General features: G+C 73.6%; 52 protein-coding genes and 1 pseudogene (2 of these 53 only partly in view). 21 read left to right on the forward strand and 32 right to left on the reverse strand.

Features of this window, described 5'->3' with window-relative positions:
• Positions 1-566 carry the 3' end of a hypothetical protein gene (locus HB370_RS09720; protein ID WP_030781489.1) on the forward strand. The gene continues 736 nt to the left of window position 1, outside the view, so 566 of the gene's 1,302 nt are visible here — the last part of the coding sequence; the start codon falls outside the window, past its left edge; the stop codon is at positions 564-566.
• Between the two features lie 75 nt (positions 567-641).
• On the opposite strand, the gene HB370_RS09725 is transcribed toward HB370_RS09720, so the two are convergent.
• Positions 642-3,431 carry a penicillin acylase family protein gene (locus HB370_RS09725; RefSeq protein WP_030781492.1) on the reverse strand — a complete coding sequence of 930 codons (2,790 nt, stop codon included), beginning with the start codon at positions 3,429-3,431 and terminating at the stop codon, positions 642-644.
• A gap of 208 nt (positions 3,432-3,639) precedes the next feature.
• Between HB370_RS09725 and HB370_RS09730 the strand changes: the two genes are divergently transcribed.
• Complete coding sequence (locus HB370_RS09730) at positions 3,640-4,242, forward strand: hypothetical protein (RefSeq protein ID WP_030781495.1); 603 nt, start codon at positions 3,640-3,642, stop codon at positions 4,240-4,242.
• A gap of 110 nt (positions 4,243-4,352) precedes the next feature.
• Positions 4,353-5,111 (forward strand): 3-keto-5-aminohexanoate cleavage protein, encoded by a 759-nt coding sequence (locus HB370_RS09735; protein WP_051815607.1) that lies wholly within the window; start codon positions 4,353-4,355, stop codon positions 5,109-5,111.
• Between the two features lie 65 nt (positions 5,112-5,176).
• On the opposite strand, the gene soxR is transcribed toward HB370_RS09735, so the two are convergent.
• Complete coding sequence (gene soxR, locus HB370_RS09740) at positions 5,177-5,635, reverse strand: redox-sensitive transcriptional activator SoxR (protein ID WP_030781501.1); 459 nt, start codon at positions 5,633-5,635, stop codon at positions 5,177-5,179.
• 113 nt (positions 5,636-5,748) lie between these two features.
• Here soxR and HB370_RS09745 point away from each other — a divergent pair, with 113 nt between their 5' ends.
• Positions 5,749-6,210, forward strand: coding sequence for a MaoC family dehydratase (locus tag HB370_RS09745; RefSeq protein ID WP_030781505.1), 462 nt, complete (start codon positions 5,749-5,751; stop codon positions 6,208-6,210).
• Positions 6,211-6,231: 21 nt separating this feature from the next.
• Here the strand turns inward: HB370_RS09745 and HB370_RS09750 are convergent, their stop codons facing one another.
• Both HB370_RS09750 and HB370_RS09755 read right to left on the reverse strand, forming a co-directional pair.
• The gene (locus HB370_RS09750) at positions 6,232-6,855 is read right to left on the reverse strand and encodes a TetR/AcrR family transcriptional regulator (protein ID WP_030781508.1); all 624 of its coding nucleotides are present in this window, start codon (positions 6,853-6,855) and stop codon (positions 6,232-6,234) included.
• 99 nt (positions 6,856-6,954) lie between these two features.
• Positions 6,955-8,106, reverse strand: coding sequence for an acyl-CoA dehydrogenase family protein (locus tag HB370_RS09755; protein ID WP_030781511.1), 1,152 nt, complete (start codon positions 8,104-8,106; stop codon positions 6,955-6,957).
• A gap of 104 nt (positions 8,107-8,210) precedes the next feature.
• On the opposite strand from HB370_RS09755, the gene HB370_RS09760 reads away from it, so the two are divergent.
• Positions 8,211-8,846, forward strand: coding sequence for a TetR/AcrR family transcriptional regulator (locus tag HB370_RS09760; RefSeq protein ID WP_030781514.1), 636 nt, complete (start codon positions 8,211-8,213; stop codon positions 8,844-8,846).
• Between the two features lie 43 nt (positions 8,847-8,889).
• Positions 8,890-9,603 carry a winged helix-turn-helix domain-containing protein gene (locus tag HB370_RS09765; RefSeq protein ID WP_030781516.1) on the forward strand — a complete coding sequence of 238 codons (714 nt, stop codon included), beginning with the start codon at positions 8,890-8,892 and terminating at the stop codon, positions 9,601-9,603.
• A gap of 9 nt (positions 9,604-9,612) precedes the next feature.
• Here the strand turns inward: HB370_RS09765 and HB370_RS09770 are convergent, their stop codons facing one another.
• From HB370_RS09770 to HB370_RS09805, 8 genes are all read right to left on the reverse strand, one after another.
• Positions 9,613-10,695: a Zn-dependent alcohol dehydrogenase gene (locus tag HB370_RS09770; protein WP_030781519.1), complete on the reverse strand. Its 1,083-nt coding sequence runs from the start codon at positions 10,693-10,695 to the stop codon at positions 9,613-9,615.
• A gap of 14 nt (positions 10,696-10,709) precedes the next feature.
• Positions 10,710-12,098, reverse strand: coding sequence for an aldehyde dehydrogenase family protein (locus tag HB370_RS09775; RefSeq protein WP_030781522.1), 1,389 nt, complete (start codon positions 12,096-12,098; stop codon positions 10,710-10,712).
• 209 nt (positions 12,099-12,307) lie between these two features.
• Positions 12,308-12,964: a class F sortase gene (locus HB370_RS09780; protein ID WP_030781525.1), complete on the reverse strand. Its 657-nt coding sequence runs from the start codon at positions 12,962-12,964 to the stop codon at positions 12,308-12,310.
• Positions 12,951-13,643 (reverse strand): hypothetical protein, encoded by a 693-nt coding sequence (locus tag HB370_RS09785; RefSeq protein ID WP_030781527.1) that lies wholly within the window; start codon positions 13,641-13,643, stop codon positions 12,951-12,953. The genes HB370_RS09780 and HB370_RS09785 overlap by 14 nt, the downstream gene beginning before the upstream one ends.
• Positions 13,644-13,703: 60 nt before the next feature.
• Positions 13,704-14,984, reverse strand: a complete 1,281-nt coding sequence (locus tag HB370_RS09790) for an MFS transporter (RefSeq protein WP_030781529.1) — start codon at positions 14,982-14,984, stop codon at positions 13,704-13,706.
• Positions 14,985-15,007: 23 nt separating this feature from the next.
• Positions 15,008-16,387, reverse strand: coding sequence for a citrate:proton symporter (locus tag HB370_RS09795; protein WP_030781533.1), 1,380 nt, complete (start codon positions 16,385-16,387; stop codon positions 15,008-15,010).
• A 141-nt stretch (positions 16,388-16,528) separates the two neighbouring features.
• On the reverse strand, positions 16,529-17,146 hold the full coding sequence (locus HB370_RS09800; RefSeq protein ID WP_030781536.1) for a TetR/AcrR family transcriptional regulator: 618 nt from the start codon (positions 17,144-17,146) through the stop codon (positions 16,529-16,531).
• 1,319 nt (positions 17,147-18,465) lie between these two features.
• On the reverse strand, positions 18,466-19,023 hold the full coding sequence (locus HB370_RS09805; RefSeq protein WP_030790463.1) for a hypothetical protein: 558 nt from the start codon (positions 19,021-19,023) through the stop codon (positions 18,466-18,468).
• A gap of 153 nt (positions 19,024-19,176) precedes the next feature.
• Between HB370_RS09805 and hmgA the strand changes: the two genes are divergently transcribed.
• From hmgA to HB370_RS09820, 3 genes are read left to right on the forward strand one after another with little or no spacing between them, the layout of a single operon-like run.
• On the forward strand, positions 19,177-20,487 hold the full coding sequence (hmgA, locus tag HB370_RS09810; RefSeq protein WP_030790465.1) for a homogentisate 1,2-dioxygenase: 1,311 nt from the start codon (positions 19,177-19,179) through the stop codon (positions 20,485-20,487).
• Between the two features lie 46 nt (positions 20,488-20,533).
• Positions 20,534-21,283 (forward strand): GntR family transcriptional regulator, encoded by a 750-nt coding sequence (locus HB370_RS09815; protein ID WP_030790467.1) that lies wholly within the window; start codon positions 20,534-20,536, stop codon positions 21,281-21,283.
• Between the two features lie 24 nt (positions 21,284-21,307).
• Positions 21,308-22,462 (forward strand): type ISP restriction/modification enzyme, encoded by a 1,155-nt coding sequence (locus tag HB370_RS09820; RefSeq protein WP_030790471.1) that lies wholly within the window; start codon positions 21,308-21,310, stop codon positions 22,460-22,462.
• Here HB370_RS09820 and HB370_RS09825 read toward each other — a convergent pair.
• On the reverse strand, positions 22,459-23,010 hold the full coding sequence (locus HB370_RS09825) for an aminoglycoside adenylyltransferase (RefSeq protein WP_244405482.1): 552 nt from the start codon (positions 23,008-23,010) through the stop codon (positions 22,459-22,461). The two genes, HB370_RS09820 and HB370_RS09825, sit on opposite strands and share 4 nt — an antisense overlap.
• Positions 23,011-23,125: 115 nt before the next feature.
• Here HB370_RS09825 and HB370_RS09830 point away from each other — a divergent pair, with 115 nt between their 5' ends.
• Entirely contained in the window at positions 23,126-24,322 is a 1,197-nt protein-coding gene (locus HB370_RS09830) for a CaiB/BaiF CoA-transferase family protein (protein ID WP_030790477.1), read from the forward strand.
• Positions 24,323-24,363: 41 nt separating this feature from the next.
• On the opposite strand, the gene HB370_RS09835 is transcribed toward HB370_RS09830, so the two are convergent.
• From HB370_RS09835 to HB370_RS09840, 3 genes and pseudogenes are all read right to left on the reverse strand, one after another.
• A complete protein-coding gene (locus HB370_RS09835) occupies positions 24,364-24,633 on the reverse strand; it encodes a hypothetical protein (RefSeq protein ID WP_030790479.1) in 270 nt (89 codons plus the stop codon).
• A 125-nt stretch (positions 24,634-24,758) separates the two neighbouring features.
• A pseudogene (locus HB370_RS41835) lies at positions 24,759-25,045 on the reverse strand (anti-sigma factor); the annotation flags it as partial.
• A gap of 78 nt (positions 25,046-25,123) precedes the next feature.
• Positions 25,124-25,930, reverse strand: coding sequence for an SGNH/GDSL hydrolase family protein (locus HB370_RS09840; RefSeq protein ID WP_030790482.1), 807 nt, complete (start codon positions 25,928-25,930; stop codon positions 25,124-25,126).
• A gap of 302 nt (positions 25,931-26,232) precedes the next feature.
• Here HB370_RS09840 and HB370_RS09845 point away from each other — a divergent pair, with 302 nt between their 5' ends.
• The 3 genes from HB370_RS09845 to HB370_RS09855 all read left to right on the forward strand — a co-directional run bounded on the left by HB370_RS09845 (position 26,233) and on the right by HB370_RS09855 (position 28,811).
• A complete protein-coding gene (locus HB370_RS09845) occupies positions 26,233-26,664 on the forward strand; it encodes a hypothetical protein (protein ID WP_037702854.1) in 432 nt (143 codons plus the stop codon).
• Positions 26,665-26,896: 232 nt separating this feature from the next.
• Positions 26,897-27,991: a DUF5925 domain-containing protein gene (locus HB370_RS09850; RefSeq protein WP_030790487.1), complete on the forward strand. Its 1,095-nt coding sequence runs from the start codon at positions 26,897-26,899 to the stop codon at positions 27,989-27,991.
• Positions 27,992-28,037: 46 nt separating this feature from the next.
• Positions 28,038-28,811 (forward strand): DUF72 domain-containing protein, encoded by a 774-nt coding sequence (locus HB370_RS09855; protein WP_030790489.1) that lies wholly within the window; start codon positions 28,038-28,040, stop codon positions 28,809-28,811.
• Between the two features lie 61 nt (positions 28,812-28,872).
• Here the strand turns inward: HB370_RS09855 and HB370_RS09860 are convergent, their stop codons facing one another.
• Entirely contained in the window at positions 28,873-29,244 is a 372-nt protein-coding gene (locus tag HB370_RS09860) for a GntR family transcriptional regulator (protein WP_030790492.1), read from the reverse strand.
• A 72-nt stretch (positions 29,245-29,316) separates the two neighbouring features.
• On the opposite strand from HB370_RS09860, the gene HB370_RS09865 reads away from it, so the two are divergent.
• Positions 29,317-30,246 carry a GNAT family N-acetyltransferase gene (locus HB370_RS09865; RefSeq protein ID WP_030790495.1) on the forward strand — a complete coding sequence of 310 codons (930 nt, stop codon included), beginning with the start codon at positions 29,317-29,319 and terminating at the stop codon, positions 30,244-30,246.
• A 38-nt stretch (positions 30,247-30,284) separates the two neighbouring features.
• Here the strand turns inward: HB370_RS09865 and HB370_RS09870 are convergent, their stop codons facing one another.
• The gene (locus HB370_RS09870) at positions 30,285-30,905 is read right to left on the reverse strand and encodes a class I SAM-dependent methyltransferase (RefSeq protein ID WP_030790498.1); all 621 of its coding nucleotides are present in this window, start codon (positions 30,903-30,905) and stop codon (positions 30,285-30,287) included.
• Between the two features lie 137 nt (positions 30,906-31,042).
• Between HB370_RS09870 and HB370_RS09875 the strand changes: the two genes are divergently transcribed.
• Entirely contained in the window at positions 31,043-31,180 is a 138-nt protein-coding gene (locus HB370_RS09875; RefSeq protein WP_106980768.1) for a hypothetical protein, read from the forward strand.
• 12 nt (positions 31,181-31,192) lie between these two features.
• Here the strand turns inward: HB370_RS09875 and HB370_RS09880 are convergent, their stop codons facing one another.
• Positions 31,193-31,696, reverse strand: coding sequence for a GNAT family N-acetyltransferase (locus HB370_RS09880; protein WP_078637731.1), 504 nt, complete (start codon positions 31,694-31,696; stop codon positions 31,193-31,195).
• Positions 31,697-31,840: 144 nt separating this feature from the next.
• On the opposite strand from HB370_RS09880, the gene HB370_RS09885 reads away from it, so the two are divergent.
• Positions 31,841-32,815: a lytic polysaccharide monooxygenase gene (locus HB370_RS09885; protein WP_030790503.1), complete on the forward strand. Its 975-nt coding sequence runs from the start codon at positions 31,841-31,843 to the stop codon at positions 32,813-32,815.
• A 50-nt stretch (positions 32,816-32,865) separates the two neighbouring features.
• Here HB370_RS09885 and HB370_RS09890 read toward each other — a convergent pair whose 3' ends face one another.
• The 10 genes from HB370_RS09890 to HB370_RS09935 all read right to left on the reverse strand — a co-directional run bounded on the left by HB370_RS09890 (position 32,866) and on the right by HB370_RS09935 (position 46,366).
• Positions 32,866-33,738, reverse strand: a complete 873-nt coding sequence (locus tag HB370_RS09890; protein WP_030790505.1) for an alpha/beta fold hydrolase — start codon at positions 33,736-33,738, stop codon at positions 32,866-32,868.
• Positions 33,739-33,905: 167 nt separating this feature from the next.
• Positions 33,906-34,910 (reverse strand): DNA polymerase, encoded by a 1,005-nt coding sequence (locus HB370_RS09895; protein ID WP_030790507.1) that lies wholly within the window; start codon positions 34,908-34,910, stop codon positions 33,906-33,908.
• A complete protein-coding gene (locus HB370_RS09900) occupies positions 34,907-38,413 on the reverse strand; it encodes a DNA polymerase III subunit alpha (RefSeq protein WP_030790509.1) in 3,507 nt (1,168 codons plus the stop codon). Before HB370_RS09900 ends, HB370_RS09895 begins: the two co-directional genes overlap by 4 nt.
• A gap of 196 nt (positions 38,414-38,609) precedes the next feature.
• Complete coding sequence (locus HB370_RS09905; RefSeq protein WP_030790511.1) at positions 38,610-39,509, reverse strand: S1 family peptidase; 900 nt, start codon at positions 39,507-39,509, stop codon at positions 38,610-38,612.
• Between the two features lie 243 nt (positions 39,510-39,752).
• Complete coding sequence (locus tag HB370_RS09910) at positions 39,753-40,535, reverse strand: DUF1684 domain-containing protein (protein WP_030790513.1); 783 nt, start codon at positions 40,533-40,535, stop codon at positions 39,753-39,755.
• 22 nt (positions 40,536-40,557) lie between these two features.
• Complete coding sequence (locus HB370_RS09915) at positions 40,558-41,859, reverse strand: NtaA/DmoA family FMN-dependent monooxygenase (RefSeq protein WP_078637732.1); 1,302 nt, start codon at positions 41,857-41,859, stop codon at positions 40,558-40,560.
• The gene (locus HB370_RS09920; RefSeq protein ID WP_030790520.1) at positions 41,856-42,938 is read right to left on the reverse strand and encodes an LLM class flavin-dependent oxidoreductase; all 1,083 of its coding nucleotides are present in this window, start codon (positions 42,936-42,938) and stop codon (positions 41,856-41,858) included. Before HB370_RS09920 ends, HB370_RS09915 begins: the two co-directional genes overlap by 4 nt.
• Positions 42,939-42,972: 34 nt before the next feature.
• Positions 42,973-43,734 (reverse strand): amino acid ABC transporter ATP-binding protein, encoded by a 762-nt coding sequence (locus tag HB370_RS09925; protein WP_030790523.1) that lies wholly within the window; start codon positions 43,732-43,734, stop codon positions 42,973-42,975.
• Positions 43,731-45,512, reverse strand: coding sequence for an FAD/NAD(P)-binding protein (locus HB370_RS09930; RefSeq protein WP_030790526.1), 1,782 nt, complete (start codon positions 45,510-45,512; stop codon positions 43,731-43,733). Before HB370_RS09930 ends, HB370_RS09925 begins: the two co-directional genes overlap by 4 nt.
• A complete protein-coding gene (locus tag HB370_RS09935; RefSeq protein WP_030790528.1) occupies positions 45,509-46,366 on the reverse strand; it encodes an amino acid ABC transporter permease in 858 nt (285 codons plus the stop codon). Before HB370_RS09935 ends, HB370_RS09930 begins: the two co-directional genes overlap by 4 nt.
• A 437-nt stretch (positions 46,367-46,803) precedes the next feature.
• On the opposite strand from HB370_RS09935, the gene HB370_RS09940 reads away from it, so the two are divergent.
• Positions 46,804-47,724 (forward strand): ABC transporter substrate-binding protein, encoded by a 921-nt coding sequence (locus HB370_RS09940; protein ID WP_037702857.1) that lies wholly within the window; start codon positions 46,804-46,806, stop codon positions 47,722-47,724.
• 311 nt (positions 47,725-48,035) lie between these two features.
• The gene (locus tag HB370_RS09945; protein WP_030790534.1) at positions 48,036-48,473 is read left to right on the forward strand and encodes a cell division protein SepF; all 438 of its coding nucleotides are present in this window, start codon (positions 48,036-48,038) and stop codon (positions 48,471-48,473) included.
• A gap of 36 nt (positions 48,474-48,509) precedes the next feature.
• Here HB370_RS09945 and HB370_RS09950 read toward each other — a convergent pair whose 3' ends face one another.
• Both HB370_RS09950 and HB370_RS09955 read right to left on the reverse strand, forming a co-directional pair.
• Positions 48,510-49,700, reverse strand: a complete 1,191-nt coding sequence (locus tag HB370_RS09950) for an acyl-CoA dehydrogenase family protein (protein WP_030790537.1) — start codon at positions 49,698-49,700, stop codon at positions 48,510-48,512.
• A 715-nt stretch (positions 49,701-50,415) separates the two neighbouring features.
• Entirely contained in the window at positions 50,416-52,041 is a 1,626-nt protein-coding gene (locus tag HB370_RS09955) for an MFS transporter (protein WP_030790540.1), read from the reverse strand.
• A gap of 259 nt (positions 52,042-52,300) precedes the next feature.
• Between HB370_RS09955 and HB370_RS09965 the strand changes: the two genes are divergently transcribed.
• Positions 52,301-53,563, forward strand: coding sequence for a mannosyltransferase family protein (locus HB370_RS09965; RefSeq protein WP_030790543.1), 1,263 nt, complete (start codon positions 52,301-52,303; stop codon positions 53,561-53,563).
• 238 nt (positions 53,564-53,801) lie between these two features.
• Positions 53,802-54,821 (forward strand): phosphatase PAP2 family protein, encoded by a 1,020-nt coding sequence (locus tag HB370_RS09970; RefSeq protein ID WP_030790545.1) that lies wholly within the window; start codon positions 53,802-53,804, stop codon positions 54,819-54,821.
• 105 nt (positions 54,822-54,926) lie between these two features.
• On the opposite strand, the gene HB370_RS09975 is transcribed toward HB370_RS09970, so the two are convergent.
• Positions 54,927-55,142 (reverse strand): I78 family peptidase inhibitor, encoded by a 216-nt coding sequence (locus tag HB370_RS09975; protein WP_030790548.1) that lies wholly within the window; start codon positions 55,140-55,142, stop codon positions 54,927-54,929.
• Between the two features lie 420 nt (positions 55,143-55,562).
• Here HB370_RS09975 and ctaD point away from each other — a divergent pair, with 420 nt between their 5' ends.
• Positions 55,563-55,638 carry the 5' end (the start) of a cytochrome c oxidase subunit I gene (ctaD, locus tag HB370_RS09980; protein ID WP_030790552.1) on the forward strand. 1,610 nt of this gene lie beyond the right edge of the window, so only the first 76 of its 1,686 coding nucleotides appear in the window; it begins with the start codon at positions 55,563-55,565; its stop codon lies beyond the right edge, outside the window.

The following is a 55,638-nucleotide window of genomic DNA, read 5'->3' on the forward strand; positions in this document are numbered from 1 at the left end:
GGTTGGCGAAGGCGGCGCCCGGGGTGCGGGTGCATCTGGTGGGACACAGCTTCGGCGGCCGGCTGGTGGCGTTCGCGCTGCGCGGGCTGCCGGAGCCGGTGCGCTCGGTGAAGTCGGTGACCCTGCTGCAAGGGGCGTTCTCGCACTACGCGTTCTCGGCCCGGCTGCCGCACGCGGCGGGCCGGTCGGGGGCGCTCAAGGACGTCCAGCGGCGCGTCGACGGTCCCCTGGTGTGCTGCCACTCGCGCTTCGACACGGCTCTCGGCACGATCTATCCGCTGGCCTCACGGCTCGCCGGGGACGACCGCTCCTGCGCCGGGAACGAGATCGCGGCCGTGCTGGGCCCGCGCTGGGGTGCCCTGGGGCACGACGGGGTGCAGGCGGTGCCGGGCACCGCCCGGCTGGACCTGGCGGCGGCGCTCGGCGGCGGGCTGCCGGCGTCGGGCTGTGTGAACGTGGACGCGGCGGCCGTGGTGCGGCGCGGGGGCGCGCCGACCGGGGCGCACAGCGACATCGTGCACCCCGAACTGGCGCGGCTGGTACTGGCGGCGGGCCGTATCGCCTGACCCGCCGCCCTTGAACCCCGGACCGGTTCAGCCGTTGCACCTCGGACCGGTTCGGCGGTCGGACCCCGGACCGGTTCAGCGATGTGAGGTGAACTCCACGACCTGCTGGTAGGTCGGCCGGTTCTGCCAGCCGATCCGGCCGTGCTTGATGCCGCCCAGGGCGCGCTGGACGATGGAGTCGGCGCACCACTGGTCGCCCGCCGCGCACTGGTCGTCGCCGGGGTAGACCTGGGCGGCGGTCAGCGCGGCCGCCTGCTTCAGGGTGCCGGTCAGCCGGTCCCGGCAGGCGGTGAGGCTGCCGTCACCGCAGTACGTGCGCGCCAGCGGGCCCTGTACGGGCTCTTTGAGCACCGCCCGGATGTCCTTGTCGACGTAGGACCACCAGCCGTACTGGAAGGCGCTGCCGGCGTGCGAGCCGGTCGGGCCGTGTCCGGCGGAGGGGGCCTCGTCGACGGGCAGGTTGCGGGTGAGGGCGGTGTACAGGCCGGTGCCGAGGCCGGGTTCGAACTCGGCCTTGACCAGCAGCGGCCACCAGGCGTCCAGGATGCGGATCGCGTCCGCGTCGGCGTAGGTCTTCGAACCGGCGGAGGTCTCGGTGCGCTTGGCGCCCGCGGTCACCCACGCCTGGAGCTTGGCCACCGCCGCGGCGGCCGTGGGGTCGGTCACCGGCTGGGAGGTGACCACCTTGAGCAGCCTGGGCAGCACGTCCTCGGCGCGCAGGTCGGCGAGGCCCGCGTCGGCCATGGCCTGCGTCAGCTTGGCCCGGGTCACCCCGCCGGCCGCGACGAGCCTCTTCACCCGGTCGTCCAGCAGGTTGCCGCGGTGCACCGGGCCCTCGCCCCAGGGCGCGGCGGCGTAGTCCGCCGCCTGCTTGTTGTTCCAGGAGATGTAGTAGTCCTGGTCGACGGAGTTCGGGTGGGCGGAGGCGGGGGTGTAGTCGGCGGTGTTCCCGGCCGGGTCCCAGCCCCGCCACTCGTAGGCGGGGGCCGCCCACACCGGGAAGTCGGCGTCGACCCCGGTCGCCCGGACCGGGTTGTCGCCGCTGTTGTAGTACGCGGTGTGCTGGGAGTCGGCGTAGAACCAGTTGAAGGTGTAGTTGATGTGCCGGGCCGCGTTCTGGAAGTCCTGCGGGCCCTTGACGTAGTCGGGGTCGTTCAGCATCTGGAAGCCGATGATGGAGTCGGCCTCGTGCAGGTAGGAGGAGCGCAGGGTGGTGTAGGCGACCTTCTTGCCGCCGACGGTCGCCCGGTAGGCCACCGGTCCGTACTCGGTGCGCCAGACGCGCATGGTGTACGACCCCGCGGCCGTGCCGTCGGCCACGGTCGGCTTCCAGGCGTTCTTCTGCTCGACCTTCTCCATCGCGGTGCAGGTGCCGTGGAAGAGGTAGTGGTAGTCGTCCTGGCACAGTTCGACCGCGTAGGTGTCGATGATGTCCTGGCCGGAGGTGGTGGCGCTCCACGCGTAGTCCTGGCCGCGGCCGAGCTCGACGTACATGCTCAGGCCGGCGAAGGAGGCGCCGCGGGCGCTGATGCCGGGGCCCTGGATCTCCTGGAGCAGCAGCAGTTGCGGGGCGAAGTAGCCGGTCTGCGGCCCGAAGACGGCGATCGGGTGGCCGCTCGCGGTGTGCTTGCCGCTGACCACGAGGGCGTTGGACATGCCGCGCCGGGCGGAGCCGAGCGCGGTCCCGGCCGCGGTGGCCGAGGTCTTCGCGGCGCCCGCGGTGACGGCGCTGCCGGTGCGGTCGTACACGAGGGGTTCGGGGGTCACCGAGCCGGCGTCGGGCAGGGCCGCACCCCGGGGGTCGGCGGGCCTGGCGCCGTAGGGGAAGCTCTCGCCGTTGTGCAGGGTGAGGACGGCCTCGGGGTCGTTGCGCTGGCGGAAGGACTCCCAGACCTTCGTGCCCTCCGCCACGCCGTACCTGTCCTGGGCGGCCAGCAGGGACAGCGCGTTGTCGACCTCTCCGCCGCCGCCGGAGCCGAACAGGGAGCCGATGACGGAGGCCAGCGCCACCAGGTCGGTGACCTTGAAGTGGTCTATCGTGCCGGCGTTGGTGATGGAGTCCTTGTGCCCGGTCAGGACGTACTCGCCGGGGAAGTAACGGCCGCTGTCGGAGGCGTCGATGTAGGCGTTGATGCCGTCGAGGTAGGCCTTGACGTCGGCGAGGGCCTGCTGGCCGCGGGCGCCGTTGTGCGCCACGGCGTTGTCGATCTGCGCCTGGAGGTCGGCCTCGGTGTAGGGCGCGTTGCGGTAGAACTGCTGCTCCAGGCCCTGGTTGCTGGGTGCGCCGCCCGCGAAGCCGGTGAGTCGGCCGCGTCCGACGTGCCGGAAGACGTCCATCAGCCAGAGCCGGTCCTGGGCCGCCGCGTATCCGGCGCCGAACTCGGTGCCGTAGCGGGTGGTGCCCGTGATGTGCGGCACGCCGGTCTTCTTGTCGCGGACGATGGTGACGTCGGTGCGGCCGGCCGGTTTCTCGGTGGAGGCGATCTGGTCGGCGGGGACGCCGAAGGAGGCGTCGTTGAAGAAGGCGTTGACGGTGGCGTCGGTCAGCGTCTTGTAGCCGGTGGCCAGGTCGGCGTACGGGCCGAGCTGGTCCTCGGCGTGCGCGGGCTGGGTGCCGAAGGCCTGGTTGAGCAGGATCTGCGCGAGGGTGGCGTTGCCGTTCTCGCCGGGCGGCAGGATGTCCGAACACCGGCCGCCGCAGTGGTCGTTGGGGGCCGCCGCGCCGGTCGCCGCCACCGCGGTCCGTGTGAGGGGAGTGAGGAGACCGGCGACGAGGACGCATACGGACGCCGTCTTCAGGAACCCGGGAAGTCGGCGGGACGTTCTCCGTCTGTCAGGGGCGGTACGTGGGGTTCGCCGTGGCATGGCGGCTCCTAGCGACTGGGGTGGCCGAACGTTACCGCCGGTTATCCCCACGTTTAAAGGTGAACATGCGTCACTTTCTGGAGTCCGCAAGGAGAACCGGAGAAGAGATGGAGCCGAATCGCCTGTCGATACGTCTATTCGGCGACGTCCGTGCGACGACGCCGAAGTGACCGCAGTGCAGGTACAGGTGTGACGGAGGTGCAGGGCGATGGCCGGTTTCCGGAGTCTGGCGAGACAGGTACGCGACCCGGACTGCGATCTGGCACTGCGGCGGTACTCGCTGCGCAAGTGCCTGGAGAAGTTCGCCCCTTACGGGCATCGGGCGACCTGGGACCATCTGTGCTCCCGGGCGGGGTTCGGCCCCGAGGACCGCTCGCCCGATCCGGCGCGGCTGGTGGCCGCGCTGGAGGAGTTGGAGGAGGCCCGTGACGTCTGGCTCGCCTACGAGACGGACTTCACCGAGCGGCGCAAGCGGGAGAAGCACGACGGACTGCGCCGGCCGGGCAGCGTGGACGACTGGCACCGGCTGACCTGGGGCGGGTTCGGGGTCGCCTGGTGCGACGACCCGCGGGTGCATCCCCGGGCGCCGCTGGCGGAGGTGCTGCGCCGGCTGATCGCCGCGCTGGAGCGGGAGCCGGGCACGTCGTGCCCGGTGTGCGGCGGGGAGCGGCTGGTCTGGAAGTACGGCCTGGACCACGAGCCGTCGTCCGGCCCGGTCTGCACGGGCTGCGGCATCCTGGTCCCGCGCCCCGTGCTCAGCCCCGTGGCCCTCCGGCACGCGGGCCGGGACCGCCAGCTGACACCGGCCTGACCACCGGTCGCGGCGAGGTGCGGGGGTGCGCAGGGGATGCCGCACCCCTCCCGGGGAAGGCCCGCCGGGAGGCGGGTGGTGTGGTCGGTGGCGGCGGGCACCCTCAAGACATGGTGCAGGTGTGTCTCAACGGAAGCCGCTCGGCCGCCGACGACGCGGGCGTCCCGATGTCCCCGGAGGATCTGGCCCGTTCCGCCGCCGAGGCGGTGGCGGCCGGTGCCACCTCGGTGCATGTCCATCCCCGGACACCGTGCGGGCGCGAGAGCCTCTCCCCGCGCGTGGTCGGTCCGGCGCTGGAGGCGATACGGGCGCGGGTGCCGGTACCGGTCGGCGTGACCACCGGTGCCTGGACGGAGCCCGGCCCGGCGGCCCGGCTCGACCGGGTGCGCTCCTGGACGGTGCTGCCCGACTTCGCCTCGGTCAACTGGCACGAGGACGGCGCCGCGGAGGTCGCGGCGGAACTGCTGGCCCGGGGCGTGGGTGTGGAGGCGGGCCTCTGGTCCGGCACCCCGGGAGCGGCCCGGTTCGCGGCCTCGCCGCTCGGGCCGAGGGTGCTCAGGGTGCTGGCCGAGGTGACCGACCCGGATCCCGCGAGCGCCGAGGCGTCGGCGCGGGCGCTGCTGGCGGAGCTGGGGACGGCGCACGGCCGCCCGGTGCTGCTGCACGGCGAGGAGGGCGGCACCTGGCCGGTGCTCCGGCTGGCGGTCCGGCTGGGTCTGGCCACCCGGGTCGGCCTGGAGGACACCCTGCTGCTGCCGGACGGCCGACGGGCCGGGTCGAACGCCCGGCTGGTGGCGGAGGCGGTGGCGGAGCGGGCCCGGTTCCGGCGCCCGTACCGGGCCGGACGCACCGGCGATGGGCGACGGTAGCGGCGCGGGCGGCCGGGGTGCGGGGCTCCGCCGCACCGGTGTCACCGCCGGGCGCCGCGCGCGGCTCAGCGGCGCTCCGCCATGAGCCGGGAGCCCGTCAGGCGGTCGCCGAACACGTCGTCCGGGTTGGAGAGGGCACAGGTCTTCAGGGACAGGCAGCCGCACCCGATGCAGTCGGTGAGCTGGTCGCGCAGCCGGTGCAACTGCTGGATGCGCTCCTCCAGTTCCGAGCGCCACATCTCCGACAGCCGCGCCCAGTCCTCCCTGGTCGGCGTGCGCCCCTCCGGCAGTTCCGCCAGGGCCTCGCGGATCGTGGCGAGGGGGATGCCGACCCGCTGGGCCGCGCGGATGAAGGCGACCCGGCGCAGGGTGTCGCGGCTGTACCGGCGCTGGTTGCCGGAGGTGCGCCGGCTGGAGATCAGGCCTTTGGTCTCGTAGAAGTGCAGGGCGGACACCGCGGCTCCGCTGCGCGCGGACAACTGGCCGACGGTCAGCTCGTGGATCTTCTCGGGAATCTGGGGCACCCCTCAGAGATTACAGAGACCCCCGGCCCCACCGGCCCCGCGTCCGTTGACATCGTCCCGCCACCCGACCATGCTAAGCAGTTGCTTAGAGATGCGAGCGAGAGGCCGGGAACATGGCAGAACCGAGGATCTTCACCTCCCCCGACGAGCTGAGGGCGGCCGTGGGCGAGCAGCTGGGGTACACCGACTGGCTGGAGATCGACCAGAAGCGGATCGACCTGTTCGCCGAGGCGACCGGCGACCACCAGTGGATCCACGTGGACCCGGAGAAGGCCGCCGCCGGGCCGTTCAGGACCACCATCGCGCACGGCTATCTCACCCTGTCGCTGCTGCCCCTCTTCGGGCCGCAGCTCATCCGGGTGGAGGGCGTGAAGATGGGCGTCAACTACGGGACGAACAAGGTCCGCTTCCCCTCCCCCGTCCCCGTGGGCTCCCGGCTGCGCGCCACCGCGAAGATCACCGGCGTCGAGGACGTCACCGGCGGTGTGCAGGTGGCGGTCGCGTTCACCGTGGAGCGCGAGGGCGGCGACAAGCCGGTGTGCGTCGCGGAGTCGGTGTCGCGGTACTACCTGTAGGCCCGTGCCGCCCGGCGGGGCTCAGCGGGCCCCGACCATCCGCAGGACGAGGTCGGCGTAGAGCGCGCCGACCTCCTCCGGGGTGCGCGGGCCGTCCACGTTGAACCAGCGGGCCACGTCGATGCACAGCGACAGCACGGCGAGCGTGGTGCCCCGCACGTCCAGGACCTCGAACTCGCCGGCGGCCACGCCGTCCTCGATGATCCGGCGCACCTCGGCGTCCACCTGGCGGCGCAGCGCGACGATCTCGGCGCGGGCGTCGGGGCCGAGGGCGTCCAGCTCGTACTGCACGACCCGCGCGGTGGTGCGCCGTCCCGCGTGCCAGCGGACGAAGGAGCTGACCGCGTCGGCCAGCCGCTCCTTGGCGGTGCCCTCGCGGCGGGCGGCGGTGCGCAGGATGCCGAGGGCCTTGTCGTGGCCGATCCGGCTGATCCGGTGGAGCAGCTCTTCCTTGGTCTTGTAGTGGATGTACAGCGCGGCCGGGCTCATGCCGGCGCGGCCCGCGATGTCGCGGGTCGTCGTGGCGTGGTAGCCGCGCTCGGCGAAGGCCTCCACGGCGGCGACGAGCAGCCGCCGGGCCGCGTCCGGGGTGACCTCTTCCCACGGCTCCACTTCGCCGCCGGTCGTCTCCTCCGCCGTACTCATCGCTCGCTAGCCCCTCTCGGTGACAGGAGCACCACCATACCGCCGACGGTGAGCGGGCGCTTAGCGTGGCCTTTCGGGGCGGAGCGTCCGGGCGGGGGCTCAGAACGCCGAGACGCCGGTCAGGGCGCGTCCGATGAGCAGCTTCTGGATCTGGCTGGTGCCCTCGTAGAGCGTCATCACGCGGGCGTCGCGCAGGAGCTTGCCGACCGGGTACTCGTCGATGTAGCCGTAGCCGCCGAAGACCTGGAGGGCGTTGTTCGCGGCGCGGACGGCGGCCTCGGAGGCGAACAGCTTGGCCTTGGAGGACTCCACGGCGAACGGCTCGCCGCGGTCGATCAGATCGGCGACCCGCCAGGTCAGCAGCCGGGCCGCGTCGACGTCCACGGCGATGTCGCTGAGCAGTTCCTGCACCAGCTGGTGGTGGGCGATGGGGGTGCCGAACTGCTCGCGCTCCCCCGCGTACGCCACGGCCGCGTCCAGTGCGGCCTGGGCTATCCCGACACAGCCGGCGGCCACCGACATCCGGCCCTTGGCGAGCGCGGACATGGCGACGTTGAAGCCCTTGCCCTCCGCGCCGACCAGGGCGGAGGCGGGCACCCGCACGTCCTGGAGGACCAGTTCGGCGGTGGCCTGGCCGCGCAGGCCCAGCTTGCCGTGGAGGGTGCGGCGGGTCAGGCCGGGCGTGTCGGCGGGGATCAGGAAGGCGGACACGCCCTTGTGGCCGGGGGCGTCGGTGGAGCGGGCGAAGAGCAGGACGACGTCCGCCCAGGTGCCGTTGGTGATGAACATCTTGGTGCCGTTGAGCACGTACTCGTCGCCGTCGCGCACCGCGCGGGTGGTGAGGCTGCCCGCGTCGGAGCCGGTGCCGGGCTCGGTCAGACCGAAGCAGCCGACGTACTCGCCCGCGGTGAGCCCGGGCAGCCAGCGCCGCTTCTGCTCCTCGCTGCCCCAGGCGGCGATCGTCTTGGCGACGAGCCCGAGGGAGACGGACACGATGCCGCGCACGGAGGAGTCGCCGCGGCCCAGCTCCTCGGTGACCAGGCAGTACGCGAGGTGGTCGCCGCCCGAGCCGCCGTACTCCTCGTCGATGGTCAGGCCCAGGAAGCCGACGTCGCCGAGCTTCTTGACGATGCCCCGGTCCACCTCCTCGGCGCGGTCCCAGGCGACCACGTGCGGGGCGATCTCGCGCTCCACGAAGTCCCGGGCGAGCTGCCGTACGGCCGCCTGCTCCTCGCTGAGCCCCAGGTTCACCACGAGATCACCCCACACCGAACGCATCCGTCGATTGAATCTTGAAAGCCGTACATTTAAATTAGCACTGCTAGTTTCCGGCTCGCAGCCCTACTATGTGCGCCATGGCCCGACCGCGCAAGCCCCTCCTCAGCCCCGACCGGATCGTCGAAACGGCCCGGGACCTCGTGGACCGGGAGGGCCTGGCTGCCGTCTCCACCCGGCGCCTGGCCGCCGAGCTGGGGGTGAGCGGGCCCTCGCTCTACAACCACTTCCGCACCAAGGACGAGATCCTGGAGGCCGTCGCGGACTGGGTGAGCGCGCAGGTCGACCTGTCGATGTTCGAGGACGGCCGGGACTGGCGGACCGCGCTGCACGACTGGGCCGTCTCCTACCGGGCCGCCCTGCGCGACCACCCGAACATCGTCCCGGTCCTCGCCCGGGGCCCCGGCCGCCGCCCGGCCGCGCTGCGGCTGGCCGACGCGGTCTACGGCGCGATGGTCGACGCGGGGTGGCCGCCGGCCCAGGCGACCTCCATCGGCGCGCTGATGCGGTACTTCATCATGGGCTCGGCACTCGGGTCGTTCGCCGGCGGCTTCGTGGACGACGCGAGCGCCTACGACCCGGCCGACTATCCCCACCTAGGGCAGGCCCATCTGCTCGCCGAGCAGCAGGAGAAGATCGACGAGCGGGCCTTCGAGACGGGACTCGGCGCGCTGCTGGACGGGCTGGCGCAGCAGTACGAACGGGTACGGGTGTGACGCTTCGGCGACCGCCGAAGTACCGGTGTCCCATGCTGGGGACATGAGCACCGAGGACTCCCGGGCCGCCGGCCTCGCCGCGCTGGCCGGGCTGATCGCCGACCGGACGCGGGCCGCGTGCCTGCTGGCACTGCTGGACGGGCGGGCGTGGACGGCCGGTGAGCTGGCCCGGCACGCCGGGGTGGCCCCCTCCACCGTGAGCGAGCACCTGCACCGGCTGGTGGCCGGCGGACTGCTCGCCGAGGAGCGGCAGGGACGGCACCGGTACGTGCGGCTGGCCGGCCCGCGGGTGGCGCAGCTGGTGGAGGATCTCGCCGCGCAGGTGCCCGCGGCGGAGGCAGGGCGGCCTCCCCGGGGGCTGCGCGAGGCGAGTGCCGGGGCCGCCATGGCCCGGGGGCGCACCTGTTACGACCATCTCGCCGGGCGGCTGGGCATCACGGTCACCGACGCGCTGACCGGGCGGGGCCTGCTGCGGCAGGACACCGGGTTCGCGCTGACCGACGCGGGGCTGGAGTGGTTCGGCGCGGCCGGCATCCCGCTCGACCTCTCCGGCCGCCGCCCGCTGGCCCGCGCGTGCCTGGACTGGACCGAACGCCGGCCGCACCTCGCGGGGGCCGCGGGGGCGGCGCTGTGCCGGCGGGCGCTGGAGGCGGGGTGGTGTGTGCGGGTGGGCAGCGGGCGGGCGGTGCGGATCACTCCCGTGGGCGAGCAGGTCCTGTCCGACCTGCTCGGCATCCCGTCCGGTGTGCTGCGGTGAGGACCGGCGTCAGAACACCACCACCGCCCGGCCCCCCTTCCCCGCGAGCATGTTGTCGAAGGCCGCCGGGATGTCCTCCAGGGTGATGCGGTCGGTGACCAGGGTGGACAGGTCGAGGCGGCCCTGCCTGATGTGGTCCGCGAGGATCGGCACGTCACGGGACGGGTCCGTGTTGCCGTAGACGCAGCCCGACAGGGTGCGGCCCCAGTGGAAGAGCTCCAGGGCGTTGAAGGTGACCTGCTGGTCCTTGCCGCCGATGCCGACGACCGTGGTCCGGCCGCCCCGGCGGGTGGACTCCCAGGCCGCGCGGATGGAGACGGCGCGGCCCACGCACTCCACGGCCACGTCGACGCCCTGCTTGCCGGTGAGGGCGCGGATCTCGCGGGGCGTGGTGTCGGAGGCCAGGACGTAGTCGGTGGCACCGGCCGCGCGGGCCAGTTCCTCCTTCGCGGGCGAGACGTCGACGGCGACGATCCGGGACGCGCCCGCGATCCGGGCCGACTGGATCGCGGCGAGGCCCACTCCGCCGACGCCGAACACGGCGACGGTCTCGCCGGGCCGCACCCCCGCCGAGTAGTGGACGGCGCCGTAGCCGGTGAGCACCGCGCAGCCCAGGAGGGCGGCGTCGACGGGTTCCACCCCGTCCGGCACCGGCAGCACACAGGACGCGGAGACCACCGTCTCCTCGGCGAACGCGGCCACGTTCAGGCCGGGGTGCAGCTCGGTGCCGTCGGTGGTGCGGGCGTAGACGTCGGCGGAGCCGTTCAGCGCGTTGCCGCAGAGCCACACCTCGCCGAGCGAGCAGGCGTGGCAACTGCCGCAGGAGGGGGCCCAGTTGAGGACCACGGGGCTGCCGGGCGCGACATGGGTGACGCCCTCGCCGACGGCGATCACCGTGCCGGCGCCCTCGTGGCCGAGGACGGCCGGGACCGGCACCCGCATGGTGCCGTTGGACAGGGACAGGTCGGAGTGGCAGACGCCGGCGGCGGCGAGGCGGACCCGGACCTGTCCGGGACCGGGGTCGGGCAGCTCGATGCCGGTGATCTCCAGCGGGGCCCCGACGGCGGGCAGGACGGCGGCTCGTACGGCCATGGTCGCTGACTTCCTTAGAACTGGAGGGACTTGGTCTGCAGGTACTCGGCGAGTCCGTGGCTGCCGAGTTCCCGGCCGACGCCGGACTGCTTGTAACCGCCGAAGGGCGCGAGGGGGTTGAACCGGCCGCCGTTGATGTCGACCTGGCCGGTGTCCATGCGGCGTGCGAAGGCCACCGCCTCGGCCTCCTCGGCGGCCCAGACGGCGCCCGCGAGGCCGTACACCGTGCCGTTGGCGATGCGCAGGGCGTCCTCCTCGTCCTCGTAGCGCAGGATCGTCAGGACCGGGCCGAAGATCTCCTCCTGGGCGATCGTCATCTCCGGGGTGACGTCGGCGAAGACGGTCGGGCTGACGAAGTAGCCGCGCTCGCGCGGGGCTTCGGGTCCGCCGGCGACCAGCCGGGCGCCCTCGGCGATGCCCTTCTCGATGTAACCGCGCACCCGGGCCTGCTGCTTGGCGCTGACCACCGGACCGATCCGGTCGCCGTACTTGGCGGCGGCGGTGGCGGCCAGTTCGACGGCCTCGGCGTACTGGTCGCGGTGGACCAGCATGCGGGTCCAGGCGCTGCACGTCTGGCCGGAGTTGGACATCACGTTGGCGACGCCGACGTTCACGGCGCGGGCGAGGTCGGCGCTCGGCAGGATGACGTTGGCGGACTTGCCGCCGAGTTCCAGGGCGACCTTCTTCACGGCCGCGCCGGCCACCGCGCCGATCTGCCGACCGACCGCGGTGGAGCCGGTGAAGGAGACCAGGTCGACGCCGGGGTGCTCGGCGAGGGCCTGTCCCGCGACCGGGCCGAGGCCGGTGACCAGGTTGAACACGCCCGCGGGCACGCCCGCCTCGTGCACCGCCTCGGCGAACAGCTGGGCGACGAGCGGGGTGTCCTCGGCGGGCTTGAGGACGATCGTGCAGCCGGCGGCGAGGGCGGGGGCGACCTTGGCGACGATCTGGTGGAGCGGGTAGTTCCAGGGGGTGATCGCGCCGACCACGCCGATGGGTTCGTGCAGGACCGTGGAGTTGCCGACCTTCTCCTCGAAGGAGTGCCGCGCGGCCAGTTCGGCGAAGGAGGCGGCGACCGCGAGGGGCACCGCCGCGTGCACGGCCTCGGAGAACTTCGGCGGTGAGCCCAGCTCGGCGGTGACCGTCGCGGCGATCTCGTCCTTGCGCCCGTCCAGGGCGCGGTGCAGGGCGGCGAGGCGGGCGGCGCGTTCGGCCGGGGGTGTGGCGGCCCAGGCGGGCAGGGCGGCGCGCGCGGCCCGTACGGCGGTGTCGATGTCCAGCGCGCCGCCCGCCGGGACCTTGCCGATGACCTGCTCGTCGGCGGGGTTGACGACCTCGATCACGTCGCCGCTCGCGGCGGGGCGCCAGGCGCCGTCGATGTACAGGGCGTCATGTGCCTTCATGCTGTGTCCTCCCGGCGGGTGCACGTCGTCCGGCACACAAACTAGCGGTGATAGTTTTCCCGCGCCAGACTCTCCCGGGCCATGGGCCCCCGGGACATCATCGCGGACGGCCCGGCCGGCGCGGACGCCGAGTCCGCCGCCCGACCGGGCCGCCGCTTCACTGGACGCCGGTTGACCGGATGCCGCTTCGCCGGCCGCCGGTCCGCCGGTCACTTCGCCGCGGTCAGATGGGCGAAGACCACCACGTTGCTGGTGTAGCCGGTGCGCCTGCTGAACAGGCCGCCGCAGGTCATGATCCTCAGCTCCGGGCGCCCGGTCGCGCCGTAGACCTCCCGGTCGGGAAAGCCGGCCTTGTCGTAGACCTTCACCCGGTCCACGGAGTAGACGGCGGTACGCCCGTCCGCCCGCCGCACCTCGACGGCCTTGCCGGGCTTGACCGAGGCCAGCCCGGCGAACACCGCGGCTCCGCTGCGGGTGTCGCGGTGGCCGACGGCGACCGCGGTGCCCGTCTCGCCCGGCGTGGGCCCGCCCTCGTACCAGCCGACCAGCCGGGGCTGGTCCACCGGCGGCGTCTCCAGCTCCCGGTGGGCGTCCAGGCGGAGCGGGACGATCGGGGCGTCGATTCCCAGGGAGGGCACGCGGAAGGCGGTCGGCCGGGACCGGGGCAGCGGGCGGGGCGGCGGGGCGGGCGGCGCGGCCGGGGCCGCCGCCTCGTCCGCGCCGCCCGCCCGGCCGGCCGTGGCCGGTCCGTCGTGTCCCCCGCAGCGCGAGCCGACCGCCACCAGGACGGTCACCAGCACGGCCGTTCGCGCGAGGCGGTAGGCGCGGGTCCGGTACCAGGGCCTGCGCCGTCTACGCGGCGCCATGGGGGCGGCGGCGGATCAGCCGGACGTACACGGCGGCACTGACGGCGACCAGGCCCACGGCCGCCGCGGCGGCCACCGGGGAGTACGCGGCGGCCGTGTCGATGAGGCCGCCGCCGCCCGCGTGCACACCGCCCTTCGGGCCGTCGTGGTCGCTCTGGCCCCAGGAGCCGTTGTCCTGGTGCTCCCCGTCGTGCTGCTGGTGGTCCTCGATCTGGCCACCGGGCGCGCCCTCCACCTTGCCGTCGTGGCAGTTGACGCGGAAGACCTTCTCCTTCAAGGCCGGGGGCGCCCCCACCGTCCAGCTGATCTTGTACTGTCCGTCGGCCAGCCCCAGCGGGTCGGTGTGCCCGGCGCCGCCGGCCAGCTGGATGATGCCGGTCACGGTGGCGGCGGTGGGCAGCGGGGGCTGGGGCGTGATCGTGTACGCGATGCTGGTCAGGGTGTCGAAGTTGACGGCCTCCAGGAAGAACTTGCAGACCACCGGGTCGTCCTTGGCCGAGCCGATGAACGACGGGGGGTTGGTGGAGCGGGCGTTGTGGATCCTGATGTCGCCGTTCTCCCCCTGGGCCGCCGCGTTCGGCGCCGCCACCCACGACGCGCCCGCCGCGGCGAGGGCGGTGAGGACGACGGTGGCGCCCGCGCGGGAGCCGGCTGCACGGGGGAGTGTCAGGGTGGGCATGCGCAATCCTCCGGGTTCAGACGATTTTCATACAAATCGCTCTTTCGCCTGGACACTGCCTCAAGACCCGCGCGGCTCCCGGCAACGGCGCCGGGCGCGCCCCCGGATATCGCTCGTGCGGCGCAGTCCCGGGCCCTCGCGCCGCTCTCCCGCCACCCGTCCGGCCCCCTCTTGGGGCGGACCGGAGGAGCGCAGCGCCACTCCGGCGGAGGCCAGCAGCAGCCCGCCCAGCATCAGGAACGGTGCCGCCACCCCCGCCAGCCCGGCGACCAGGCCCGCGGCGGCCGGGGCGGCCACCTGGCCCAGCCGGTTGCCGGTCAGCCGCAGGGCGAGCGCGGTGGAGCGGGCCTCCTCGGGCGCCGCCCGCACCACCGTCGTCATCGACAGCGGCTGGCCCACGCCCAGGCAGAAGCCGAGGAGCGTGAGCATCACACCGAGCGCCCACACCGGCACCGGCAGCGCGACCCCCGAGCACAGCAGGGCCGCCAGCACACAGGTCCCGGTCAGCAGCGCGGGCCTGCCGAGCAGCCGCAGCAGCGGGGTGAGGACGAGCCGGCAGGCGATGGTGGCGCCGGCCCGCAGGGCGAGCAGGACACCGATCACCGCGGGGGCGATGCCCCGGTGCTCGCCGACCACCGGCAGGTAGGCGGTGAGGATGTCGGTCGCGGACAGCACCGACAGGCTGATCAGGATGCCCGCGGGCACACCCCGGGCGCGCAGGATGCCCGCGACCGGCACCCGTCCCCCGCCCGGCGCGCGCGCCGGGCCGGCCGTACGGTCCTCGATCCGCCACAGCGCGGTGAACGCGACGGCGGCGCCCGCGCCCGCCGTGACGAGGGCGACCGCGCTGCTGTGCGCCAGGCCGGGGCCGCCGACGAGGGCGCCCGCGGCGAGCGGGCCGACGAGCTGGCCGAGGGAGGCGCCGATGGTGAAGTGGCCGAAGTTGCGGTCCTGTTCGTGCGGCGCGGACTGGCGGGCCACCAGCGACTGGGCGCCGATCACGAAGCACAGGTGACCGAGGCCCATCACCCCGCTCCACAGGGCCATCGCCCACAGGGAGCCGGCCAGTCCGCTCAGGGCGCAGCCGCCCGCGATGAGGACCACGCCCGCGGGCAGCAGGGGCGCGCAGCGGCCGTGGTCGGTGCGGCGGCCGAGCGGTACGGCGGCGAACAGCGGCAGCAGCGCGTAGACACCGGCGATGACGCCGACCGCCCGTTCGTCGGCGCCCAGCGCGAGGGCCCGGTAGGAGACGGCGGGGCGGGCCATCGACACCGCCCCTTGGGCGCAGCCGAAGGCGATGACGAGGCGGAGCAGCCAGCCGCGGTGTCCACCGGGCGCCATGGGTGCGGTCCTTCCCGGGGTGATCAGACGATGCCGAACAGGAGCGCCGAGCCGAGCACCACCAGGGAGGTGAGCGCGGCCCACTTCACCACGAACCGGGTGTGGTCGCCGAACTCCACCTTGGCCATGCCGACCAGGACGTAGACGGCCGGGACGAGCGGGCTGGACATGTGCAGCGGCTGGCCGGCGATCGAGGCGCGGGCGATCTCCAGCGAGGAGACGCCGTGCGCGTGGCCCGCCTCGGCGAGCACCGGCAGGACGCCGAAGTAGAAGCCGTCGTTGGACATGAAGTAGGTGAGCGGGATGCTCAGCACGCCGGTGACGAGGGCCATGTGCGGGCCCATGCCGTCGGGGATGTTGCCGACCAGCCACTTCGCCATGTGGTCGACCATGCCGGTGCCCTGCAGGACGCCGGTGAACACGGCGGCGGCGAACACCATGCCGGAGACGTTGAGGACGTTCTCCGCGTGGGCGGCGATCCGGGCCTTCTGGTCCGGCATGTGCGGGAAGTTGACGGTCAGCGCGAGGGCGGCGCCGAGCAGGAACAGCACCGGGATCGGCAGCCACTCCATGATCATGGCGGTGAGCAGGACGACCGTGAGCAGCGCGTTGAACCAGTACAGCTTCGGACGCAGGGTGGGGCGGTGCGGGTCCAGGCCCTGGAGACCGTCCTCGGCGGGCCCCTCGGGCAGGTCTGCGCCGGCGCCGGAACCACCGGCCTTCACCCCGGAGGCGGCGCCGACCAGCACCGTCTCGCTCTCCTCCACCAGCACCTCGTCCAGCGTGAGCACGCCGAGCCGCCGGCGCTCGCGGCGGCCGAGGACGTAGGCGAGGACGAGGACGAACAGCAGGCCCATGGCGAGGGCCGGGATCATCGGTACGAAGATGTCGCTCGCGTCCACCTTCAGCGCGGTGGCGGCGCGGGCGGTGGGGCCGCCCCAGGGGAGTGTGTTCATCACGCCGTTGGCCATGGCGGCGACGCCCGTCATCACGACCAGGGACATCTTCAGCCGCTTGTAGAGCGGGTACATCGCCGAGACGGTGATCATGAAGGTGGTGGAGCCGTCGCCGTCCAGGGAGACGATCGCGGCGAGGACCGCCGTGCCGACCACGATCCGCAGCGGGTCGGCCTTGCAGAACTTCAGGATGCCCCGGACGACCGGGTCGAAGAGGCCGACGTCGATCATCACACCGAAGTAGACGATCGCGAACATGAGCATCGCCGCGGTGGGGGCGAGGCTGGTGACGCCGTCGATGACGTAGTCACCGAGTTTGCCGCCCTTGCCCACGAACACGCAGAACAGCGCGGGGACGAGCACGAGCGCCGCGATCGGCGACATCTTCTTCAGCATGATCAGGACCAGGAAGGTCGCGATCATGGCGAAGCCGAGGATGGTCAGCATGAAATGGATACCTAACGTTCGCCCTTGAACATCCCACCTGGGGGTCGGCGGTGCGATGACGTTAGGTCCGTTCAACCGGCGTTAACAAGATGTTGACGCGTGAGCAATAAGCGCAAAAGTCCAGGTCAGAGGCGGGACGGTTCAGTCGAGTACGCGGGCCAGGTAGGCCCGCAGCAGCTCCCTGGTCTCGGCGATGATCGCCTCGTCCCCCTCCGGGTCGATCCGGAAGGCGAGTTGCACGAGGGTGTCGGCGCTCTCCACGGCGACCAGGAAGACCCGCCGCAGATCCGTGTCCGGGGTGCGGCCGAGATAGCCGGCGAGCAACTCGGTGAGCCGGTCGGAGACGCGGGTGTTGGGCTCGTCGTGGCGGCAGCCGACCGGGATCTGGTTGCCGAAGTCGACCAGCGAGAAGCCGGGCGCGGTGCGCTTCATGGCGAGGTACTCGTCCAGGACGGCGTCCATGGCGGCCCGCCAGTCCCCCGCGCGGGCCCGGTCCAGCCGCTCGGTGACACGCTCGACGTACCGCTCCAGGTTGCGCTGGGCGAGGGCGTCGGCCATCTCCCGCTTGTTGCCGAAGAACCGGTAGACCGAGCCGATGGGGACGCCGGCGCGCTGGGCGACGGCGCGGGTGCTCAGGGCGTCGTAGCCGACCTCGTCGAGGAGACCGGCGCAGGCGTCGAGGATCCGGGTGAGCCGCTCGGCGCTGCGCCGCTGGACGGGCGCGCGACGAAGCGAGGTCGCGTGGGGCACGGGCTTCATGATGCCTTTCCGCCGTAGTTAGGTAAACCTTCCTCAGAGTACGGAGAGGAGCCGCCCGGCACTCACCCGCCGGCAAGGGCGCACGCGGGGGCCCACGCGTGCCGGGTACGTCACCGGGCACACCGGCCGCGCATCACGGGCACGGCGACCGCGCATCACGGGCACGGCGACCGCGCACCACAGCCGACCGCCGAGCCGCCCACACACCCGCCGGACCGGCCCCGGCCCCGCCCCACCGACCGGACCGGACCTACCGGAACAGCCGACGGTTCCTCGCCGAGCCGCCCGGATCCGCCCTCGCTCCCCTCGCCGTCCAGTTGCCCCGACCACCGGACCGCCACCCCGGCCGGACCCGGCCCCCAGGCAACCGACACTCCCCCGCCGACCGACCGGCCCCGCTCCCACGCGCCGACAAGGGCCCCGCACAGCCAGGCCCGCGCCCACCCGACCGGCCGGAACCGCCACCGCTGCCCCTGACGACCAGCCCGACCCGGCCACCGGACCGCCACCCCGGCCGGACCCGGCCCTCCCGAGCAGCCGACGCACCCCCCGTCAACCCACCGCCCCAGCCGCCCCCGCCGAACCAACCCGGCCACTCCTCCGCCGACCGACCTGTCCCGGTTTCCCACGCCGACAGGAGCCCCGTACAGCCAGGCCCGCCCACCGAACCGGCTGGGCCACCCGCCGGACCGCCGGATCCGCCACCGCCTCCCCCACCATCCGGCCTGCCCCGGCCACCGGACCGCCACGCCGACCGGACCCGGCCCCCAGGCAACCGACACTCCCCCCGCCGCCGACCGGCCCCGCTCCCGCGCGCCGACAAGGGCCCCGCACAGCCAGGCCCGCGCCCACCCGACCGGCCGGATCCGCCACCGCTGCCCCTGACGACCAGCCCGGCCCGGCCACCGGACCGCCACCCCGACCGGGCCCGGCCCTCCCGAGCAGCCGACGCACCCCCCCCCGTCAACCCACCGCCCCAGCCGCCCCCGCCGAACCAGCCCGGCCACCCACCAACCCGGCCACTCCTCCGCCGACCGACCTGTCCCGGTTTCCCACGCCGACAGCAGCCCCGCACAGCCAGGCCCGCCCACCGAACCGGCCGGGCCACCCGCCGGATCCGCCACCGCCTCCCACACCACCCGGGCCGGCCCGGCCACCGGACCGCCACCCCGGCCGGACCCAGCCCACCCAGGCAACCGACACTCCCCCGCCGGCCGACCGCCGTCGCCGGAGCGGTCGTGGCCCGTCGCTGTCCTCGTCCGCGACTTCCGTCCCCCGCCGCCGCACCGCTCGCGCGCCCCCTCGCCCCCGCGTCCGGCTCACGCTCCCGGTGCGGCGGGCGCGGTCCCGTTCGGGGGGCGGCCTGTACCCGTCTCCGCGTCGGAGACCGTGATGTCGGCGGTGCTTTCGATCGGCTTGCCGTGGACCGCCCACACCGTGCCGTCGTCGGCGTACAGGCGGGCCGTGATCTGGTGGGTGCCGTGCGGGACACGGTCGGCGGCCAGGTGGTAGGCGGGGGTGTGCAGCCGGGCGACCGGGCGGCCGTCGACGTAGAGCTGGACGAGCCCGCGCCCGAGGGCGGCGGCCGGCCGGGTGCCGGGCGCGGAACAGCGGAAGTGCCGCAGCCTCAGCCGGACGTCCCAGCCGCCGGCCGAGTCCGGGGTGACCTCGACGGCGACGGCGGGCGCGTTCTTCGCGGGCACCTCGCGCAGGTTGCGGCCCGTCTCGTCGGTGCTGTCCAGCACGGATCCCACAGGTGAGGGCGAGACCGTGCCCTCGTGCGCCTCACCGGTTGCGCAGGCCGCCGCTCCCCACGGCAGCAGGACGCACACCACGAGCGCGGTGAGCCGCCCGCGCGTCCACTTCTTCCACGACATGATCCGGAGCGTAGAACAGCGCCCCGGCACCCGGGATCCGCCTCAGGTCTGGTTCGCGCCCTACCTCGGAGGGAGGACCGGGAACCCTCTTGCGCCGACCCCCGCTCATTCCTACGGTGATGCATAGGAATCGGGAGCGCGCGAGGAGCGATCATGAGCGGGGACGCACGGAAGGCCGCCGAGGGGCTGTCGTATCTGACCGGGTTCGGCAATGAACACGCCTCGGAGGCGGTGCCGGGCGCCCTGCCCGAGGGCCGCAACTCGCCACAGCGCGCACCGCTCGGCCTGTACGCCGAGCAGCTGAGCGGTACGGCGTTCACCGAGCCGCGCGCGCACAACCGGCGCTCGTGGCTGTACCGCATCCGCCCCTCGGCCGCCCACCCGGCGTTCACCCGCACCGGCAACGGCGCGCTGCGCACGGCCCCCTTCACCGAGACGGTGCCCGACCCCAACCGGCTGCGCTGGAACCCGCTGCCCGAACCCCCGGCCGGCACCGACTTCCTCGGCGGGCTGTGGACGCTGGGCGGCAACGGCGACGCGACCCAGCGCACGGGCATGGCCGTGCACCTGTACCACGCCGACTCCTCGATGGAGCGCGTCTTCTCCGACGCCGACGGGGAGCTGCTGATCGTGCCGGAGCGCGGCGGGCTGCTGCTGCACACCGAGTTCGGCCGGCTGCGTGTGGAACCGGCCCATGTGGCGCTGATCCCCCGTGGGGTGCGCTTCCGTGTGGAGCTGCTGGACGACTCCGCGCGCGGCTATGTGTGCGAGAACTACGGGGCACCGTTCCGGCTGCCCGACCTCGGTCCCATCGGCGCCAACGGCCTCGCCAATCCCCGGGACTTCCAGGCGCCGGTCGCCGCGTACGAGGACGTCGAGGGCCCGGTGGAGGTGGTGAACAAGTTCTGCGGCAACCTGTGGACGGCCACGTACGACCACAGCCCCCTGGATGTGGTCGCCTGGCACGGCAACCATGTGCCGTACGTCTATGATCTGCGCCGGTTCAATGTGATCGGCACCATCTCCTACGACCACCCGGACCCGTCGATCTTCACGGTGCTGACCTCCCCGTCGGACACCCCGGGCCTGGCCGGCGTGGACTTCGTGGTCTTCGCGCCGCGCTGGCTGGTGGGCGAGGACACCTTCCGGCCGCCGTACTTCCACCGGAACGTGATGAGCGAGTACATGGGCCTGATCGAGGGCGCCTACGACGCCAAGGCGGAGGGTTTCGTGCCCGGCGGCGGCTCGCTGCACAACATGATGTCGGCGCACGGCCCGGACCGGGAGACGTTCGACCGGGCGAGCGCGGCCGAGCTGCGGCCGCACAAGATCGACGACGGGCTGGCCTTCATGTTCGAGACCCGCTGGCCGGTGACCCTCACCCCGCACGCGGCCGGCGCGGACCACCTCCAGCAGCGCTACGACGATGTGTGGCAGGGACTCCAGCGGCACTTCCGGGGGTGACGGTCGCCGTTGCGCGGGAGGTTGCCCGCCGGGTACGGATAGCGGGGTGACCTCCTTCGCCCCGGACTCCATCGTCCTGAACCGCAAGCTGCCGCTGTGGTACCAGGTGTCGCAGTCGCTGCGCGCCTCGATACTGGGCCGCTCCTCCGAGGACCCGCTGCGGCTGCCCACCGAGGAGCGGCTGGCGGAGCACTACGGCGTGAGCGTGCTGACCATGCGCCAGGCGCTGAAGGAACTGGAGGACGAGGGGCTGATCACCCGGCACCGGCGGCGCGGCACGTTCATCGAGCCCGGGGTGCGGCGCGGGGCGCCGGTACGGCTGCTGGGCTCGGTGGACGCCATCGTGGCCCAGCAGTCCGGGATGACGACCGAGTTGCTGGAGCACGGGCGGGTGCCGGTGCCGGCCGCGCTCGCCGAGTACTTCCCGGACCTCGCGGAGGTGGCGGTGTACCACCGGCTGCGCGGCGACGAGAAGACCGGGGAGCCGACCAACCACGCCGTCAACCACATCCGGCCCGACCTGGCCGAGCGGATCGATCCGGACGACCTGGTGCGCTGGCCGATGACCAAGGTGCTGCGGGACGTGGTGAAGGCCGACATCAGCCGGATCACCGACACGGTGCAGGCGCGGCTCGCCGATCCGGAGACGGCGCGGCTGCTCGATGTGCCGTTGCTCAGCCCGATCCTGCACTACACGGGGGTGACGTACGACAGCGAGGGGCGGGTGCTGGACGTGGCCGTCATCCACTACCGGGGGGACCGGTTCTCCTTCACGGTCACTCTCGACGCCACCTGAACCGGGGGCGGGTGAGGCCGTACGATGCCCACCGTGACGCACGACGACGCTCCGCTTCTGGCGGACCTCATGCCGTGGTCCGTCGCACCGATGCGGCCGGGCCGGCACTGGCCGACGGCGCCCGATCCGGGTTCGCTGCGGGCCCGTTGGGAGGCGCTGCTGCGGGCCGAGGGGCCGGACCGGGAGGCCCTGTTCGAGCCGACCCGGGCGCGTGCGCTCACCTCGGCCGTGGGCCAGTTGCCCGGTCAGTCCACGGGTACCGGACGGCTCGCCCGGGTCGGGGGTCCCTGCGCGGAGCCGGTGCGGGTGCTGGCCGCGCCGTTCGACGAGCGGTGGCTGATCCCGGACCACCGGCTGATCGACACGGCCCGCCCGGAGCTGTGGCGGGTGGCGGACGCACGGCAGGTGTTCACGGTCGAAACGGGTGACGCGGACCTCCCGCTGCTGGCGACGCCGCTGCTGCCCACGCTGCGCACCGGCCGGATCCGCCCGTTGTACCGCCGCCCCGGCGGCGCCGAACCGAACCTGGCCCCGGGCCTGTCGGACCTGCTGGCCGTCCGCCTGGGCGCACGCCCCTCGGCGGCGGACGTGCTGGCCTGGATCGTGGCGGCGGTCCGCCCGGACCTGACCGTGCCGCTCACCGACGACGGCGATCTGTGGGCGGCCGGCGTGGAGCTGGGCCGCCGGATGCTGTGGCTGATGTGCCGGGACGGGGAGCGGCCCCGGCTGCCCGGTGGCCGTCGCCCGTACGTCCGGGCGCCGCTGCCGGGCCGTCCGGGAACCCTGCGGTACGACCCGGACGAGGAGGCCCTGTACCTGGACGAGGGCCGGATCTCCCCGGTCCCCGCCGAGGCGTGGGAGTTCGAGGTGGCCGGGGTCCGGGCGCTGGAGTCCTGGTTCGCGGCCCGTACCGCGCCGGCCGAGCCGGGCACGCTCGCCGCGATCCGCCCGGCGGCCTGGCCGCAGAGCTGGACCTCGGAGCTGCTGGAGCTGATCACCGTCCTCGCGCTGCTGGCCGAACTGCGGGCCCCGCGCGCCCGGTTGCGGCCGGAGTCGGCGGTGACGGCGGACGAGCTGCGGCGCGCGGGCGTACTGCCGGTCCCGGAGCCCGCCCGGCGCCCCGCGTCGGTACTGGACCACCAGGAGGAGGGCCCTGAGGGGCAGTTCGCGCTGCTCTAGCCCACCGTACGAGGGCGCAGGGCGGCCTCCAGGCGGGCGATGTCCTCGGCGTCCTTGGCCCGGCGGGGCCGGGCCGGGTCCCAGACGGGCATCATCCGCTTGATCTCGATCTGGGCGTGCGGTGCGACGATGGGCGCCCGGAGCGCGCCGATCCGGCCGGGTTCGGTCCCGAGCAGGCCGTCCGGCCAGGGGGTGCCGGCCCAGGGCCCGCCCGCCACGGTCACCCGGCCCGCCGCGTCCCGGTCGATCAGGGTGAAGCTGCTGTCCAGGCCGCACCTGACGAAGTCGAGCTGGAGGTCCGCGGGCGGGCCCGGCACCGGTGTGTGGCCGAGCCGGGTGAGGAGGCCGGCGAGGGCCGGGGCGTCCCGCGCCCAGGCGAACCAGTCGATGTCCCCGTGGTCACGGGTGACCTCGCCGAGGAAGAAGTCCATGGCCCAGCCGCCGCGCAGCCACAGCGGGATCCCGGCGTCCCGGGCCGCCTGCAGCACCCGGGCGATCGACCCGAGCTGACGCCGGGCACGTTCCCGGTCCCTCACGGCTGGTCTCACGATCGATCCCCCCCCCCGGCCTCGTCCTGGTCACGTCGAGCGTACGCGGTGCGGTACGGCCCCGGCATGGGCGTACTGCTGACAAGGCCGCCGGTCAGGGGAGATCATCCACCCCATGGATCAACTCCCGCTCCCCTTGGAGGGCATCACCGTCGTCGCCGTCGAACAGGCCGTGTCCGCGCCCTTCGCGACCCGGCAGCTCGCCGACCTGGGCGCCCGGGTCATCAAGGTGGAGCGGGTCGACGGCGGCGACTTCGCGCGCGGCTACGACACGGCGGCCGGTGGTCTGGCCTCCCACTTCGTGTGGTGCAACCGCGGCAAGGAGTCCCTGGCGCTGGATCTGAAGGACCCGCGCGGACTGGACGTCGTACGGCGGCTGGTCGCGGACGCGGACGTGTTCGTGCAGAACCTCGCGCACGGCGCGGCGGCCCGGCTCGGCCTGGACGCGGCCACGCTGTGCGCCGCCCACCCGCGGCTGATCGCCGTGGACATCTCGGGCTACGGCGGCTCGGGACCGTACGCGGACAAGCGGGCCTACGACATGCTCGTGCAGTGCGAGGCGGGGCTGGTGTCGGTGACGGGGACACCGGAGCAGCCGGTGAAGGCGGGCATCCCGGCGGCGGACATCGCGGCGGCCATGTACGCGTTCTCCGGTGTGCTGGCCGCGCTGGTGCGCCGCGGCACGACCGGGCGGGGCGGGCCGGTGGAGGTGTCCATGCTGGAGGCGCTCGCCGAGTGGCTGGGGCATCCGCTGCACCACACGATGCACGGGGGTGAGCCGCCCGCCCGCACCGGGCTGGCGCACGCGGTGATCGCGCCGTACGACGCCTATCCGACGGCGGACGGCGGCCGGGTGCTGCTGTCGGTGCAGAACGACCGGGAGTGGCGGCGGCTGGCCGAACAGGTCGTGGGCCGCCCGGAGCTGGGCACGGACCCGGCGTACGCGACGAACGCCGCCCGGGTGGCGCACCGCGAGCGGACCGACGCGCTGGTGGCGGCGGCGCTGCGGGTGCTGGACACCGAGGAGGCGCTGGCCCGGCTGGAGCGGGCGGGCATCGCCTGCGCCCGGCTGCGGGACGTGCGGGAGCTGGCGAAGCATCCGCAGTTGGCGGCCCGGGAGCGGTGGCGTCAGGTGGGAACGCCGGCCGGGCCGCTGAAGGCGCTGCTGCCGCCCATCACATTGCCGGGCGGGGGCGAGGCACGGATGGGTGAGGTGCCCGCGCTCGGGCAGCACACCGGAGCGCTGCTGCGTGCCGTGGGGATGACGGACGACGAGATCGCAGCGCTGCACCGGGACGGTGTGGTGGCCTGAGCGCGGCGCCCCCGCTCGGAGGCCGGGGCCCTGCGGTGCGGTCAGTGACCGCCGAACAGCGAACGGCGCAGCCGACGCAGCGGCGCGAAGAGGGACACCCGGCGCACCCGCGCACCCCGGTCGCTGCGCGTGTGCACGGAGCCGCGCGCCGTCAGCTCACGCATCAGCGAGGTCGCCTCGACCGTCTCCCGCTGCGGTATGGCGGGTCCCGCCAGTACCGACAGATGGCGGTCCAGGCGCGTACTGGTCGCGCTGCTCCCGCAGGTGATCGCAGGGACCCTCGCCCTGCTGCGCATTGTTATCTGTTCCATGTCACTCCCCACCCGTACGAGTCACCCGGCCCGGGCAGGCTAACCCTATCGCCCCACTGGGGCACCCGGGTATCTCGGCCACAGGATTCACCGTCCCTGCAAGGGGGTTGACCATCCCCCTTTGACTACTCTCCGAATCCGACCGATTTCAGGGTGAGTTGGACAAGCGGCCGTCCGGCGGGGCGCGCCGAGCGGCCGTCAGGCCCGGTGGTTACGCCGAGTGACGTCACAGGGGAGGCGAGGACTTCCGCGATCAAGGGCGTGTCGCCCGCCAGGCGGGGTGCCGGGACCGCCGAGGGTGACGACGGCCTCCCGGGCGGAGGCGGAAGCGATCACTCCGGTGCCCGGCCCCTCGTTCGCCCGCGCCGCTCCCGGCGCGGGCGTCCGCGGCGGACGGAACGTGGGCGATCTCACCTAGCCGTCGGGCTCGCCCTGACCGGACTCCCGGGACACGCCCGGAAGTTCACCCGGCAGGGCGAGCCCGTCCGGGTCACGCGTTGTTCGTGAGCACCGGCAGGTAGCCGCCGGAGTGGCCGGCCGCGGTCGGGTGGTACGACTCGCCGATGTCGAGCCAGTCGACGCTGTGCAGCCACGAGGAACCGGAGCAGATCTCGTGGCCGGCGAAGGTGGTGCGGACGTCGCCGAAGACGAAGCTGTGGGCGGTGGCGCGGGCCTTGATGGTGGTGTCGATGTAGTCGGCGGCGTCGTTGATGGCCGCCCGCTTGGTCTCGGAGAGGCCGAGGCAGGACTGGCCGAGCAGGTAGAAGCGGGGGTAGCCGATGACGACCACCCGGGCGGACGGGGCCTTGGCCCGGATCGCGTTGTAGAGGGTGTCCAGCTTGCCGGGGAGCGTGTTGGCGACGTACGCCTTGGCGGTGTTGATCCGGGAGAGACAGGAGCTGTCGGACTGGAGCACACACGTCGTCATGACGTCGGCGAAGCCCGCGTCGTTGCCGCCGGCCGTGACGGACACCAGCGAGGTGGAGGAGTCGAGGGAGCCGAGCTGGTTCGCGCGCACGTCGTCCGTCGTGGCGCCCGAGCAGGCGTTGAAGGCGAACGACGAGGGGCTGTGGGCGGCGTTCCACAGGTACGGGTACGCCTTGGTGCTGCGCTTGCAGTTGCCGCTGGTGCTGATGTAGCTGTCGGCGCCCACTCCGGAGGAGTAGGAGTCGCCGAGGGCCACGTAGCCGCCGGCCGCGGCCGTCGAGGACGCCTGCGCCGAGGCGGCCCCGGTGAGACCGAGGCCGGCGGCGAGGAGGAGCGAGGTAACGAGTCCGGTAAGTCGGGAACGTCTCATGGAACCTCCCTTTAGCAGGATCTCTGCCTCAACGTTGGTAGCAGCTACGCGTGTTGACAGGAAGTGTCCATGCCAAAACTTTTGTGGTCTCAACAAAGTCGACCCGAGACATTCACCGCTCGTGTATTGCGCGTACGGGCCACGTCTGTTGACACTCGGTCAACTCCTCGGCGGAGCACGGGAGGGGTCGTCGGCACACTTCGGGGAACGTCCGGTCCGCCCGTGCCGTCGTCTTGACGCCCCGTCGGCGGCTGCGCCACATTGAAACCCGGCATCAGGCGCGTCGGGGGGCAAAGTCGCCAATGCAGAACATACGTATCAAGCCGCCTTCGCCGGACGGCACCGGGACGGACACCGACGGCACCCGGCCGGGACCGGGGAGGGGCCTGGCACCGCTGCTCGCCGGGGCCGCGGCCGCCGTCGCGACGGCCGGCGCGCTGCTCGCGCTGATCGACTCCGGCTCACCCCTGCGTGCCCCGTGCACGCTCTTCTTCCTGCTCGCGGCACCGGCCGGGGCGCTCGCCGCGGCGCTGCGCGGCCCGGACCCGCTCGGCCGCGCGGTCACCGCCCTCGCGGGCGCGATCGCCGTCGACCTGCTCGTCGCCCAGTGCATGCTGGCCGCGCACCGCTGGTCGGCCGGGGGCGGGGTGGTCGTGGTGACCGGGTTCAGCCTGCTGGTCCTGCTCGTCGCGCTGGTACGGGGACGCGGTTCCGGGAGGGGCCGGTACGACTGACGCGTCCGGAGGCAGGACCGGGCTCCGGGGGCAGGGCGGGCTCCGGCGGGCGGTTGACCCTCCGGAGCAGGGCTGGGGCCGGACCTCCGGAGGACGGTTCGGGCTGCCGAAGGACGATCGGGCCTCCGGAAAGAGGGTCCGGGCCTCCGGAAAGAGGGTCCGGGCTCTTTCCGCGGAGCGTTGGGCCGGAAATGCCGTGCGGGCGGGGCATCCGTGCCGGATCATGGCGGACATGTCCGCGAACCCACACGACGCCCTGCCGATCCGGCTCCACGTCGACGATTCCGACTCCCCGTCCGATGTCGTCGACGCGCTGTTCCTCGGCCGCTTCGCGACGGGCGAGCAACCGTACTCGCACGCGGTGAACATCGACCGCGTCCGCTCCGGAGCGACCCTGCTGCCGGAGGGCGCCCGAGTGCTGCGGGTGGCCCGCGACGACGACCGCAGCGCGACCCTCGCCGAGGGGGACGGCTGGACCCTGCTGGTCTCCCGCTGGAACCGGGGCGCGGACGTGACGGTCACCGCGACCAGCGCCGACCTGGCCAAGCGGATCCTCGACCAGGCCACCGACGGCGCGGCCGACGAGCCGGAACCACAGCCGGAGAACGTGACGATGGGGTTCTGGTACGTCTCCCCGCGGCGCGGCCCGCACCGCACCACCCGGCAGATCTCCGCGGGCACCTGGGAGGAGGTCCGGGCCAACTACACGGCACCGGTGGCGGATGCCATGGACCGGCTGATGCGGACGACGCCCGACGACATCGCCGGCCGGCTGCTGCTGCTCCACGGCCCGCCGGGCACCGGCAAGACCTCCGCGCTGCGCACGCTGGCCCGTTCCTGGCGGGACTGGTGCCAGGTCGACTGCGTCCTCGACCCCGAGCGGCTCTTCTCCGACGTCGGCTATCTGATGGACATCGCGATCGGCGAGGACGACGGCGCGGGCAAGGGCCGCTGGCGCCTGCTGCTGCTGGAGGACTGCGACGAACTGATCCGCGGCGAGGCCCGGCACACCGCGGGCCAGGCCCTGTCCCGGCTGCTGAACCTCACCGACGGCCTGCTCGGCCAGGGCCGCAACGTGCTGGTCGGCGTCACCACCAACGAGGACCTGGAGCGGCTGCACCCGGCCGTGGTCCGCCCCGGCCGCTGTCTGGCCCGGATCGAGGTGGGCCCGCTGACCCGCCGGGAGGCGGTGGACTGGCTCGGCACCGAGCAGGGCGTCGGCCGGGAGGGCGCGACCCTGGCCGAGCTGTACGCGCTGCGCCGGGGCACCGCGCCCACGTCGGTGCCGGGGGCCCGGGAGGGAGCGGACGCGGGGCTGTACCTGTGAGCACCGCCCGGGTGAGTACGGTCACGGCGGGTGCTTTCATGGGGGTATGACCCTGTATGTCGGCACGTCGGGGTGGCAGTACAAGGACTGGCGGGACCTCGTCTATCCGGCCGGGGTGCCGGCGCGGCGGTGGCTGGAGGAGTACACCCGGCTGTTCGCGACCGTGGAGGTCAACAACGCCTTCTACCGGCTGCCGTCGTACGACACCTTCGCCGACTGGCGGGAGCGGGTGCCGCCGGACTTCGTGGTCGCGGTCAAGGCCAGCCGGTTCCTCACCCACGTCAAGCGGCTGAAGGACCCCGGGGAGCCGGTGCACCGGCTGCTGACCCACGCGGCGGGCCTCGGCGGCCGTCTGGGCCCCGTCCTCCTCCAGCTCCCGCCCACCCTGCGCGCCGACCCGGCCCTGCTGGACGCGTGCCTGGCCTGTTTCCCGCCCGGTACGAGGGTGGCGGTCGAACCCCGGCACGACTCGTGGTGGACCGGCGAGGTGCGCGAGGTGCTGGCGGCCCGGGGCGCGGCCCTGTGCTGGGCGGACGTCCTGGCCCGCCCGGCCGGCCCGCTGTGGCGCACCGCCGCCTGGGGCTACGTCCGCTTCCACCAGGGCCGCGCCCGGCCCTGGCCGCGCTACGGCCGGCGCAGCCTGGAGACCTGGGCGGACCGCATCGCGACGACCTGGGCCGACGACCTCGACGTGTACGCGTACTTCAACAACGACCCGGGCGGCGCGGCCGTACAGGACGCGGTGGTCTTCGGGAGGGCCGCGCGCCGGGCGGGGTTGACGGTGACGAGAACACCGGAACCGGCGAGAGCCGGACAGTAGCGGACACACACCGCGCTCGGTCACCCCGACAGAACGGCGAAGCAGCGGGGCGGGCCCTCCCTCAGTCCTGCCCGTAAGCCGCCCGCAGGGCGTCCCGTACGGCGGCCAGTGCCTCGTCCCGGCCGAGGCCGAGCCGCCGGACCCGCTCGGCGTACGCCTGGGCGGCCGAGGATGCCTCCCGCTCCGCGGCCGACCCGGCGGCGGCCACGAACGTGCCGTTGCGCCCCCGCGTCTCGATCACCCCGTCGCCCTCCAGCGCCCGGTACGCCTTGGCCACCGTGTTCACCGCGAGTCCCAGTGACTCGGCCAGCCCCCGCACGGTGGGCAGCCGGTACCCCACCGGGAGCGCCCCGGACCGCGCCTGCTCGGAGATCTGCGCCCGTACCTGCTCGTACGGGGGCGCGCTGTCGTCGATGCGGATCTTCAGGCTCACGGGGCCGATTGTCCCGCACCCGCCGGAAAATGGGAGGCGGCCCGGCGGCCCGGCCTCGTACGGTGCGGTGCCATGACAGTCCTCGTGCGTGACCTGCGCCCCGACGTCCCGGCCGACGCGGAGGGCTTCGCCCGGGTGCGCCGCCTCGCGCTGCCGTACATCCTGTTCACCCCGGACTCGGTGCGGCACACGGCCGCCCATGTCCACCCCGCCGCCCGTTTCCGGCCGCTCGTCGCGGAGGAGGACGGCGAGATCATCGGCACGGCGCAGGTCCATCTGATCCACGACAGCCCCGAGCCGGGCCAGGGCGCGCTGAACATCTACGTCCGCCCGGACCAGACCGGGCGCGGGGCCGGCCGGCTGCTGGCGCGGGTCGCCGAGGAGTACCTGGCGGAGCTGGGCGCGACCCGGCTGCTGGCCTGGGCCCTGGACGAGCCGGCCAACCGGGCCTTCGCCGAGCGGCACGGCTACCGGCCGGGCCGCAGCGCCCACTTCCTCCGGCTCGACCTGGCGCACGGCACCCTGCCGCCGCTCCCTGAGACCCCGTCCGGGGTGGAGCTGCGCACGGCCGCCGACTTCGCGGCCGATCCCCGGCCGCTGTTCGAGCTGGACGCGGAGACGGTGCTCGACGAACCGGGCGATGTGGACACCGAGTTCACGGACTACGACGCGTGGGTCGAGGAGGTCTGGCACCACCCGCTGCTGAACCGGGAGCTGACCGTGGTGGTCTGTGCCGACGGCCGGCCGGTCGCCTTCACCGTGGCCTACACCGACGGCGGCACCCGGTACTCGACGGCGATGACCGGCACCGTCCGCGCCCACCGCGGCCGTGGTCTGGCCAAGCTCGCCAAGATCCACTCCCTGCGCCGGGCCCGTGCCGCCGGTCTGACCGAGGCGTTCACGGGCAACGACACCGGGAACGGCCCCATGATCGCGATCAACAAGCGGCTCGGGTACGCGTTCTGCGCGCGCGAGGTGCGTTATATCCGCGCACTCGACTGAGCGTGTCCGTGAATCCGGCTGAGCGGACGGGCGGGAGGTCACACGGTGGCCACCACCGCGTACCGCTCGTCGTCCACCTCCTTGCCCCACAGCGCACGGTGCCCGGACAGTCGCTCCACGCGCACGCGCCGGGTGAGCGGCTCCAGCAGGGCGGTGAGTCGACGCGCGGGTATGCCGACCGGGGTGAGGGTTCCCCACACGCCCTCGACCAGCACGATCCGGCCCGTAGGGCGCAGCAGGTCCGTCCAGTGCCGCAGCGCCCCGGCGGGGTCCGGCAGGGCCCACAGCACATGACGGACCAGGACCGCGTCGAAGCGCCGCTCCCCCACCGGCGGGGCCGCCGCGTCCCCGCGCAGGATCTCGGCGGTGTGCCCGGCGAGCTTGGCGCGGGCCCGCTCGACCATCGCCGGGGACCGGTCGACGGCCGTCACCCGGTGTCCCTGCTCGGCGGCGAGGAGCGAGAGGCTGCCGGTGCCGCAGCCGAGGTCGAGGAGGTCGGCGGGGTCGCCGGGGAGCCAGGCGCGCAGCCGGTCCGCCCAGGCCGCGCGCACCTCGGGGTCGCGCAGTCCGTGATCCGGCTCGTCGTCGAAACCGGCGGCCAGCGCATCCCAGTCCGCTTCCGGGGCACCAGCACCCCTGTGCGTGTTCTCGCTCTCCATGCCCAGAGGGTGACACACGCCACTGACAGTACGGACGTGACAGCCACCACTGACAAATCGGCACCCATGAGGAAATCTCCCGGAAAACGTCTACCTCCGTGACAACACGGAACCCGGTAGCCACGAAGGAGGCAGCGATGCGCCGCATGACCGTGCAGAAGAAGCCCCTGAAGCGGACGGACAGCCGCCGGATGACCGAGGAGGCGGAAGAGACCCCGGCGGGACGGCCGGAGGTGCGCAAGGACATCGCGCGCACCTGGTGGCCCGACGCCTGACGCGAGGGCGGCTCAGCCCAGCAGCTTGCGGTAGTGGACGCGGTCGTAGGGGCCGTCGACCCGGCGGGCCACGACCTCGTAGCCGTAGCGCGGATAGATCTTCTGGTTCTCCCACATCATCGCGTTCGTATAGAGCCTGATCTCGCCCAGCCCGAGTGCACGCGCGTGTGCGTCGACGAAGCGCAGCAGGCGGCGTCCGACGCCCGTGCCGTGGACGCGGGGGTGGACGGCGATGCTGTCCAGGAAGAGATGGTCGGCGAACGCCTCGACCACCACCAGCCCGGCGACGGGCTCGCCGGTGACGAACACCTTGCCGGCGGCCACGTCCGCCGCGTGGTCGGCCTCCATGGGCTGGGGCACGACCCCGATGCGCTCGATGTAGTGGTGGTACGCCGCGTCCGTGACGGCCCGCACGGCGGGTACGTCCCGCGCGCCGGCCGGCCGGACCTGTTCCCCGCCGGTGTTGCCTTCCGTGCCGCCGTTGCCTTCCGTGCCGTTGTGGCTCTTGTCGATCATGGGCGCACGCTATCTGTCTGAGCTGAGCCTGAGCACGTCCTTAAGCGGAGCATAAGGATCTCCTCCCAGGGCTTCCGACGGGCGTTCCGGCGCTGATCCGGGGCTAGCTTCGGATCACCCACGGACCGTTCGGAGGAGTTCCGCATGCCCAGCAGCCGCAAGGTCACAGCGTCCGCCGTCACCGTCGCCGCGCTCGGTCTGAGCGTGCTCGCCGCGTGGCCCGCGGCCGCGCACGGCACGATGGGCGACCCGGTCAGCCGGGTCGCGCAGTGCTACGCGGAAGGACCGGAGAGCCCGGAGTCGGCCGCGTGCGAGGCGGCGGTGGCGGCGGGCGGCACGCAGGCCCTGTACGACTGGAACGGCATCCGGATCGGCGACGCGGCCGGGCGGCACCGGCAGTTGATCCCGGACGGCCGGCTGTGCAGCGCGGGCAACGAGGAGTTCAAGGGGCTCGACCTGGCCCGTGCCGACTGGCCGGCGACACGCGTGCACGGCGGGCCGTACACCTTCAAGTACCGGGTGACCGCGGCGCACAGGGGAACCTTCACCGTGTACGCCACGAAGCCGGGGTACGACCCGGCGAAGCGTCTGGCGTGGGCCGACCTGGATCTGGAGCACCCGGTGGCGAAGGCCACCGACCCGGTTCCGGCGGGCGGCTTCTACACCTTCACCGGCACCCTGCCCGAGCGGTCCGGCCGGCATCTGCTGTACGCGGTGTGGCAGCGCTCGGACAGCCCGGAGGCGTTCTACTCGTGCTCGGACGTCGACTTCGGCGGCGACGGTGGCGCCAGCGCTCCCGCGCCGAGCGCGTCCGCGCCCTCCGGGGAGCAGATCGCGGCCGGTGCCGGCAAGTCGACGATCGAGCACCACGGGCACGGGGACGACGACGCGCGCACCTCGGCGGAGCCGGCCGCCGCCGGCCCGGCCGAGCGGCCCGCGCCGGCCGACCGGCCGGAGGCACAGGGAGGTTCGTGGAGTCCCACGAGGCTCGCCGAGACGGGCGCGTCCGCCGGCACCTCCTCCGTCGCCATCGGCGGTGCGGCGGCGCTGGCGGTCGGCTCGGCCGCGCTGTTCCTGTCGGTGCGGCGGCGCGCGGCGGGCGGCGGCCGGCGCCGGTGAGGCTCCGGGGCCTGTCCGGCGGCTCAGACCGGACAGGCCCCGGCGGCGGCTCAGCCGAGGGCCGAGGCGCAGGTCGTGGGGGTGGCGTGGGCCGGGTCGAGGGCGTTGGCCACCTCGTGGAAGGCGATCCGGTCGAACAGGCCGATCGCGAGGTGTTCGGACAGGTCGAGCGGGCAGAGGTCCTGGAGCAGGACGTTGCGGACGTCCGAACCGCTCAGGTACTGGGTGCGCCAGGGGGTGACCACCTCGTCGTACTTGGTGGCGATGACGGTGTAGCGCACGCCGGGGACGGTGTCGCCGCCCGCGTTGAGCTTGGTGAGGAAGCCGGAGCCGGCGATCTGGTCGGCGAGGCCGGGGGTGGCGGCGTCGAGCAGGTCCTCGGCGCCGGGGAAGTACGGGAGCAGGTTGGTGAGGCCGTTCAGGTCGGTGCCGTGGTTGTCGGGGGCGATGCCGACGAGGGCGTGCACCTTGGCCGCTCCGCCGAGGAACTTCAGGTAGTAGCGGGGCATCATGCCGCCCTGGGAGTGACCGACCAGGTCGGCCTCGGCGGCTCCGGTCGCGGCGAGCACCTTGTCGACGAAGGCGGACAGCTGCCCGGCCGACTTGTCGATGGGCCCGAGACCGTGGAAGAGGGGCACCCCGGGGAGCCGGCCGTAGTCGAGGGAGTAGACGCAGTATCCGCGGCTCGTGAGGTACGGGGCGAGGCCGAGCCAGTTGTCGACCGAGTTGCCGAAGGTGCCGTGGACGAGGACGACGGGCCGGGGGTGGGCGGCGGACGGCTTGCACGTGTAGTCGTTCCAGCCGCTGCTGGTCGCGGCGGTGCCGGAGGCGCCGGCGGTGGCGGTGGCGGCCGGTACGACGGCGGCGGCGACGGCGAGCAGAAGCGCGGCGAGCGGTCTGAGCGCTCGCTTCCAGGGCAGCATCGTGTGATCTCCTTGCGGCTCAAAGGGAGGTGCACGGCCTGACCCTGTGATCCGGATCACGGGATGCTGTTCACTCGTCAAGTTACGGTCGAGTAGTCCAACTGTGAAGTTACGCGTCAGTAAAAACTTGCAGCGCTAACCCGCCAGGAGCGCGCGGCGGGCCGGAGTCACGCCGCCAAGGTGCCCGGGAACACCGCGCGGGGGCCGAACTTCGCTCGGGCTCGGTCTGCTGTTTCCTCGAGGCGGCGGGTCTTCTCGTCCACCGGGTCGAAGGTGAGCTGGTGGGCGGCCCGGTCGGCGGGGGTCAGGTCCTCGGCGCGCAGGGCGAGCGCGCGGACCCGGGCGCGTTGCAGGCCCAGCGCCTCGTACATGCCGTAGGCCGTCCTCGTCAGGGCCGCCGAGTGCGCGGTCGGCTCCCTCAGGGCGCGGCTGCGGGTGGTGGCGATGGGGGTCCCCCCGCTCGAGCGAAGTCGGGAGTGGGGGAGGTCGGCGTAGCGGACGGTGAGGGTCAGGGTGCGGCAGACCTTCTCCACCGCGCGCAGCCGGGCGCCGATCTCCTCGGTGGCCGACAGCAGCGCCCTGCGGTGCCGGTCGGGGTCCAACTCGTCGAGGGAGAAGGTCCGTTCCGTCACCAGTGAGCGCGAGACGGCGTTCGGGACGACCCGGCCGCGGTCGACGCCGCTCGCCTTCTCCCGCAGTTCCCGGCCCGCCCGCGCCCCGATCAGCCGCTGGAGCGTGGACAGCGGCGCGGCGGCGACCCGGCCGAGGGTGTCCAGGCCGTACTCGTCCAGGGTGCGGGCGGTCGCCGCGCCGACGCCGGGCAGCGCGGTGACGGGCTTGCCGGCGAGGAACTCGGCGACGGCGTCCGCCGGGACCGCGCGGGTCACCCCGGGCCGGGCCTCGCGCAGCGCCACCCGGGCCAGCATCGGGCCCGGCCCGGCGCCGATCGCGCAGTCGACGCCGTACCGGGCGAGGGCCCGTACCCGGATCACCGAGGCCAGCTCCACCGCGTCGCGCCCGAAGTACCGTTCGGCGCCGCGCAGATCGGCCAGCGCGCCGTCCGGCGGCAGCGCCTCCACCACCGGGGTGAACTCCTCCAGCAGCCCGAGCAACCCCGGCAGGGCCGCCTCGTACATCGGCGGCAGCTGGAAACGTACGCAGAGGATGGTCATCCCGCACTCCCCGGACTCTGGTGCCACAACTTCCGTACCGCCGCGGGGGCCCGCGCGGCGTCCTCGCCCGCGGGCCGCAGATCGGCCCAGGGGTGCATCTCGTACCCCGTGGGCATGCGGATCGTCCGGTCCGCCATCGGATCGCGGGCCGCGGAGCCGGCCGGCGCGGGCGGTCCCTCGGATCCGGCGACCCGGGCCCGGAACGGACCGCCGTCGGCCTTCGCCGGTGTCCCGTCCGCGCCGGACGGCGCGGCCAGCCGGGCCGCGACCCCGTCGAGCCCCTCCGCGCGCCGCACCTCCACCAGGTCGGCGAGGTTCCAGGCGGCGGAGCCGACCACGCTGAGGCTGCGCGGGCCGCGTCGCTGCACCACCCCGCGCACCAGCAGCAGCCAGGAGTGGAAGACGGTGTGGGCGCAGGCGTCGTGGGAGTCGTCGAAGAAGGCCAGGTCCACCAGCCCCGTGCCGTCGTCCAGGGTGGAGAAGATGACCCGCTTGCCGGAGCGGATCGGCGGGGTCTGGGTGGCCGCCTTGGCGCCCGCGACCAGCACGGTCTCCCCGTGCCGGGCCGTACGCAGCCGGCGCGCGGAGACCACGCCCAGCTCCGCGAGGAACTCCCGGTGGTCGTCCATGAGATTGCGCGAGGCGTCCATGGACAGCACGCCCAGCTCGGCGCTGAGCTTCTCCGCCGGGGTCAGGTCCGGCAGCCCGGCCGGCGCGGTCTTCCGGCCGCCGGCCAGGGGGAGTTGGCCACCACCGCCGCCCCGGGCCCCCCGGTGCAGCTCGGACAGGTGCAGTTGCAGATCGCGCCGGTTGGCGCCGAAGGCGTCCAGCGCGCCCACCTGGGCGAGCCGCTGGGCCAGCGGGCGGCTCGGCCGGGCCCGTTCCCAGAAGTCCACCAGCGAGGAGTACGGCTGTCCGTCCGCGATCCGCCGTGCCTCGGCCTCGCTGATGCCGTGGACGTCGCAGAGCGCCAGCCGCAGCCCCCATTTCTTCGACTCGGACACCAGTTCGATCCGGTGGGCGGCCCCGGAGACGTTCACGTCCAGCGGCAGGATCGGCACCCCGCGCCGCCGGGCGTCGGCCAGCAGCAGCCGCTTCGGGTACATCCCCGGGTCGTGGGTGAGCAGCCCGGCGTAGAAGGCGGCCGGGTGATGGGCCTTCAGCCACGCCGACTGGTAGGTGGGCACGGCGAAGGCGACGGCGTGCGCCTTGCAGAAGCCGTACGACCCGAAGGCCTCCACGATCTCCCAGGTACGCCCGATCGTCTCCGCGTCGTACCCCCGGGCCGCCGCCCGCCGGGCGAACCACACCCGGATCCGGCCCTGCGAGCCGGGATCGGACAGCCCGCGCCGCACCCGGTCGGCCTCGCCCCGCCCGCAGCCGGTCATGATGGCGACGATGTCGATGACCTGCTCGTGGAAGACGACGACCCCGTACGTCCCCTTCAGCGGCTCCTCCAGGTCCGGGTGCGGGTAGCGCACCGGCGCCCGTCCGTGCCGCGCCTCGATGAAGGGCCGCACCATGTCGGCGGCGACGGGACCGGGCCGGAACAGCGAGATGTCCACGACCAGGTCGTGGAAGGTGCTCGGCTGGAGCCGCCCCACCAGGTCCCGCTGGCCGGGCGACTCGATCTGGAAGCAGCCGAGCGTCTCGGCGGACCGGATCAGCCGGTAGGTCTCCGGGTCGCCCGGCTCCACCGCGTCCAGGTCGATCCGCTCCCCGGTCGCCCGCTCCACCTCGGCGACCGCGTGCGCCATCGCCGACTGCATCCGCACCCCCAGGACGTCCAGTTTGAGCAGCCCGAGGTCCTCCACGTCCTCCTTGTCGAACTGCGCCATGGGCAGCCCCTCGCCGCTGGTGGGCACCACCGGCGTACGGGCGAGCAGGGAGGCGTCGGAGAGCAGCACCCCGCACGGGTGCATGGCGACCCCGCGCGGCAGCGCGTCGAGCGCCTCGACCAGCTCCCACAGCCTGCCGTACTTCTCCCTCTCCCCGGCGAGCCGCCGCAGTTCGGGCAGTTCCGCCAGCGCCGCGCGGGCGTCGCGGGCCCGGATGTGCGGAAAGGACTTGGCGATCCGGTCGGTCTCGGCCGGGTCCATGGACAGCGCGGCGCCCACGTCCCGGATGGCGTGCCGGACCCGGTAGGTCTCCGGCATGGCGACGGTCGCGACCCGCTCGCCGCCGAACCGGCCGATGATGGCCCGGTAGACCTCCAGCCGCCGCGCGGACTCCACGTCGATGTCGATGTCCGGCAGCACCACCCGTTCCTTGGACAGGAAGCGTTCCATCAGCAGCCCGTGCTCGACCGGGTCGGCGTGCGCGATCCCGAGCAGGTGGTTGACGAGCGACCCGGCCCCGGAACCGCGGGCGGCCACCCGGATGCCCATCGCGCGTACGTCGTCGACGACCTGGGCGACCGTCAGGAAGTAGGAGGCGAAGCCGTGGTGGGCGATGATGTCCAGCTCGTGGTGCACGCGTTCCCAGTACGCGCGCCGCCCGCCGTAGCCGAGCCGCAGCATGCCCTCCGCCGCCCGCGAGGCGAGCGCCCGCTGGGCGGTGCGCCGGCCGGCGCCGACGAGGTGCGGCTCGGGGAAGTGCACGCTGCCCAGGCCCAGGTCGTCCTCGGGGTCGACCCGGCACTCGGCGGCGGTGGCCAGGGTCTGCTCCAGCAGCCGGTGGGCGGTCTGCCGCCGGTACCCGGCGGCCTCCACGATCCGTTCGGCGGCGTCCAGCATGGCCGGGGCGTCCTTCAGCCAGGCCTCGCCGGAGTCCAGTTCCCCGCGGGGGTCGATGGGCACCAGGCGCCGGGCGGCGTCCAGCACGTCGGCCACCGGTCCCTGCCCGGGGTCGGCGTACCGGACGGCGTTGCTGAGCACCGGCCGCACCCCCTGCTCGGCGGCGAACCCGACGGTACGGGCCGCCAGCCGCAGCGAGCCGGGTCCGGTGCCGGTACGGCCGTGCCAGACGGCCTCCAGGCGCAGCGCGTCGCCGTACACCTCGCGCCACGGGGCCAGCAGGGCCGCCGCCCGGTCGGGCCGGCCGGCGGCGAGCGCCCGCCCCACGTCCGAGTCCGGTCCGAGCAGCACCACCAGTCCCTCGCCCTGGTTGCCGGCCCATGGCAGCAGCGGGGTGCCGCCGCCCGCGTGCGCCGCGGTGACGAGCCGGCACAGGCCGGCCCAGCCTCGGGCGCCGTCCGCGGCGAGGAAGGTCACCCGGGGGTCGGACTCGTCCACGAAGGCTCCGCCGCGCACCGGGTTGCGGCGCTTGTCACGGCGCCCGGGCTCCCTCGGCGCCACCGCCAGGTCCACCCCGAACAGCGGACGGACGCCCGCCCCGGCGCAGGCCTTGGCGAAGCGCACGGCACCGGCGAGGGTGTCGCGGTCGGTCAGGGCGAGGGCGTCCATGCCCCGCTCCGCGGCGCGCTCGGCCAGCCGCTCCGGGTGGGACGCCCCGTACCTCAGGGAGAACCCGGAGACGGTGTGCAGATGCGCGAAGCCCGGCACACCCACCTCCCGCACACGTGAGCCCCGAAACGACTCTCGAACATCAGTTCCCTACTGCTCTCCCCACCATACCTCCATTGCCGAACATGTGTACGACACCCGTTCGACCGCCTCCGACCTGCACAAACGCCCCGCGACCAGACGACGAAGCCCCCGCACACCGGGGTGTGCGGGGGCCGGGCCGGTACGGGGGGCGTCAGAAGACGTGCACCCCGTAGGCGCTCAGCGCCTCGGTGACCGGCTGGAAGAACGTCGTACCGCCGGAGGAGCAGTCGCCGCTGCCGCCGGAGGTCAGGCCGTAGGCGGTGGTGCCGCCGTACAGCGGGCCGCCGGAGTCGCCGGGCTCGGCGCACACGGTGGTCTGGATCAGGCCGGAGACGATGTCACCGCCGCCGTAGTTGACCGTGGCGTTGAGCGCGGTGACCCGGCCGCTGTGCGTACCGGTCGTGGAGCCGCGCCGGTAGACGGTCGTGCCCACCGACGGCGTGGCCGCGCTGGTGATGTCCTGGCTGCCGACGGCGCCCGACTTGGTCACCGAGCTGTTGGTGTAGCGCACGAGGCCGTAGTCGTTGCCGGGGAAGCTGGACCCGGCCGTGGTGCCGAGCGTGGTGGTGTGCGAGGAGTTCGACCACCAGGTGCCCGCGCCGTCGGTGCAGTGCCCGGCGGTGAGGAAGTAGTAGTTGCCGCTGGAGTCCTGGACGTTGAAGCCCAGCGAGCAGCGCCAGCTGCTCGCGTAGATGGCGTCGCCGCCGGAGATCAGCTTGTTGAACTTGCCCGGCGTGTGCTTGATCACCAGGGCGTCCGCGCCCGCCCCGGCCTGCTTCTTGATCTTGGCGATCTCGGCCTGGGACACCGTGCTGTCGACGGTGACGACGACACGGTTGGTCTTGGCGTCCACCGCCCAGGCCGTGCCGGGGACGTCGGCCTTGAGCACGGAGTCGCTCGCCCGGGTGAGCTGGGCGGAGCTGAAGGTGTGGACGTCGCTGGCGTTCGCGGTGGGGGCGGCGAACGCCGCCGCGGCGAGGAAGCCCGCGGCCACGGCCGTCAGCTGGACCCGTCTTGCGGTGGCGCGGGGAGTGGTGCGCTTGATCCTCACTTTTCGTTCCCTCCAAGGGAAGTCGGGGGCCCGCGTGGGGTCGGGGCCCGTGAGGCGCAGCCAGGAGCCCGACCGGGTTGCGATGTACATGCCCCTGACAAGCGCTGGGGTGGAGTATTCGGCCGAACGGCCGGTCGGCACAAGGGTGCCTTTCGGCCGTCGCCCCGGAACCACCCGAACGCCCCCGAGACACCACCGGACCGGCCCCGCGCCTCCCGGGCGGGACCGGCCGGCGCACCGCGGTCAGCTCAGCCGGCGCTCCCCCGCCTCCACCGCCACGTCCAGCGTGTTGCCGGGGGCCGGCAGGGGGCAGATGAAGTGGGCGGCGAAGGCGCACGGCGGGAGCTGTGCGCGGTTGAAGTCGACGGTCACGCGCCCCTCGGCATCCGGCGCCGCCGGGAACAGGAAGCGGAACCGGAAGCTGGTGTCGCCGCTGGTGGCGTCGGCGAACACCGCCCACAGGCCGCCGTCCGCCCGCCGCGCGACCTTCAGCGTCCGCTCCCGGCCGGCCAGCGGAAAGACCAGCTCACCGGCGAGGTCGAAGCCGCGCTCGCGGCCGTCGGCGTTGCCGAGCCGGACGGTGCGGGTGGAGTCGTACGGCGTGAACCGGCCCGGCACCGACCAGCGGGGGTCGTAGGGGCCGGCCTCGATGCCCCGGAAGGCCCGCCGGGCGGCGGAGGCGGGGTCGTACACCCGTACTCCCCACACGCCCTCGCGCACCAGGACGACCAACCGCTTCTCCCCCAGCGCGACCCGCGCCGCAGCCTCCGGGCCGCTGTCGGCGGCCAGCCGGGTCTCGCCCGCGAAGGGCCGGCCGGCCACGGTCAGGCCGTCGCCCTCGGCAGCGGTGAGCACCACTCCGTCCGGCTCCGCCACCCACTTCCCGGGAATGTCCGGAAGTCGACCATCCGGATAGTCCTCGATCCAGTGCGTCGCGGTCAGCGCGAGCGGTCCGTAGGGCGCCGAGACGCTCTCCACCCGCTCCTCGTGCCACTGCTTCCAGGCGTCGGAGGCGTCCGTCGTCATCTCATCGGTTCCTTTCCTCATGTCATCCGTCGTCATCCGTCGTCCCTCCCGGCACCCCGAGATGGGAGCGGAGCGTGCCGCCCCGGTATTCCGTGCGGAAGGCGGAGCGCTCCTGGAGCAGCGGCACCACCCGGTCCACGAACTCCTCCAGCCCGTCCGGGAGCTGCGGGGCCAGCAGGAAGCCGTCGGCGGCCCCCTCCTCGGCGTACCGGTGCAGTTCGGCGGCGACCGTGCCAGGCGTGCCGACGAAGGACTGCCGGCCGCTCGCCTCGATCACGGTCTCCCGCAGGGAGAGCCCCTTGTCCTCGGCCAGGGCGCGCCAGCGCGCGGCGAGCGCGCGCGTTCGGCGGTCCCGGGCGCGCGGCTCGGTCCGGGGCAGCGGGCCGTCGGGGTCGTATCCGGACAGGTCCGTCCCCCAGATCCGCTCCACCGCGCACAACGCGTGGCGCGGGGTGATCAGCAGCCGTCTGATCCCGGCGGCCCGCTCCCGCGCCTCGGCCGCGGTGTCCCCGAGGACGACGGTGATCCGGGACATCACCTTCAGGTCCCCGGGGGCGCGGCCGTACGCCGCGAGCCGCCGTTTGACGTCGGCGTAGCGGGCGCGGGCCGGCTCCGGCGGGGCGTGCCGGACGAGGAGCACGTCGGCCCAGGCCGCGGCCGGCTCCCGGGCCCGCTCGGACTCCCCGGACCGGATCACCACGGGGTGGCCCTGGGGCGAGCGGGGCAGCCCGAACTCGCCCGCGATGTCGAAGTGCCGGCCCCGGTGGGCGAACGGCCGGGGCACCCCCTCGGGGGTCACGGAGTCCCATAACGTCCGTGCGGCCAGGACGAGTTCGGTGGCCCGGCCGTACGGGTCCGGCCGGCCGGCGAAGCGGTGGTCGGCGCCGGTGCGGGGGTCCGCCGAGGCCGTGACCCGCCAGCCCGCCCGGCCCGCGCTCAAGTGGTCCAGGGTGGCCAGCCTGCGGGCGAGTTCGTAGGGCTGGGCGCAGGCGGCGTTCACGGTGGCGGCGAGGCCGAGCCGGGTGGTGATCCCGGCGAGCGCGTTCAGTACGGCGACCGGCTCGGGCCCGCCGGCCGGGGCCGGCTCGTGCGGCCGTCCCCGGTGCTCGGGCAGCGGCGGTTCCTCGTCCAGCAGCAGGAAGTCGAACAAGCCGCGCTCGGCGGTGCCGGCGAGCCGTTCGTAGGCGGCGAACGCGATCCGGGATCCGGCGCGCGTACCGGCCCACACCGCGTCGGGCCCCAGACCGGCCGGGTCGTCGGCGCCCGCGTCGGGCCGGCCCGCGCCCGGCGGCGCGGCCGCCAGATGCAGCTGTCGTACGGTCATGACGCTCTCCGGGACACCGCCGGCGCCCCGGACACGGCGTACCGGTTGGCGGGCCGGGCCAGGCCCAGGTGCTCGCGCAGGGTGCTGCCCGGGTAGAAGGTGCGGAACAGGCCGCGGTGCTGGAGCAGCGCCACCGTGCCGTTGACCAGCCGCTCCAGGTCCCGGCGCGGTTCGACGGGGACGAAGTGGAAGCCGTCGGTGACGCCCTCGGCGTGCCAGGAGGCCACCAGCTCCGCGAGGTCGACGGGGCCGCCCCGGTACAGCGGCCCATGGACGGTGGGGCGCGGCCCGCCGCCCCCGTGGCCGGGCTCCGCCGCGTGCTCGCCGTCGCCGAGGTCCACCAGCAGGCTCACCAGCACCCGCAGTGTGTCCGGGTCCCGTCCGAAGGCCCGCGCCTGCTCCCGCAGCCGGTGCCGTACGCCCGCGGCCTGGGCGGGTGAGGCCGCCCGGACCAGGGCGACGTCGGCGTGGCGGGCGGCGACCGCGCAGGCGTGGGCGTCGGTGGCGTCGACCACGCGGACCGGGTGGCCCTGCGGCGGCCGGGGCACGGTCGAGGGCCCCCGGACCGAGAAGCCGGTGCCGGTGAAGTCGACGCGGTGCACCCGGTCCCCGTCGAGGAAGCGGCCGTCGGCCACGTCCCGGATCTCGGCGCCGTCCTCCCAGCTGTCCCACAGCCGCGCGGCCACGTCGGCGACCTCGTCCGCCTCCCGCCACAGGGCGTCGGCGGGTGCCGTGGGCCGGCGGCCGAACAGCCGGGCCTCGTCCTCGGTGACGGACACGTCGATCCGCCAGCCGGCCCGGCCCCGGCCGACCCAGTCCAGGGTGGCCACGGCGGCCTGCACCCGGAAGGGCTCGGTGTGGGTGGTGGTGACCGTCGGCACCAGTCCGATCCGCCGGGTCGCGGGCGCCACCCGGCACAGCACGCCGAGCGCGTCGGGGCCGGGCCGGGCGAAGGAGTCGTCCAGCGTCACGAAGTCCAGCCCGCCGCGCTCGGCGAGCCGCGCCAGAGCGGTGAACGCCCCGCCGTCGAACACCCCCGGCAGATCGAGCGCGGCCGCGAGATGCACCAGCCCCCTCATGCCGGCCCCCTCCCCGTCACATGCCGTTCCACCCTCACAGCACCTTCGCCAGGAACGTCCGGGTCCGCTCCTCGCGCGGCGCGCCCAGCACCTGCTCCGGGGTTCCCTGTTCCACGATCCGGCCGTCGGCCATGAACACCACCGTGTCGGCGACCTCGCGGGCGAAGGCGATCTCGTGGGTGACGACGATCATCGTGGTGCCCTGTGCCGCCAGGTCCCGGATGACGTCCAGCACCTCCCCCACCAGCTCGGGGTCGAGCGCGGACGTCGGCTCGTCGAACAGCAGCAGTCTCGGCTCCAGCGCGAGCGCCCGCGCGATGGCCACCCGCTGCTGCTGTCCGCCGGACAGCTGACGGGGATAGGCGCCGGCCTTGTCCCCGAGCCCGACCCGCTCCAGCAGGCGGTGCGCGGTCTCCTCCGCCGCCTTCCGGGGCCGCTTCAGCGCGGACACCGGCGCCTCGGTGACGTTCTCCAGGACGGTGAGGTGGGGGAAGAGGTTGAAGTTCTGGAAGACGAACCCGATCCGGGTGCGCTGCCGCAGCACCTCGCGCTCGGGCAGTTCGTGCAGCTTGTTCCCGGAGCGCCGGTAGCCCATCAGCGCGCCGTCCACGCTGATCTCGCCCCGGTCCACCTTCTCCAGGTGGTTGATGGTGCGCAGCAGGGTGGACTTGCCCGAGCCGGAGGGGCCGAGCACGACGGTGACCTCACCGGTGCGCACCTGCAGGTCGATGCCATTGAGCACCTCGAGCGAGCCGAAGCTCTTGTACACCGACCGGATGTCGACCATGACGCTCATCGCGTGAGTTCCTTTGCTTGTGGGGCCGCTTCGGGGGCCGCCTGTGAATGGAGGAAGGACAGCACCGCCCGGGCGGTCGCGTCGTTCTGCCGGAACGCGGGGCCGCCGGTGCGCGGCCGGGTGAACGCGCCGGGGGTGCGGACGTCGGTGTACGGGCCGAGCGCGAACCGCCGGGGGTGCGGCCGCCCGGCGGTGTCCAGGATCCGGCCGTCGCCGGGGTCGGTCCGCAGCAGTCCGTCGGGGGTCTCGGCGGCGCCGTCGGCGCGCAGCGCGCGCAGCAGGTCGTCGCGGGCCCGGCCGACGGCGGGCTCGGGCAGCCGGGCCTCCACCAGCGCCCGGGCGGTGACGGCGAAGCCCGGCACGGTGGGGCTGGCGGCCCGGAACACCCCGTCCTCGGCGGTGACGGTCATGCCGGCCCCGACGAACCGGAGCAGCCCGGCCCGGGACAGCGCGAGCATCTGCCGCAGCCGGGGTCCGGGCGGCCCGGACGCCAGGTAGCTGAAGAACCCGTGCCACCAGGGCCCGATGTCGCCGAGCCGCACCAGTTGCCCGTAGACGGAGAGCAGCCCGAGGAAGACGGCCAGGTCGGGGCTGTGGGCGGGGTCGTGACGGCGGCGCAGGTCCGCCTCGATGTAGTCCCGCAGCCCGTCCTGGAAGGCGTCGTGCGAGGCGTACCGCACGCCGTCCAGCGGGTGGTCGAGCGCGGCCAGGTCGAGCCGGTCGGCGGGGTCGGGCACGGCGGCGGCGACCAGCGCCCGCAGCTCGGCGGGGCCGCCGGCCGCCGCGTACTTCTCCTCGAAGTCCCGCCAGGCCATCGCCGTACGCCCGGGGTGGGCGGTGAACAGCCGGTGGTAGTGGGCGAAGCCCAGCTCCTTCTCGACCAGCGGCCACACATCGCGCCGGAAGTCCGGGCCGCCGGGGCGGGCCAGCAGGGCGTCCACCTCGGCGGGGCCGAGGAAGCGGGGCAGCGGCGGCCGGTCGCCGGTGAGGTCGTAGCCGATCTTGGAGTGGTACGGCACTCCGCGCCGGGAACCGACGTAGAGCACCGGCTCCCGCCCCGAGGGCAGATACGTCTCTCCTTCGTACCGTCCGCCGCGGCCCTCGGTGAGCAGCACCATCAGGTCCACGAAGGCCAGCCCGAAGCCGCGGACGAGGACGGGTTCGCCGGGCCGCAGCGCGGACAGGTCGCTGTCGGCGGTGAAGTCGGGCGGCAGGTGCACCAGGCCGTGCTCGCGGGCGTAGGCGGCCAGCGCGGCCTGCTCGCCGTCGAGTTCGGCGTCCAGGTGGCCGAGGGCGAGGATCACCAGGTCGGCCGGGAGCGGTTCCGGGCGGCCGTCGAGCCACACCTGCTGGCGGCCCTCGCGGGGCCCGCTGATCCTGAGGGCGCGCCGGGGGTGGTGGTGGACGGTGACGTTCGGCGGCAGGGCGGCCCGGGCCTGGTCGTAGACCCAGCGCAGATAGCGGCCCTGGACCCGCCGGTCGGGGAAGACGCGGCCGTCGAGCCCGGCCCACTCGTGCAGGGTGGGGCCGGGGCGTACCGGGCCGTCCATGGCCACCGTGTCGTCGGTGAACATGGTGACGTCCTCGGCGTGCGAGTTCATCCACAGCAGCGGGGACTGTTCCTGGCGCCATATGCGTCCGCCGCCCGGCGGGTGGGGGTCGACCAGGTGGATGTCCAGGGCCTCGCCCGCGTACAGGGCGGGCGCGTTGGCGGCGAGGCGTTCGAGGACGCCGGTCCCCCGCGGCCCGGCCCCGACGATCACCAGCTGCTGCCTCATCGGGTCCGCTCCGTGCCGCGCGCGTAGCGTTTCTCGACGTAGTACTGGCCGATGCCGAGCAGCGAGGTGACCACGGCGTACCAGAGGGTGGCGACCATCAGCAGCGGGATCACCTGGTAGGTGCGGTGGTAGACCAACTGGGCGGAGAACAGCAGGTCGTTGACGGCGATGATGCTGACGATCGAGGTGCCCTTGAGGGTGCCGATCAGCATGTTGGCGGCGGGCGGCACGATGGAGCGCATCGCCTGCGGCAGCACGATCCGCCACCAGCGCCGGCCGGGGCTCAGGCCGAGCGCCTGGGCGGCCTCGATCTGCCCGCGGTCGACGGAGAGGATGCCGCCGCGCACGACCTCGGCGGCGTAGGCGGCCTCGTGCAGGGTGAGGCCGACGATCGCGACGGCGACCGGGCTGAGCAGGTCGACGGTCTTCACGCCGAAGACCTGCGGGTACAGCGCCCCGATGTTGAACCACAGCAGCAGCTGCACCAGGATCGGGATGGACCGGAACAGCCATACGTAGCCCCAGGCGACCGCGCGCAGCACGGGGTTGGCGGACAGCCGGAACGCGGCGAGCAGGGTGCCGAGGGCGAAGCCGAGGGCCATCACCACGGCGGTCAGCCACAGGGTGAGCCACAGTCCGCGCAGGATGGCGTCGGAGGTGAAGTACTCGGCGACGACGTCCCATTGGAACGCCTTGTTGCTCAGGACGGAGTTGACGGCGAACCCGAGCAGCACGAGGACGACGGCGGCCGCCGCCCACTGGCCGAAGCGGCGGCGCGGGACGATCCGCGGGGCGTCGGCGGGTTCGGGGGTCTTGGCCGTGGCGGGGGTCTGGGCGAGGGTGTCGGATGACATGCGAAGGCTCCGTGACGCGTGAATCGTCGGAACGAAGGTGATGCCTTCACACGGGCGCGCCGCGCGGCGCGATTACGGCCGAGCCCCTCAGCAGGACCGTATGCCGAGAGTACGGGGCCGTTTCGGTCCGCTGTCAAGGCTGTCCATACTGTGAGCCGTACATCTCAAGTCAGTTGACGCGGAACCGGATGCCTGTTCCACTTGGCCCATGCATCCACAGCAGTGGCTGGTCACCCGCTCCCACATCGACTTCGGTCGCGTGTGGTCCTGTTCCTGTTGAGCTGACCCCCTGCGCGTGCCCGCCGTTCAGGCGGGCCTCCTCGCGTTCTCTTGCTCCTCCCCGCCTTCACACGCGCCCCCTCCCCTCGCGTTTTTCGCATACCCGTCTGCTCCCAGGAGACCGCTGACCGATGCGTACGCCCATTTTTCGGTATGTCATGCCCTTTACCGCCATCACATCGGCCGCCCTGCTGCTCACCGCCTGCGGTTCGGGCTCCGGCGGCGCGGACGGTACGGACGCCTCGGGAGTGGCGGCCAAGAACGCCGGGATACCCACCACCGACGTCGTCTCCGCCATCCCGAAGGACCCGGCCGCGGCGAGGCTGCTGCCCGCCGGCACCACCGGCCTGACCGTCGCGGTCAGCGTCGGCGGCACCCCGCCCGGCACCGCCTACCTGGGCGACGGCAAGACCCTGACCGGCCAGGACGTCGACTTCACCCGGGCGGTGGCCCGGGTGCTCGGCATCAAGCTGAAGGTGGAGCAGGCGAGCTTCGACGCGATCCTGCCCGCCCTGGACAGCGGCAAGTACGACTTCGGTGCCAGCAACTTCGGCGTCACCGACGAGCGCCGCAAGACCGTGGACTTCGTCACCTACGTCAACGACGGGCAGGGCTTCGCCGCCCGCAAGGACAGCGAGCTGACGAAGATCACCGACCTGAAGCAGCTGTGCGGCCTGAACGTGGCGACGGGCGCGGGCACCACCTTCGAGGCCACGCTGGAGCGGAACAAGCACGTCTGCTCCGACGCGGGCAAGAAGGAGTACCGGGTGCAGACGTACGGCGAGCAGAGCGCGATGTGGTCCTCGCTCCAGCAGGGCCGCAGCGATGTGGTGATGTCCACGATCAACGGCCTGCGCTACGCCGTCGCCCATCAGGAGGGCCTGAAGTTCCTCAACGAGTACCACCGCCTGGACGTCGGCTTCGCCTTCAAGAAGGGCTCGAAGCTGGCGCCGGCCTTCCAGGCGGCCGTCAACAAGCTGCTCTCCGACGGCTCCTACGAGCGGATTCTCAAGAAGTGGGGAACGACCGGATCGGCGATCAAGGAGTCCCGCATCAGCCCGCCGGAACAGAGCGACTGAACAGCGCGACCCCACAGAGGAACTGACGGCCAGACGGGCCCCGGCGACCGCCGGGGCCCGTCTGAGCGCCTGTCAGGATCACCCGGACGCACCTCTTCTCACCCGTCCGCCGCGAACAATCATATTTCACTCTCAGTCAGCAGCGGTATGACTCAGGACCCTTGGGGCACAAGGACTCTCGACGGATCGGCTGTGCACCAGTACCGTCACAAACCCCCCGCGCGGCGTCTATCCACTTGGCGCGCCGTCCGCATCATGGATGACCATAGGGATGCGGAAAGCAAGAAAGACCGCTGTGAGAGGAGGCGTCCATGGGATCGGTACGCAAGGCGAGTGCATGGCTCGGCCTCGTCGACGACAACGATGACGAGCGCTACTACGACGACGACTACTCCGAGGGCACCGAGTCCGGGGACGCCTGGGTCACCGACCCGCGCGTGCGGGTGGCCACGGACACCGCCGAGGAGAAGGGCCGCCGGATCGGCACGGTGACCCCGGACAGCTTCCGGGACGCCCGCGCCATCGGCGAGCTGTTCCGGGACGGAGTCCCGGTCATCATGAACCTCACCAACATGGAGCCCGGCGACGCCAAGCGGGTCGTGGACTTCGCGGCCGGGCTCATCTTCGGGCTGCGGGGCTCGATCGACCGCGTGTCCAACCGCGTGTTCCTGCTCACCCCGGCCGACACGGAGATCATCAGCGGCGAGGCGTCCGCGCACCGCTCCGACGGCTTCTTCAACCAGAGCTGAGGCAGGGCCGCTCACGGCCCCGCCCTGCCAGGGGGCTCACCGGAAGGCGTCCAGCCCGGTGAGCGCCTTGCCCAGCACCAGCTGGTGCATCTCGACGGTGCCCTCGTAGGTGAGCACCGACTCCAGATTGGTCGCGTGCCGCATCACCGGGTACTCCAAGGAGATCCCGTTGGCACCGAGGATCGTCCGCGCCGTACGGCAGATCTCGATGGCCTCGCGGACGTTGTTGAGTTTCCCGAAGCTGACCTGTTCCGGACGCAGCCGCCCGGCGTCCATCCGCCGCCCCAGATGGTGGGCGAGCAGAATCCCCTTGTGCAGCTCCACGGCCATGTCGGCGAGCTTGGCCTGGGTGAGCTGGAAGCCGCCGATGGGCCGCCCGAACTGCTCCCGTGACCTCGCGTAGTCCAGGGCCGCCTCGAAGCTGCTGCGCGCGGCGCCCATCGCTCCCCACACGATGCCGTAGCGGGCGTGCGAGAGACAGCTGAGCGGTCCGCGCAGCCCGGTCACCTCCGGCAGCACGGCGCTGCCGGGCAGCCGTACGTCGTCCAGGACCAGTTCGCTGGTGACGGAGGCGCGCAGGGACCACTTGTGCTTGATCTCCGGCGCCGAGAAGCCGGGGCTGTCGGTGGGCACGACGAAGCCGCGGATGCCCTCCTCGGTCTGCGCCCAGACCACGGCCACCCCGGCGACCGAGCCGTTGGTGATCCACATCTTGCGGCCACTGAGGACCCAGTCGTCGCCGTCGCGCTTGGCGTGGGTGCGCATCGAGGCGGGGTCGGAGCCGTGGTCGGGCTCGGTCAGCCCGAAGCAGCCGATCACCTCGCCGGCCGCCATGCGCGGCAGCCACTGCCGCTTCTGCTCCTCGCTGCCGAACCGGTGGATGGCGTACATCGCCAGGGAGCCCTGCACGGAGACCAGCGACCGGATGCCCGAGTCGGCCGCCTCCAGCTCCAGGCAGGCCAGCCCGTACTGCACGGCGCTCGCGCCCGCGCAGCCGTACCCGGTGAGCGACATGCCGAGGGCGCCGAGCGCGCCCAGTTCGCGGGCGAGGTCCCGGATGCCGGGCAGCTCGCCCCTCTCGTACCAGTCGGCGACGTACGGCAGGACGCGGTCGGCCGCCCAGTCCCGGACCGTGTCCCGGATCGCCAGGTCCTCCGGTTCCAGCAGATCGTCGATGCCGAGCGGGTCGGCGGCATCGAAGGGGGGCAGCTTCGCGGACGCGGACATGGGACACCCTCCGGGACGGAAACGCGACAAAACTAGCAGCGCTAGTTACGGCTCTCCGGCCGACGTTACGGCGGAGCGTCCCCCACGTCCAGAGCGGACGGCACGGTGTCGCGCCCGGACGAGCGGATCGGCATGGTGGCCCATACCTCAGCGGATCGACACGGTGTCGCGCATGCCCGGGCGGATCGGCACGGCGTCCCGCACGCCTGGACGGTTCGGGACGGTCCTCCCACACGCCCGGCCGGATCAGCACGGCCTCCCGCACCCCCGGCCAGATCGGCATGGTCCCCCCGCACACCGGGCCAGATCGGCACGGTGGTCGCGCGTCCGAGCGGATCGGCACGGTCCCCTCGCACACCCGGCCAGATCGGCACGGTGGCCGCGCGTCCAAGCGGATCGGCACGGTCTCCCACACCCCCGGCCGGATCAGCACGGTCCCCCCACCCGGCCAGATCGGCACGGTGTCCGCGCGTCCGAGCGGATCGGCACGGCCTCCCGCACACACGAGCGGACCGGCCCCGCACGCCCGAGCCGACCGACACGATCCCCCCGCGCACCCGAACACACCGGCACGACCTCCCCACACCCGAGCACAACGGCACGGCCTCCCGCACACACGAGCGGACCGGCCCCGCACGCCCGAGCCGACCGACACGATCCCCCCGCGCACCCGAGCGCACCGGCGCGGTCTCCCGCGTATCCGGCGGAGCCCCGGTCAGGCGGTGACGCGGGGTTTGCCGGGGGTCGGTTCCGCCTCGCGGGGTGCCGGGAGGCCCAGCTCCGCGCCGTCCGGTTCCTCGCCGCACTGCATGACCCACGGCAGCCGCAGCGCCAGCACCGCGCCCAGCAGCAACAGTCCGGCGCTCACCAGCAGCGTCACATGCAGCCCGTGCACGAAGGAGTCGCGCGCCGCCCGGCGCAGCGCGGCCCCGGTGCCCCCGCCGAGCCGCCCGGCCACCTCGTAGGCCTCGCCGAGCGAGTGGCCCGCCGCGTCCGCCGCGGGCCGGGGCACCCCGGGCACCGAGCGGAGCCCCGGGGCGTAGGCCGCGTTCATGACGCTGCCCAGCAGCGCGATGCCGATGCCCGCGCCGAGCTGGTACGACGTCTCGCCGATCGCCGCCGCGCCGCCGGCCTGGCCGGCCGGGGCCTCGCTCAGCATCGACTCGTAGGCGCCGAAGAGGGTGGTCTCCAGGCCGAAGCCCAGCAGCACGAACCCGGCCAGCAGCAGCGGCGGGTCGTCGGCGCCGCCCATCGCGGTCAGCGTCAGCACCGCCGCGGCCGTCAGGCAGAACCCGGCGCACACCATCCGGCGCGGCCCGAACCGGCGCAGCACACGGGCGCCCGCCAGGCCCGCCGCCATCGCCGCGACGGTCAGCGGCAGCAGCCTCAGGCCGGTCTGCAGCGGGGACAGCCCGAGCACCAGTTGCAGGTACTGCGCGGCGACCAGCTCCAGTCCGACCAGCGCGAGCATGGCCAGCACGATGCAGCCCACCGACGTGCCGAACGCGGGCCGGGCGAACATCCGCAGTTCCACCAGCGGGTGCGGGTGCCGTCGCTGGCGCCGTACGAAGAGGAAGAGGAGGGCCGCGCCGGCCAGCAGGGGCAGCACGGTGACCGGGCTCGCCACCGCCTCCCCGCCGCCGAGCCGCTTCACCCCGAGGACGGCGCAGAAGAGCCCGCCCGCCGCGAGCAGCGCGCCGGTCACGTCCCAGGGGCCGTCGTCCGTGCCCCGTGACTCCGGCAGCAGCATCCGGCCCACCGGAAGACTGACCAGCATCAACGGGATGTTGACGAGGAAGACCGAACCCCACCAGAAGTGCTCCAGCAGGAACCCGCCGAGCAGCGGTCCGACCGCCGCGCCGACCGCCGCCACCGCGCTCCAGACGCCGATGGCGAGGGCCCGCTCACGCCGGTCGGGGAAGACCTGCCGGAGGATCGACAGGGTCGCCGGCATGATCATCGCGCCGCCGGCGCCGAGCAGCGCGCGGGCGAGGACGAGCATCGGCGCGCTCCAGGCGAACGCGGCCAGCGCGGAGGCGACGCCGAAGAGGCCGTAGCCGAGCAGCAGCACCCGTCTGCGGCCGACCCGGTCCCCCAGGGTGCCGAAGAGGATCAGCAGCGAGGCGCAGACCAGCGGGTAGACGTCGACGATCCACAGCAGTTCCACGGCGCCGGGCCGGAGGTCCTCGGTGACGGCGGGGACCGCGACGTGCAGCACGGTGGCGTCGAGCGCGACGAGCAGCAGGCTCACGCACAGGACGACGAGGACGACCCACCGGTCGGCACCGGCCCCGGCCGCCCGACGATGCCGCCCTACGGCAGCCGTGGTCGTCCCGGACATGTACGTACCTCCCAGATGATCCCTCGCGCGGGGCGGACCGACGGGGCGGGGACTGACCGTCGTACGGCCGGAGCGAGCGGTGTCTCCGGCCCGCGCGAACCCACGCGAGTGACTCGTCAGCGTACGCGAGCCGGCCCCGCGGACACGTGGCGGACCTCTCACACGCACGAGGCAACCCGTGTGGCGTACCGCACGTCGCCGCCCCTTGACCGTGACCCGGCGACCGGTCCGGTACGCGGCGCGGTCGATAATCGAGCCCGTGAGCGATCTTGAAACGCGCGTGGTCCCGGCCCGCGCCCCTCTCCTGCGCCGGGCGGTCCCGGCCCTGCTGGGCTACGCGGTGGTCCGCGCCCTGGGGCTGGCGGTGCTGGCGGGGTGGAGCGCGGCGCGCGGCAAGAGCGCCTACACGCTGCTGACCGCGCGCTGGGACTCGCTCTGGTACACCCGGGTCGCCGACCTGGGCTACGGCTACGAGGTGCGGCTGCCGAACGGGGACGTCCACTCCAACCTGGCGTTCTTCCCGCTGCTGCCCTGGCTGGAGCGGCTGCTGCACGCCGTCGCCCCGCTGTCGTACGCGGACGCCGGGTTCGTGGTGAGCCTGCTGGCCTCGCCGGCCGCCGCGGCCGGGATCTTCGCCGTGACGGACCGGCTGTACGGCCCCCGGGCCGGCTTCTTCGCGGTGCTGCTGTGGGCGGTGCTGCCGGTCGGGATCGTGCAGTCGATGGCGTACAGCGAGTCGCTGTTCACGGCGCTGGCGGCCTGGTCCCTCTACGCGGTGCTGACCGGGCGGTGGGTGAGCGCGGGTGTGCTCGCGGCCCTGGCGGGGCTGACCCGGCCGGTGGGGATGGCGGTGGTCGCCGCGGTGTGGACGGCGGGCGTGGTCTCGTTCGTGCGAGAGCGCGGCACGCGGCACGCGCCGGGCGCGCACCCCCACACACACGCCCCCGGCGCACACGGCCCCGACGGCCACGCCCCCGACGCGCCGGCCGACACGCAGGTCGGCTCGTCCGCGCCCGGCGGCCCCGTCCGGCGTCGCGCGCTCGGCATGCTGCTCGCCCCGCTCGGGGCCGCCGGGTACGTCCTGTGGGTCGGCCGGCGCACCGGCGCCGGCCCGCTCGGCTATCTGGACGTCCAGGCCGGCTGGCGCAACGGCTTCGACGGCGGCTACGCCTTCGCCCGCTTCGTGGCCGGCCGGTTCACGTCCTTTCCGTCCGCCCTCGCCGGCCTCGGTCTGATCGTCGGCGTGGCCCTGCTGATCTGGCTGTACGTCACCTGTGTGCGCGGGCGCCAGCCGGCCGCGCTGCTGGTCTACACGGGCGTCGTCCTCGCCCTCGCCCTGTGCGCGTCGAGCTACTTCGGTTCCAAGCCACGGCTGCTGATGCCTGCCTTCCCCCTGCTGCTGCCGCTCGCCCGCGCCCTGGCCCGGCGGCGCACCCCGGTCGCGGCCCTGGTCACGGCCGGTCTGGCGGGCGTCGCGGCGGTCTACGGGGCGTTCTGGCTGAACGGTTCCGGGCCGCCGTGATCGACTCCGACGGCCCGATGACGTCCGGGAGAATTCCACGCCAGGACCGGGTTAACGCATTCATAAGCGCCATATAAACAACACCCGGCGTGATCAAAGGAATTGGCCCGATCGGTCTCCCCGGATTGCGGAATCGGGGGAATTCTGGCCGCCCTTGAGAGGTTTCCCACATCACATCGTCATCACAAAGCCGCAGTTTCGACCGGGAACACCGCTCACTCGCTGTAACGTCGATTGGGTGCGTACCGAACGAAACCTCACCCGGCGTCTGGACCGGGTGTTCGCCAGACTGGACCGGGAGCCGGAACGACCGGCCCACATCGATATGCCGCGGATGAGCCGGCACCGGGTCGTGCTGTTCTCCGCGACCCTGGCCTTCTACCTGGCGATCGTGTGGGCCGTCGTGACCACCTCCTGGCTCGTCCGGCTGGACTGGCAGGTCATGTTCTTCCGGCCGTACCAGCAGTGGCCGGAGATCCACGCGTTCCTCGACTACTACGTGGTGCTGGGCCAGCGCGGCCCCACCGCCGTGATGGTCGCGGCCTGGCTCGGCTGGCGCTCCTGGCGGCAGCACACCCTGCGCCCGCTGCTCACCCTCGCCACCTCGCTGCTGCTGCTGAACGTCACCGTCGGTGCCGCCAAGATCGGCATGGGACGGCTCGGCCCGCACTACGCCACCACCATCGGCTCGAACGAGATGGGCCTGGGCGGCGATATATTTCCCAGCGGCCACACCGCCAACGCGGTCGTCACCTGGGGCATCCTGGCCTATCTGGCCTCCACCCCGAGAGCGCGCCGCTGGCTGTCGGCCCTCTCCGCGGTCACCTCGCTCGGCGTCGGCCTCACCACCGTCTACCTCGGTACGCACTGGCTGAGCGACGTGTTGCTGGGCTGGGCCGCCGGCCTGCTGATCCTGCTCGCCCTGCCCTGGTTCGAGCCGCTGATCGCCAGGGCCGAACTGTTGCTGTTCGACCTGCGCGACCGCTGGCGCACCCGCCGCGGCCGGCCCGAGCCGGCCGTCCCGGTCACGCCGGTCGCGCTCCGGCCGCTCGGCACCCCGGCGGAGCAGCCGGCCCCGGCCCGCGAACCGGTCTCCCCGACCCGCGCCTCCCGGGGCCTCGCGCACCTGGCACCGGGACCGCACACCACCCGGTCGGAGCGCACCCCGGTCACCCCGGTCGGCAGCCGGCGCCCGCCACACGCCGACCGCCTGCCGCGTGGCACGAGCCAGCCGGCCCGCCCCCTGACGGGCGGCTGACGGAGACTCGGGCGACGGGGTCCGGTACGCACCACCTCCCCCGCGCCGACGGCGAAGGCCCCGCTCCTGCGACAGGAGCGGGGCCTTCGCCGTACCGGCGCCGGGTCACCCCCTCCAGGCCCGGCTCACCCGGCCGTCCCGTACCTCGAAATTCAGCCGTCCGGCCCGGTACTCCATGGTGATGATCGCACCCGGCGGCAGCGCCCGTACCGTGGTCCAGCCGCGCCGCCGGGCGAGCCGTTCGGCGTGGGCGGCGTCCAGGCCGACGTACCCGTCCGGATTGTCCTGGGGCTCCGCTGGCGGAGTGGGAATCGGTGCCATACGGCCACGCTAGCCGGGACCGGCCGGGCAGGAGAAGCGGCCGCCCCCGGTCACATCTCCGTCACAGCTTCCGGGCCCGGGTTTTGTCCGAAGTCCGTCACACGTGTGGGGGGTTTCCGTTCGGCTTACCGGGGTAATCGAACAGAATTCACGCGTGTCGGACGGCGCCTTCGAATTCCCCGGCGGAAAGTGCCGCAGTGGGGATCGGGGCGGACCCGGGCGCGATTCCCCGCGAATCCGGTGCGGTACCACGGCATCTGACGCCACATGGGAAATTCACGGATCCGGCGCGACCGCCGGCCGCGCCCCGCCCCGGTGCACGGCCCGGCGGGCATCTCGGCGGCCGCTCGCGGGTACCCGCCCGCGGGCCGGGGGCGACCGGCGGGCGGGCCCGGGCGCGACGATGCGAAGGGGCGAGCGATGGGGACCGAGACCGCAGGGGTGACGGCACGTCCGGCGGGGCGCCACCGGGCCGGCCGGGTGGTGGTGGACTGGC

Source organism: Streptomyces sp. DSM 40868 (assembly GCF_011820545.1).
Taxonomy (GTDB): domain Bacteria; phylum Actinomycetota; class Actinomycetes; order Streptomycetales; family Streptomycetaceae; genus Streptomyces; species Streptomyces eurythermus.

Excerpts from the sequence above, each read along its gene's own strand:
- HB370_RS09845 (WP_037702854.1), top strand. The coding sequence starts at position 26,233 with ATGCAGAACATACGTATCAAGCCGCCTTCGCCGGACGGCACCGGGACG.
- HB370_RS09775 (WP_030781522.1), bottom strand. The coding sequence starts at position 12,098 with ATGAAGGCACATGACGCCCTGTACATCGACGGCGCCTGGCGCCCCGCC.
- HB370_RS09760 (WP_030781514.1), top strand. The coding sequence starts at position 8,211 with ATGGCCCGACCGCGCAAGCCCCTCCTCAGCCCCGACCGGATCGTCGAA.
- hmgA (WP_030790465.1), top strand. The coding sequence starts at position 19,177 with ATGAGCGGGGACGCACGGAAGGCCGCCGAGGGGCTGTCGTATCTGACC.
- HB370_RS09855 (WP_030790489.1), top strand. The coding sequence starts at position 28,038 with ATGACCCTGTATGTCGGCACGTCGGGGTGGCAGTACAAGGACTGGCGG.
- HB370_RS09735 (WP_051815607.1), top strand. The coding sequence starts at position 4,353 with ATGGTGCAGGTGTGTCTCAACGGAAGCCGCTCGGCCGCCGACGACGCG.
- HB370_RS09955 (WP_030790540.1), bottom strand. The coding sequence starts at position 52,041 with ATGTCCGGGACGACCACGGCTGCCGTAGGGCGGCATCGTCGGGCGGCC.
- HB370_RS09935 (WP_030790528.1), bottom strand. The coding sequence starts at position 46,366 with ATGTCATCCGACACCCTCGCCCAGACCCCCGCCACGGCCAAGACCCCC.
- HB370_RS09910 (WP_030790513.1), bottom strand. The coding sequence starts at position 40,535 with ATGACGACGGACGCCTCCGACGCCTGGAAGCAGTGGCACGAGGAGCGG.
- HB370_RS09975 (WP_030790548.1), bottom strand. The coding sequence starts at position 55,142 with ATGGCACCGATTCCCACTCCGCCAGCGGAGCCCCAGGACAATCCGGAC.
- HB370_RS09765 (WP_030781516.1), top strand. The coding sequence starts at position 8,890 with ATGAGCACCGAGGACTCCCGGGCCGCCGGCCTCGCCGCGCTGGCCGGG.
- HB370_RS09830 (WP_030790477.1), top strand. The coding sequence starts at position 23,126 with ATGGATCAACTCCCGCTCCCCTTGGAGGGCATCACCGTCGTCGCCGTC.
- HB370_RS09840 (WP_030790482.1), bottom strand. The coding sequence starts at position 25,930 with ATGAGACGTTCCCGACTTACCGGACTCGTTACCTCGCTCCTCCTCGCC.
- HB370_RS09945 (WP_030790534.1), top strand. The coding sequence starts at position 48,036 with ATGGGATCGGTACGCAAGGCGAGTGCATGGCTCGGCCTCGTCGACGAC.
- HB370_RS09875 (WP_106980768.1), top strand. The coding sequence starts at position 31,043 with ATGCGCCGCATGACCGTGCAGAAGAAGCCCCTGAAGCGGACGGACAGC.
- HB370_RS09770 (WP_030781519.1), bottom strand. The coding sequence starts at position 10,695 with ATGGCCGTACGAGCCGCCGTCCTGCCCGCCGTCGGGGCCCCGCTGGAG.
- HB370_RS09820 (WP_030790471.1), top strand. The coding sequence starts at position 21,308 with ATGCCCACCGTGACGCACGACGACGCTCCGCTTCTGGCGGACCTCATG.
- HB370_RS09835 (WP_030790479.1), bottom strand. The coding sequence starts at position 24,633 with ATGGAACAGATAACAATGCGCAGCAGGGCGAGGGTCCCTGCGATCACC.
- HB370_RS09850 (WP_030790487.1), top strand. The coding sequence starts at position 26,897 with ATGTCCGCGAACCCACACGACGCCCTGCCGATCCGGCTCCACGTCGAC.
- HB370_RS09800 (WP_030781536.1), bottom strand. The coding sequence starts at position 17,146 with ATGAAGCCCGTGCCCCACGCGACCTCGCTTCGTCGCGCGCCCGTCCAG.
- HB370_RS09795 (WP_030781533.1), bottom strand. The coding sequence starts at position 16,387 with ATGCTGACCATCCTCGGCTTCGCCATGATCGCGACCTTCCTGGTCCTG.
- HB370_RS09870 (WP_030790498.1), bottom strand. The coding sequence starts at position 30,905 with ATGGAGAGCGAGAACACGCACAGGGGTGCTGGTGCCCCGGAAGCGGAC.
- HB370_RS09865 (WP_030790495.1), top strand. The coding sequence starts at position 29,317 with ATGACAGTCCTCGTGCGTGACCTGCGCCCCGACGTCCCGGCCGACGCG.
- HB370_RS09785 (WP_030781527.1), bottom strand. The coding sequence starts at position 13,643 with ATGCCCACCCTGACACTCCCCCGTGCAGCCGGCTCCCGCGCGGGCGCC.
- HB370_RS09780 (WP_030781525.1), bottom strand. The coding sequence starts at position 12,964 with ATGGCGCCGCGTAGACGGCGCAGGCCCTGGTACCGGACCCGCGCCTAC.
- HB370_RS09805 (WP_030790463.1), bottom strand. The coding sequence starts at position 19,023 with ATGTCGTGGAAGAAGTGGACGCGCGGGCGGCTCACCGCGCTCGTGGTG.
- HB370_RS09725 (WP_030781492.1), bottom strand. The coding sequence starts at position 3,431 with ATGCCACGGCGAACCCCACGTACCGCCCCTGACAGACGGAGAACGTCC.
- HB370_RS09890 (WP_030790505.1), bottom strand. The coding sequence starts at position 33,738 with ATGCTGCCCTGGAAGCGAGCGCTCAGACCGCTCGCCGCGCTTCTGCTC.
- HB370_RS09745 (WP_030781505.1), top strand. The coding sequence starts at position 5,749 with ATGGCAGAACCGAGGATCTTCACCTCCCCCGACGAGCTGAGGGCGGCC.
- HB370_RS09950 (WP_030790537.1), bottom strand. The coding sequence starts at position 49,700 with ATGTCCGCGTCCGCGAAGCTGCCCCCCTTCGATGCCGCCGACCCGCTC.
- HB370_RS09920 (WP_030790520.1), bottom strand. The coding sequence starts at position 42,938 with ATGAGGGGGCTGGTGCATCTCGCGGCCGCGCTCGATCTGCCGGGGGTG.
- HB370_RS09930 (WP_030790526.1), bottom strand. The coding sequence starts at position 45,512 with ATGAGGCAGCAGCTGGTGATCGTCGGGGCCGGGCCGCGGGGGACCGGC.
- HB370_RS09940 (WP_037702857.1), top strand. The coding sequence starts at position 46,804 with ATGCCCTTTACCGCCATCACATCGGCCGCCCTGCTGCTCACCGCCTGC.
- HB370_RS09880 (WP_078637731.1), bottom strand. The coding sequence starts at position 31,696 with ATGATCGACAAGAGCCACAACGGCACGGAAGGCAACGGCGGCACGGAA.
- HB370_RS09885 (WP_030790503.1), top strand. The coding sequence starts at position 31,841 with ATGCCCAGCAGCCGCAAGGTCACAGCGTCCGCCGTCACCGTCGCCGCG.
- HB370_RS09915 (WP_078637732.1), bottom strand. The coding sequence starts at position 41,859 with ATGACCGTACGACAGCTGCATCTGGCGGCCGCGCCGCCGGGCGCGGGC.
- HB370_RS09750 (WP_030781508.1), bottom strand. The coding sequence starts at position 6,855 with ATGAGTACGGCGGAGGAGACGACCGGCGGCGAAGTGGAGCCGTGGGAA.
- HB370_RS09730 (WP_030781495.1), top strand. The coding sequence starts at position 3,640 with ATGGCCGGTTTCCGGAGTCTGGCGAGACAGGTACGCGACCCGGACTGC.
- HB370_RS09895 (WP_030790507.1), bottom strand. The coding sequence starts at position 34,910 with ATGACCATCCTCTGCGTACGTTTCCAGCTGCCGCCGATGTACGAGGCG.
- HB370_RS09790 (WP_030781529.1), bottom strand. The coding sequence starts at position 14,984 with ATGGCGCCCGGTGGACACCGCGGCTGGCTGCTCCGCCTCGTCATCGCC.
- HB370_RS09925 (WP_030790523.1), bottom strand. The coding sequence starts at position 43,734 with ATGAGCGTCATGGTCGACATCCGGTCGGTGTACAAGAGCTTCGGCTCG.